This is a genomic window from Saccharibacillus endophyticus, from assembly GCF_013185185.1.
In the GTDB taxonomy this organism is placed as follows: Bacteria; Bacillota; Bacilli; order Paenibacillales; family Paenibacillaceae; genus Saccharibacillus; species Saccharibacillus endophyticus.
Window position 1 is genome coordinate 1 of record NZ_JAAZWE010000011.1, and the last position, 55,866, is coordinate 55,866.

General features: G+C 51.5%; 68 protein-coding genes and 1 other annotated feature (1 of these 69 only partly in view). Of the genes, 1 reads left to right on the forward strand and 67 read right to left on the reverse strand.

Translation table 11 applies throughout. The features are described 5' to 3' along the window. Positions 1-397: 397 nt before the first annotated feature. The 5 genes from HRQ63_RS24465 to HRQ63_RS24485 all read right to left on the reverse strand — a co-directional run bounded on the left by HRQ63_RS24465 (position 398) and on the right by HRQ63_RS24485 (position 4,594). Positions 398-625 (reverse strand): hypothetical protein, encoded by a 228-nt coding sequence (locus HRQ63_RS24465; protein WP_037291510.1) that lies wholly within the window; start codon positions 623-625, stop codon positions 398-400. Between the two features lie 158 nt (positions 626-783). Then, entirely contained in the window at positions 784-1,404 is a 621-nt protein-coding gene (locus tag HRQ63_RS24470) for a stage II sporulation protein M (protein ID WP_172247771.1), read from the reverse strand. Positions 1,405-1,418: 14 nt separating this feature from the next. Beyond that, a complete protein-coding gene (locus HRQ63_RS24475) occupies positions 1,419-2,555 on the reverse strand; it encodes an Mrp/NBP35 family ATP-binding protein (RefSeq protein WP_172247806.1) in 1,137 nt (378 codons plus the stop codon). A gap of 122 nt (positions 2,556-2,677) precedes the next feature. Continuing rightward, on the reverse strand, positions 2,678-3,847 hold the full coding sequence (sat, locus tag HRQ63_RS24480) for a sulfate adenylyltransferase (protein WP_172247772.1): 1,170 nt from the start codon (positions 3,845-3,847) through the stop codon (positions 2,678-2,680). A 54-nt stretch (positions 3,848-3,901) separates the two neighbouring features. Further along, positions 3,902-4,594, reverse strand: coding sequence for a phosphoadenylyl-sulfate reductase (locus tag HRQ63_RS24485; protein WP_172247773.1), 693 nt, complete (start codon positions 4,592-4,594; stop codon positions 3,902-3,904). 348 nt (positions 4,595-4,942) lie between these two features. Between HRQ63_RS24485 and HRQ63_RS24490 the strand changes: the two genes are divergently transcribed. Beyond that, positions 4,943-6,697: a methyl-accepting chemotaxis protein gene (locus tag HRQ63_RS24490; protein WP_229714348.1), complete on the forward strand. Its 1,755-nt coding sequence runs from the start codon at positions 4,943-4,945 to the stop codon at positions 6,695-6,697. A 164-nt stretch (positions 6,698-6,861) separates the two neighbouring features. Here HRQ63_RS24490 and rpsI read toward each other — a convergent pair whose 3' ends face one another. The 62 genes from rpsI to mcsB all read right to left on the reverse strand — a co-directional run. Next, positions 6,862-7,254, reverse strand: coding sequence for a 30S ribosomal protein S9 (rpsI, locus tag HRQ63_RS24495; RefSeq protein ID WP_037291520.1), 393 nt, complete (start codon positions 7,252-7,254; stop codon positions 6,862-6,864). A 19-nt stretch (positions 7,255-7,273) separates the two neighbouring features. Further along, positions 7,274-7,711, reverse strand: coding sequence for a 50S ribosomal protein L13 (gene rplM / locus HRQ63_RS24500; RefSeq protein ID WP_172247775.1), 438 nt, complete (start codon positions 7,709-7,711; stop codon positions 7,274-7,276). Between the two features lie 259 nt (positions 7,712-7,970). Further along, complete coding sequence (truA, locus tag HRQ63_RS24505) at positions 7,971-8,756, reverse strand: tRNA pseudouridine(38-40) synthase TruA (RefSeq protein WP_172247776.1); 786 nt, start codon at positions 8,754-8,756, stop codon at positions 7,971-7,973. A 137-nt stretch (positions 8,757-8,893) separates the two neighbouring features. Further along, a complete protein-coding gene (gene rplQ, locus HRQ63_RS24510) occupies positions 8,894-9,259 on the reverse strand; it encodes a 50S ribosomal protein L17 (RefSeq protein ID WP_037291525.1) in 366 nt (121 codons plus the stop codon). Positions 9,260-9,293: 34 nt separating this feature from the next. Further along, positions 9,294-10,238: a DNA-directed RNA polymerase subunit alpha gene (locus HRQ63_RS24515; protein WP_037291528.1), complete on the reverse strand. Its 945-nt coding sequence runs from the start codon at positions 10,236-10,238 to the stop codon at positions 9,294-9,296. A 70-nt stretch (positions 10,239-10,308) separates the two neighbouring features. After that, positions 10,309-10,704 carry a 30S ribosomal protein S11 gene (gene rpsK / locus HRQ63_RS24520; protein ID WP_037291530.1) on the reverse strand — a complete coding sequence of 132 codons (396 nt, stop codon included), beginning with the start codon at positions 10,702-10,704 and terminating at the stop codon, positions 10,309-10,311. A 19-nt stretch (positions 10,705-10,723) separates the two neighbouring features. Beyond that, entirely contained in the window at positions 10,724-11,092 is a 369-nt protein-coding gene (rpsM, locus tag HRQ63_RS24525) for a 30S ribosomal protein S13 (protein WP_172247777.1), read from the reverse strand. Positions 11,093-11,113: 21 nt separating this feature from the next. Further along, on the reverse strand, positions 11,114-11,227 hold the full coding sequence (gene rpmJ / locus HRQ63_RS24530) for a 50S ribosomal protein L36 (protein WP_037291536.1): 114 nt from the start codon (positions 11,225-11,227) through the stop codon (positions 11,114-11,116). Positions 11,228-11,443: 216 nt separating this feature from the next. Next, the gene (gene infA / locus HRQ63_RS24535) at positions 11,444-11,659 is read right to left on the reverse strand and encodes a translation initiation factor IF-1 (protein WP_018978345.1); all 216 of its coding nucleotides are present in this window, start codon (positions 11,657-11,659) and stop codon (positions 11,444-11,446) included. A gap of 2 nt (positions 11,660-11,661) precedes the next feature. Beyond that, a complete protein-coding gene (locus tag HRQ63_RS24540; RefSeq protein WP_172247778.1) occupies positions 11,662-11,970 on the reverse strand; it encodes a KOW domain-containing RNA-binding protein in 309 nt (102 codons plus the stop codon). A 9-nt stretch (positions 11,971-11,979) separates the two neighbouring features. Next, a complete protein-coding gene (gene map / locus HRQ63_RS24545) occupies positions 11,980-12,732 on the reverse strand; it encodes a type I methionyl aminopeptidase (RefSeq protein ID WP_172247779.1) in 753 nt (250 codons plus the stop codon). A 5-nt stretch (positions 12,733-12,737) separates the two neighbouring features. Then, complete coding sequence (locus HRQ63_RS24550) at positions 12,738-13,382, reverse strand: adenylate kinase (RefSeq protein WP_172247780.1); 645 nt, start codon at positions 13,380-13,382, stop codon at positions 12,738-12,740. An 89-nt stretch (positions 13,383-13,471) separates the two neighbouring features. Next, complete coding sequence (secY, locus tag HRQ63_RS24555) at positions 13,472-14,770, reverse strand: preprotein translocase subunit SecY (RefSeq protein ID WP_172247781.1); 1,299 nt, start codon at positions 14,768-14,770, stop codon at positions 13,472-13,474. After that, complete coding sequence (gene rplO / locus HRQ63_RS24560) at positions 14,770-15,210, reverse strand: 50S ribosomal protein L15 (protein WP_037291547.1); 441 nt, start codon at positions 15,208-15,210, stop codon at positions 14,770-14,772. The genes secY and rplO overlap by 1 nt, the downstream gene beginning before the upstream one ends. 58 nt (positions 15,211-15,268) lie before the next feature. Further along, complete coding sequence (gene rpmD, locus HRQ63_RS24565; protein ID WP_037291550.1) at positions 15,269-15,454, reverse strand: 50S ribosomal protein L30; 186 nt, start codon at positions 15,452-15,454, stop codon at positions 15,269-15,271. A gap of 13 nt (positions 15,455-15,467) precedes the next feature. Further along, positions 15,468-15,968: a 30S ribosomal protein S5 gene (gene rpsE / locus HRQ63_RS24570; RefSeq protein WP_037291553.1), complete on the reverse strand. Its 501-nt coding sequence runs from the start codon at positions 15,966-15,968 to the stop codon at positions 15,468-15,470. Between the two features lie 24 nt (positions 15,969-15,992). Next, on the reverse strand, positions 15,993-16,361 hold the full coding sequence (rplR, locus tag HRQ63_RS24575; protein WP_037291555.1) for a 50S ribosomal protein L18: 369 nt from the start codon (positions 16,359-16,361) through the stop codon (positions 15,993-15,995). Between the two features lie 79 nt (positions 16,362-16,440). Further along, the gene (gene rplF / locus HRQ63_RS24580; protein WP_172247782.1) at positions 16,441-16,983 is read right to left on the reverse strand and encodes a 50S ribosomal protein L6; all 543 of its coding nucleotides are present in this window, start codon (positions 16,981-16,983) and stop codon (positions 16,441-16,443) included. Between the two features lie 31 nt (positions 16,984-17,014). Then, positions 17,015-17,413, reverse strand: a complete 399-nt coding sequence (gene rpsH / locus HRQ63_RS24585; RefSeq protein ID WP_037291559.1) for a 30S ribosomal protein S8 — start codon at positions 17,411-17,413, stop codon at positions 17,015-17,017. A gap of 32 nt (positions 17,414-17,445) precedes the next feature. After that, positions 17,446-17,631, reverse strand: coding sequence for a type Z 30S ribosomal protein S14 (locus HRQ63_RS24590; RefSeq protein WP_037291562.1), 186 nt, complete (start codon positions 17,629-17,631; stop codon positions 17,446-17,448). Between the two features lie 71 nt (positions 17,632-17,702). Continuing rightward, the gene (rplE, locus tag HRQ63_RS24595) at positions 17,703-18,245 is read right to left on the reverse strand and encodes a 50S ribosomal protein L5 (protein WP_037291566.1); all 543 of its coding nucleotides are present in this window, start codon (positions 18,243-18,245) and stop codon (positions 17,703-17,705) included. A gap of 32 nt (positions 18,246-18,277) precedes the next feature. Continuing rightward, entirely contained in the window at positions 18,278-18,634 is a 357-nt protein-coding gene (gene rplX, locus HRQ63_RS24600; protein ID WP_051507433.1) for a 50S ribosomal protein L24, read from the reverse strand. 58 nt (positions 18,635-18,692) lie between these two features. Then, entirely contained in the window at positions 18,693-19,061 is a 369-nt protein-coding gene (gene rplN / locus HRQ63_RS24605) for a 50S ribosomal protein L14 (RefSeq protein ID WP_018978358.1), read from the reverse strand. Between the two features lie 36 nt (positions 19,062-19,097). Continuing rightward, positions 19,098-19,364 (reverse strand): 30S ribosomal protein S17, encoded by a 267-nt coding sequence (rpsQ, locus tag HRQ63_RS24610; protein ID WP_037291570.1) that lies wholly within the window; start codon positions 19,362-19,364, stop codon positions 19,098-19,100. 55 nt (positions 19,365-19,419) lie between these two features. Further along, positions 19,420-19,620, reverse strand: coding sequence for a 50S ribosomal protein L29 (gene rpmC, locus HRQ63_RS24615; RefSeq protein WP_018978360.1), 201 nt, complete (start codon positions 19,618-19,620; stop codon positions 19,420-19,422). Continuing rightward, entirely contained in the window at positions 19,610-20,044 is a 435-nt protein-coding gene (rplP, locus tag HRQ63_RS24620; RefSeq protein WP_037291571.1) for a 50S ribosomal protein L16, read from the reverse strand. Before rplP ends, rpmC begins: the two co-directional genes overlap by 11 nt. Before the next feature lie 2 nt (positions 20,045-20,046). Further along, positions 20,047-20,712, reverse strand: coding sequence for a 30S ribosomal protein S3 (gene rpsC, locus HRQ63_RS24625; protein WP_037291573.1), 666 nt, complete (start codon positions 20,710-20,712; stop codon positions 20,047-20,049). Positions 20,713-20,724: 12 nt separating this feature from the next. Continuing rightward, positions 20,725-21,057: a 50S ribosomal protein L22 gene (gene rplV / locus HRQ63_RS24630; RefSeq protein WP_037291577.1), complete on the reverse strand. Its 333-nt coding sequence runs from the start codon at positions 21,055-21,057 to the stop codon at positions 20,725-20,727. 40 nt (positions 21,058-21,097) lie between these two features. Next, positions 21,098-21,376: a 30S ribosomal protein S19 gene (gene rpsS, locus HRQ63_RS24635; RefSeq protein ID WP_037291578.1), complete on the reverse strand. Its 279-nt coding sequence runs from the start codon at positions 21,374-21,376 to the stop codon at positions 21,098-21,100. 70 nt (positions 21,377-21,446) lie between these two features. Next, positions 21,447-22,277: a 50S ribosomal protein L2 gene (rplB, locus tag HRQ63_RS24640; RefSeq protein ID WP_172247783.1), complete on the reverse strand. Its 831-nt coding sequence runs from the start codon at positions 22,275-22,277 to the stop codon at positions 21,447-21,449. Between the two features lie 14 nt (positions 22,278-22,291). Then, positions 22,292-22,585, reverse strand: a complete 294-nt coding sequence (gene rplW / locus HRQ63_RS24645; protein WP_172247784.1) for a 50S ribosomal protein L23 — start codon at positions 22,583-22,585, stop codon at positions 22,292-22,294. Further along, entirely contained in the window at positions 22,585-23,208 is a 624-nt protein-coding gene (gene rplD / locus HRQ63_RS24650) for a 50S ribosomal protein L4 (protein ID WP_037291581.1), read from the reverse strand. Before rplD ends, rplW begins: the two co-directional genes overlap by 1 nt. Positions 23,209-23,238: 30 nt before the next feature. Beyond that, positions 23,239-23,862 carry a 50S ribosomal protein L3 gene (gene rplC, locus HRQ63_RS24655; RefSeq protein ID WP_172247785.1) on the reverse strand — a complete coding sequence of 208 codons (624 nt, stop codon included), beginning with the start codon at positions 23,860-23,862 and terminating at the stop codon, positions 23,239-23,241. Between the two features lie 39 nt (positions 23,863-23,901). After that, on the reverse strand, positions 23,902-24,210 hold the full coding sequence (rpsJ, locus tag HRQ63_RS24660) for a 30S ribosomal protein S10 (RefSeq protein WP_037291586.1): 309 nt from the start codon (positions 24,208-24,210) through the stop codon (positions 23,902-23,904). Positions 24,211-24,518: 308 nt separating this feature from the next. Then, positions 24,519-25,709, reverse strand: a complete 1,191-nt coding sequence (tuf, locus tag HRQ63_RS24665; RefSeq protein ID WP_037291589.1) for an elongation factor Tu — start codon at positions 25,707-25,709, stop codon at positions 24,519-24,521. A 100-nt stretch (positions 25,710-25,809) separates the two neighbouring features. Beyond that, complete coding sequence (fusA, locus tag HRQ63_RS24670; RefSeq protein ID WP_172247786.1) at positions 25,810-27,888, reverse strand: elongation factor G; 2,079 nt, start codon at positions 27,886-27,888, stop codon at positions 25,810-25,812. A 49-nt stretch (positions 27,889-27,937) separates the two neighbouring features. Continuing rightward, positions 27,938-28,408 carry a 30S ribosomal protein S7 gene (gene rpsG, locus HRQ63_RS24675; RefSeq protein WP_018978372.1) on the reverse strand — a complete coding sequence of 157 codons (471 nt, stop codon included), beginning with the start codon at positions 28,406-28,408 and terminating at the stop codon, positions 27,938-27,940. Positions 28,409-28,454: 46 nt separating this feature from the next. Further along, positions 28,455-28,877: a 30S ribosomal protein S12 gene (gene rpsL / locus HRQ63_RS24680; protein WP_026293957.1), complete on the reverse strand. Its 423-nt coding sequence runs from the start codon at positions 28,875-28,877 to the stop codon at positions 28,455-28,457. A 160-nt stretch (positions 28,878-29,037) separates the two neighbouring features. Further along, positions 29,038-29,286 (reverse strand): ribosomal L7Ae/L30e/S12e/Gadd45 family protein, encoded by a 249-nt coding sequence (locus HRQ63_RS24685; protein ID WP_037291593.1) that lies wholly within the window; start codon positions 29,284-29,286, stop codon positions 29,038-29,040. A gap of 153 nt (positions 29,287-29,439) precedes the next feature. After that, on the reverse strand, positions 29,440-33,054 hold the full coding sequence (gene rpoC, locus HRQ63_RS24690; RefSeq protein ID WP_172247787.1) for a DNA-directed RNA polymerase subunit beta': 3,615 nt from the start codon (positions 33,052-33,054) through the stop codon (positions 29,440-29,442). A 40-nt stretch (positions 33,055-33,094) separates the two neighbouring features. After that, positions 33,095-36,646, reverse strand: a complete 3,552-nt coding sequence (gene rpoB, locus HRQ63_RS24695; protein WP_172247788.1) for a DNA-directed RNA polymerase subunit beta — start codon at positions 36,644-36,646, stop codon at positions 33,095-33,097. Positions 36,647-37,093: 447 nt separating this feature from the next. Further along, positions 37,094-37,693, reverse strand: coding sequence for a class I SAM-dependent methyltransferase (locus HRQ63_RS24700; RefSeq protein WP_172247789.1), 600 nt, complete (start codon positions 37,691-37,693; stop codon positions 37,094-37,096). Positions 37,694-37,833: 140 nt separating this feature from the next. Beyond that, positions 37,834-38,193, reverse strand: a complete 360-nt coding sequence (gene rplL / locus HRQ63_RS24705; protein WP_037291604.1) for a 50S ribosomal protein L7/L12 — start codon at positions 38,191-38,193, stop codon at positions 37,834-37,836. Between the two features lie 96 nt (positions 38,194-38,289). Next, positions 38,290-38,796: a 50S ribosomal protein L10 gene (rplJ, locus tag HRQ63_RS24710; protein WP_172247790.1), complete on the reverse strand. Its 507-nt coding sequence runs from the start codon at positions 38,794-38,796 to the stop codon at positions 38,290-38,292. Positions 38,797-38,899: 103 nt separating this feature from the next. Continuing rightward, positions 38,900-39,030: a sequence feature (ribosomal protein L10 leader region), on the reverse strand. Positions 39,031-39,106: 76 nt separating this feature from the next. Then, entirely contained in the window at positions 39,107-39,799 is a 693-nt protein-coding gene (gene rplA / locus HRQ63_RS24715; RefSeq protein WP_172247791.1) for a 50S ribosomal protein L1, read from the reverse strand. 91 nt (positions 39,800-39,890) lie between these two features. Next, on the reverse strand, positions 39,891-40,316 hold the full coding sequence (gene rplK, locus HRQ63_RS24720) for a 50S ribosomal protein L11 (RefSeq protein WP_037291610.1): 426 nt from the start codon (positions 40,314-40,316) through the stop codon (positions 39,891-39,893). Positions 40,317-40,339: 23 nt separating this feature from the next. Beyond that, positions 40,340-40,873, reverse strand: a complete 534-nt coding sequence (nusG, locus tag HRQ63_RS24725; RefSeq protein ID WP_037291613.1) for a transcription termination/antitermination protein NusG — start codon at positions 40,871-40,873, stop codon at positions 40,340-40,342. A gap of 24 nt (positions 40,874-40,897) precedes the next feature. After that, a complete protein-coding gene (secE, locus tag HRQ63_RS24730; protein ID WP_026293958.1) occupies positions 40,898-41,089 on the reverse strand; it encodes a preprotein translocase subunit SecE in 192 nt (63 codons plus the stop codon). A gap of 21 nt (positions 41,090-41,110) precedes the next feature. Further along, on the reverse strand, positions 41,111-41,260 hold the full coding sequence (gene rpmG / locus HRQ63_RS24735; protein WP_083923737.1) for a 50S ribosomal protein L33: 150 nt from the start codon (positions 41,258-41,260) through the stop codon (positions 41,111-41,113). Between the two features lie 264 nt (positions 41,261-41,524). Beyond that, positions 41,525-42,172 carry an RNA polymerase sporulation sigma factor SigH gene (gene sigH / locus HRQ63_RS24740; protein WP_172247792.1) on the reverse strand — a complete coding sequence of 216 codons (648 nt, stop codon included), beginning with the start codon at positions 42,170-42,172 and terminating at the stop codon, positions 41,525-41,527. Between the two features lie 217 nt (positions 42,173-42,389). Further along, positions 42,390-42,911 (reverse strand): NYN domain-containing protein, encoded by a 522-nt coding sequence (locus HRQ63_RS24745; protein ID WP_172247793.1) that lies wholly within the window; start codon positions 42,909-42,911, stop codon positions 42,390-42,392. Positions 42,912-42,921: 10 nt separating this feature from the next. Then, complete coding sequence (gene rlmB / locus HRQ63_RS24750; protein ID WP_172247794.1) at positions 42,922-43,668, reverse strand: 23S rRNA (guanosine(2251)-2'-O)-methyltransferase RlmB; 747 nt, start codon at positions 43,666-43,668, stop codon at positions 42,922-42,924. A gap of 60 nt (positions 43,669-43,728) precedes the next feature. Continuing rightward, on the reverse strand, positions 43,729-44,256 hold the full coding sequence (locus HRQ63_RS24755) for a Mini-ribonuclease 3 (RefSeq protein WP_229714347.1): 528 nt from the start codon (positions 44,254-44,256) through the stop codon (positions 43,729-43,731). Position 44,257: 1 nt separating this feature from the next. Continuing rightward, a complete protein-coding gene (gene cysS / locus HRQ63_RS24760) occupies positions 44,258-45,661 on the reverse strand; it encodes a cysteine--tRNA ligase (protein WP_172247795.1) in 1,404 nt (467 codons plus the stop codon). Between the two features lie 36 nt (positions 45,662-45,697). Continuing rightward, on the reverse strand, positions 45,698-46,375 hold the full coding sequence (gene cysE, locus HRQ63_RS24765; RefSeq protein WP_172247796.1) for a serine O-acetyltransferase: 678 nt from the start codon (positions 46,373-46,375) through the stop codon (positions 45,698-45,700). 412 nt (positions 46,376-46,787) lie between these two features. After that, a complete protein-coding gene (gltX, locus tag HRQ63_RS24770) occupies positions 46,788-48,245 on the reverse strand; it encodes a glutamate--tRNA ligase (RefSeq protein WP_172247797.1) in 1,458 nt (485 codons plus the stop codon). A 36-nt stretch (positions 48,246-48,281) separates the two neighbouring features. Then, a complete protein-coding gene (gene ispF, locus HRQ63_RS24775; RefSeq protein WP_037291630.1) occupies positions 48,282-48,770 on the reverse strand; it encodes a 2-C-methyl-D-erythritol 2,4-cyclodiphosphate synthase in 489 nt (162 codons plus the stop codon). Beyond that, positions 48,767-49,465: a 2-C-methyl-D-erythritol 4-phosphate cytidylyltransferase gene (gene ispD, locus HRQ63_RS24780; RefSeq protein WP_172247798.1), complete on the reverse strand. Its 699-nt coding sequence runs from the start codon at positions 49,463-49,465 to the stop codon at positions 48,767-48,769. Before ispD ends, ispF begins: the two co-directional genes overlap by 4 nt. A gap of 704 nt (positions 49,466-50,169) precedes the next feature. After that, the gene (disA, locus tag HRQ63_RS24785; protein ID WP_172247799.1) at positions 50,170-51,243 is read right to left on the reverse strand and encodes a DNA integrity scanning diadenylate cyclase DisA; all 1,074 of its coding nucleotides are present in this window, start codon (positions 51,241-51,243) and stop codon (positions 50,170-50,172) included. 37 nt (positions 51,244-51,280) lie between these two features. Beyond that, positions 51,281-52,657, reverse strand: coding sequence for a DNA repair protein RadA (gene radA / locus HRQ63_RS24790; protein WP_172247800.1), 1,377 nt, complete (start codon positions 52,655-52,657; stop codon positions 51,281-51,283). 238 nt (positions 52,658-52,895) lie between these two features. Next, positions 52,896-55,361 (reverse strand): ATP-dependent protease ATP-binding subunit ClpC, encoded by a 2,466-nt coding sequence (clpC, locus tag HRQ63_RS24795; protein ID WP_172247801.1) that lies wholly within the window; start codon positions 55,359-55,361, stop codon positions 52,896-52,898. A 48-nt stretch (positions 55,362-55,409) separates the two neighbouring features. Then, positions 55,410-55,866, reverse strand: partial view of a protein arginine kinase gene (gene mcsB, locus HRQ63_RS24800; RefSeq protein WP_172247802.1) — the 3' portion only. Its footprint extends 608 nt past the window's final position; 457 of the gene's 1,065 nt are visible here — the last part of the coding sequence; the start codon falls outside the window, past its right edge — the gene reads right to left on this strand; it ends in the stop codon at positions 55,410-55,412.

Here is a 55,866-nt window from a genome sequence, read left to right on the forward strand (position 1 = left end):
ATTGCTCAAGAATCTATATTCTCACGATGATCTTCATCATCGCGACTCACTTACTGTTCAGTTTTCAAGGAGCAAACCGTGTTGATTTGTTTCTTTAGTTCGGCGCCGTATGTCTCAGCGGCGACTTTTATATCCTATCACAGTTCCAAGCAGTTCGTCAAGCACTTTTTTTAAATTCTTTTTCAGTGTTTGTTTTCCGGCTTGTTGTGATGGCCTTCTCTCGAAGAGCCGATTAATAATTTACCACAGAGCAACATAGCAAGTCAACACTTTTTTCAATAAACATTCACGGCTTTTCACAAAGCATTCTTCGCCTCTTCTTTCCTTTAGAATATACCAAAAGCGGTACGGGGGTTCCCGACCGCTTTTCTCGTTTTAGCATCGCCTTGTGCAGGAGTTATCGCTCTCCGCTATGCCGCTTATCCCGTACATACTTAGATAGCTCCTTGGGAGGCGCAACTCTCGCATACATTTGAAAGATCGTTTGGTATCGTTTAGAAATGGACTCCCGCATATTTTGATCCAGGCGCTTATCGCTCAAGTCGAACAACATCTCATCCAACTCTTTGCGCAGCACGTAGCCAAATTCCTTGCACTCCATCTCGTTGAACATCATTCCGAGCATTACTGTCCCTCCTTCCGGCTTCATCAACATTGAATTACCATTTCAACTTTGATTTAACCCAAAATGAAGCAGGGATAACTCTCCGGTGCGTAAAAGTTTACAAAACCCTATTGGATCGAACCCTCTACCTATCACCGCAGACTCTCTCGGTCTACGTATTAACGAAGCAAATGATAAGTCAGCGTGCTTTCAATGATAGCCGCAACGAATAACAAGATGACGATCCATACCGCGGCACCGAGCATCTGCTTCATCGCCGTCTCCCATCTAAGCGCGAGCTGATCCCTTTTTGAACTTCCTAGACTGAAAAGGCTTCCGATCACCAGTCCGCCGAACCTCAGCCCGTAACCGCAGGCAATGACGATCGCGGGCAGCTCGATAATTCCGTGAGGCAGCAAGCCCTGGAAGATCAACTCTCCCATATCTTGTCCCTGTCTCCGAGCCACTTCCACGACAAAGCCCAATACCATGCCGTTAAGCAGCAAGAATCCGAAAGGAGCCAATCCCAAAAAGGCGCCGAACAGCATGACCAGAACAGCTTTGATGGAATTGTTAAAAAAGATAAAGGTGAAGAAGCTCAACTCAACGTTCTCCGATTCCTCCAGCGATTGCGCCACCGTCTGCAATCCTTCAAGCTGCGAAAGAAGCAGACGTTGCAGGTCATCCGCCCAAATCGCGCCCATGGCAATCCCTGCGATGAATAGCACCGTCGCCGCCAGCATATACCCTTTATTTTGAGCCAATCCTTTGATAAAGCTCACAAACGACAGCGTCTTCATGGCATGCCTCCCCGTTATTGCTTATTTCCGCCCAGCGACGTCTTTTCGATGACGGCACGTGCCATTTCTCCGTACATGCCGCCGGTCTCCGTCTCGGCCTTATATACGGAAGGCGAGAAATCGGGCTCCGAGATATGGTTATCCGGAACGCCTAGCGGAATTTGTCCCAATAGTCCGGTATGCAGCGTTTCAGCCAAACGACCGCCGCCTCCGCGTCCGAATATATAATCCCGTTCTCCGTTTTTCTCGTAGTACGCCATATTTTCCACGACTCCAAGGATCTCGTGACCGGTTTGCAATCCCATGGCTCCCGCACGGGCCGCGACAAACGCTGCGGTTCCGTGAGGCGTAGTCACAATGATCTGTTTGCTCTGAGGCAGCATCTGATGCACGTCCAGCGCAACATCCCCCGTTCCCGGAGGCAGATCCAGCAGCATGTAATCCAGTTCGCCCCAATCCGTCTCCTCGAAGAACTGTCTCAGCATTCTTCCCAACAGCGGGCCCCGCCACACAACCGGATTATTTTCACGGATAAAGAAGCCCATCGACATGACCTTAACGCCAAAGCGTTCTACCGGATACAAAAGACCGTCGACGACCTCAGGCCCTTCCTCGATCCCCATCATGTCCGGTACGCTGAAACCATAAATGTCCGCATCGATCAACCCGACCTTTTTGCCTTCGCGCGCCAAAGCCACAGCCAGGTTAACCGCCACGGTCGATTTGCCCACTCCGCCTTTGCCGCTCGCGATAGAGATGAACGTAGTCGGCGAATCAGGGCTTAATATCGGAAGATCCTCCAAGCCCGCCGCGTGACCTTTTACCAATACCGGGTCATCGTCGCTTTCCACGGCATCGCGATCTGTACGGTTATCTTCGATGATAGCCAGACTACGTTCTTTCTCCATCTCCGTAGCTTCTTTGAAACGGATTCGAACATCTTCAACGGCCAGCGATTGCAAAACGGAGCGAATCTGCGTCTCCAAGCCCTGACGGACTTCCTCTCCGGATTGCAGGCACACGACGCTAAGAGACACTTTTTCATCCCGAATCACGACGTCGCGGATCAACCGCAGGTCGGATAAACGTACACGATAGACAGGGTCCATCACCGCTTCAAGCGCTTCCACAACTTCTTCTCTCGTTACCATGCTGTTCATCCTCTCTCCTCTGTTACGGGAAATCTCTTTCTCATTATACATGAAACAAAAAGACCGAACCGCTCCCTTTAAGGAAAACGATTCGGTACTTAAGCAGAATGAATTGTTTTGTTTTAAACTTGCTCGGCTACCCGGTCACGCATGCCTTCGATCAGAACCTCAGCCACCTCCGGACGCGTGAATTCCGGCGGCGGGCATTCTCCTCCACGCAGCAGGGCACGTACTTTGGTTCCCGATAAGGTGAGATGCTTTTCTTTGCCATGCGGGCAGGTTTTGCTTGTCGCCATATTGCCGCAATGCGTGCAGAAGAAGCTGTGTTCGAAAAAGAGCGGCGTGATCTCCAGTTCTTCCGGTTGGAAGTTGGAGAAGATCTCCTGCGCCTCATACGTACCATAGTAGTCGCCTACCCCGGCATGGTCGCGTCCGACGATAAAGTGGGTGCAGCCATAATTTTTACGCACGATCGCATGGAAAACGGCTTCCCGCGGACCTGCATAGCGCATCGCCGCCGGGAATACGCCCAGGAACGTCCGCGCCGCAGGATAGTAGTTCTCCAACAGAACGAGGTAGCTGCGCATGCGAATGTCTGCCGGAACATCATCCGACTTCGTCTCGCCTACAAGCGGGTTGAGGAACAGCGCATCTACCGTTTCGAGAGCAGACTTTTGAATGTACTCGTGTGCACGGTGTACCGGATTGCGGGTCTGGAAGCCGACGACGGTTTTCCATCCTTTTTCCGCAAACTGCTTTCTCGTATCGGACGGATCGAAGTAAAACTCGTTAAAGCGCTCCGGCTGCGGACGATTGAGCACCTGTACCGATCCTCCGATTCGCTCCAAAGGGCGTTCGAACAGTTTTTTCACGCCGGGATGTTCGGGATCGTCTGTTTTAAACACGTTCACCGCTTCAATATTGCGATCAATCGTATAGACGCTTTCCACATGAAGGATCGCGTATATGACGCCGTCATCTTCCCCCACAAGCGCTACGCGTTCGCCTACAAGCGAAGATTCTGCCCCTTCCAGCGGAAGCGTGATTGGAATACTCCACACCGTACCGTCTGCCAGGCGCATCTTGCTAACCACGCTATGATAATCTTCTTCGTTCAGGAATCCGGTCAATGGGGAAAAAGCGCCTACGGCAATCAAGTCGAGATCGGACAGCACCCAGGCATTGATCGGAATTTGACGCAGTCCTTTTGCTTCGGCAAGCAGGGATTCGCGTTCTTGACCTTCGGCGAGACGGTTAATCAAAGTGCCGCCGTGCGGCTTGATGGAAGTCATAATCGGCAGTCGCTCCTTTATTGAATGGTTGATCGTTTAAATGACAGGCTCCCCTTACTTATGCAGGCCGCACTCGGTCTTGTCGTTTCCCGACCAACGCCCCGCGCGCGGATCTTCTCCGGGCATAACCTGACGGGTGCACTGTTCGCATCCGATACTCGGGAAGTTGCGATCATGCAAGGGGTTATAAATAACGTCGTTATCGCGGATATACTTCCAGACGTCTTCGCTAGTCCAGTCCGCGAGCGGATTGAACTTCATGAGGCCGAATTTGTAGTCGTACTCGACTTTTTTCGAATTGGCACGCGTCGGGGCTTGGTCGCGGCGAATACCGGTAATCCAAGCATCGTAGCGGGACAAATTGCGAGTGAGGGGCTCAACCTTGCGGATATTGCAGCAGAGGTTGGGGTCGGACGTCCACAACTCGGGAGCATGCTTCTCGGCTTGCTCTTCGGGAGTAATCAACGGGGCGACGCGCACGAAGTCCAAGCCGTAACGGTCGACCATCCGATCGCGGGTGTCATACGTTTCTTGGAAATGAAAGTCGGTGTCCAGGTAAAAGATATCGGTAGACGGGCTGATATGCTGCAGCATGTCGACGATCACAACGTCCTCGGCGCCGAAGCTGCATGCAAAAGTCAGGCTCGAATACTGCTGCGTGGCAAAACGAATAACTTCCTCGGCGCTCAAATGTTCCAACTCTTCAGCTTTAATACGGGCAAACTCTTCTTTTTCCAGCAAATTCATCGTAAAGACCCTCCATCTCTGAATGGCGAATTGATTGAATAAAATAAAGCATCCCGTAAGGCAGCAGCGAAAAAGGATCAAGCCGATCGGGAAGCGGTTGAGACATGGTTAGCAGATAAGTGTGTAGTCCTTTAGCGTGTAAAACCAACTATTCTAATCTGAATTATTTATAAGTATAAATCTTTCCACGTGAACAATCAATCTTTATTTCAAAATGAGAAAAACTTTTTTAGGGTAGAGGTTGCTTCAAATTTAAAAAGAAATATTTTGCTTGCCTGTTAACTCTTTTCTCACAAGATGCATAAAGCATAGTACAATGAACTCAGAAAATTCAGGAAGGTGGCACTCATGTCCCTAATCACCAAGAAACTCGCGGTAAAGCTATCCATGATTATCTTTCTTGTTTTGGCAATTCTCTTCACCACATTCGTTTACATGCAAAATGAAAATGTCAAAAAAGCAAGCGAGTACACCATCAGCAGCTTCAACATGAAAATGGCCGAAGCCTTTGCCGCGCAATTTGACGCCGAGCAGTACAAATCGTATTTATCCGACGCTGTAGAAAACGATTTATATTGGCAGATCCGTCAACGGCTCGATCAATATCGAAGCGAAATCGGAGCGATGTACGTTTATACGGTAAGCATCAACGAGGACAAGCAGCCGATCCTTCTTATCGACGGACAGCCTGCCGATTCGGACAGCGCGTCGCCGATCGGAGAAGTGACCGATATTCCGGAAGAAGCGATCGAAAAGCTGTTAAAAGGCGAAACCGCCAGTACGGGAATCATCGTGAATCCTGAATACGGAAATTATATTTCGGCTTACGTTCCGATCCGAGATTCCTCCGGCGCCATAATCGGGGTGCTGGGCATCGATACGGACGTCAGTGTAGCTAATCAGATCTCCAACCAATTTATCGATAGCAGCTTTTTATTCTATATCCTCATGACAGGCATAACCTTGATTATCTTTACTGTGATTGTCGTGTTCCTGTATCGGGCTATAAAGCCGCTCGGTATCATCGTAAAAGGGGCCCAAGCTATAGCAGACGGTGAAATCGGAAAAGCCAACCAGGTATTGAGTACGGTAGGTAAGACTTCCAAAGACGAAATCGGTCAGACCTATGAAGCTATGGTTAAAATGAGTGCACGATTAGGCGTAACACTGGGTGATGTGATGCGAGACATGCAGGAGACGACGCAGACATTGGTTCAATCCTCGCATCGCTTTACCTCCGAGGCTAATCTCTTGCTTCATATGAATAACGAGCTAAACCAATCTGCCGCTACGCTCACGATTGAAGCCAATAATCAATATGCAGGCGCCGAAGACTGTGCAAGATCAATGCAAGAGATTACTTCCGCCATTGAACGCGTGACTCACTCTTCAGCAAATGTATCCAATGCCTCAATGGAAGTTCTGGATGCCGCAACGCAAGGTAAATCTTCAATGGATGGGCTGCAAAAGCAGATTACGGAAATGTCGCAGCTGGTTGGACATACTTCCGACTCGGTACAAACCCTCCATTTCTATATGAATGAAGTGGGTCCTGTCCTTCAGGCGATTACGAATATCGCGGATCAAACGAACTTGCTTGCCTTAAATGCTTCGATCGAAGCTGCTCGGGCAGGAGAGCAAGGTGCAGGATTTGCCATCGTAGCGGGTGAAATTCGTAAACTGGCCGGATTATCCTCCACTTCCGCTTCACACGTCGTCGATCTATTGTCCAAGATCAGCCAGGAAACAGCCACTATTGGAGAGCGCATGACTCAAGAAAGTACGGAAATTCAAAAAAGCAGCGAACTTTCTACGAAAGTCAGCGCATTGTTCGAACATACGGTTACGCGATTCAACGATATCAGCGTTCATATGGAAGAGATCTCTGCTTCTGCCCAGCAAATTCTGGCCGGTTCTGAGGAAGTGTCCGCTTCAGTCGAGCAGATCTCCACGATTTCGAAGGCCACTGCCGACTATACCGTTTCGCTGCAAGACTTGTCGCTCCAGCAGCTAGAGGCTTCAAAAACGATTGCCAAAACGACCAAGTCGCTTGAGCAAAGCACTTCCAGTCTGGAACGAACCCTTACTAAGTTTGAATTGTAAGATTGACTGCTAAGAATTTTAAGCCCGCTTGTTTCCGGCCTCCGAGGCGTAGACGGACGCCTTATGGAAGCTGCAAACAAACGGGCTTATGTCATTTAAAGCAAACAAAAAACAGCCTGTTTCCGAACAAATCGGAAACAGGCTGTTTTGATATCCAAAAAGGATTAACGTTTCGAGAACTGTGGAGCGCGACGAGCGGCTTTGAGGCCGTACTTTTTGCGTTCCTTCATACGTGGGTCACGAGTTAGGAAGCCCGCTTTTTTCAGCGAACCGCGCAGTTCTGGATCTGCTTTAAGCAGTGCGCGCGAGATACCGTGACGGATAGCGCCGGCTTGGCCCGAAGTGCCACCGCCGTGTGCCAGTACGATTACATCGTACTTGCCAACAGTTTCAGTCAGGTTCAGCGGTTGGTTGACGATCAGTTTGAGCGTCTCCAGACCAAAGTATTCGTCGATTTCACGTTTGTTGATGACGATGCGTCCTTCACCCGGTACAAGGCGAACACGAGCTACCGAATGTTTACGACGACCAGTCCCATAGTATTGTACATTTGCCATGAAAGGGTCCTCCTTTTATTTAGCCGCGAAGTTCGTAAACTTCCGGTTTTTGTGCTGCATGTGGATGCTCTGCTCCGGCATACGCTTTAAGTCTGAGTTTCATTCTGTCGCCCATACGAGTTTTAGGAAGCATGCCGGCTACGGCAAGTTCCAGAAGACGTTCCGGCTTGTTTTTGATCATTTCGCCTGCGCTTGTTACTTTCAGGCCACCTGGGTGCATCGAGTGACGGTAGTATTTCTTGTCCTGAAGCTTGTTGCCTGTCAGGTGAATTTTCTCAACGTTGATGACAACAACGAAATCGCCGCCGTCTACGTGAGGAGTGAATTGGGTTTTGTGCTTGCCGCGGATGAGGGCAGCAGCTTCGCTAGCCAGACGGCCCAGCGTTTTGCCTTCGGCGTCGATGATGTGCCAGTTGCGCTCAACTTCGCTCGGCTTAGCCATGTAGGTAGTACGCATGAATAAGTTCCTCCTTCTAATCTTTGCAATAAAATTCTTTTTCGGTGTCAGAACGTTCCATGCCGCCGGGCTAAGATCCGAGGCTGCCGGAACGATTTATGTTTGCGATCATGGATAGATAAAGTTAAATCAAAATGATTCTGCGCGTTTTTCTTGATTGGGGGCCGTGGGAAGCCTTCAAGAAAACACAACTTTTATTCTACATGATAGCCGGTTAAACTGCAATACATTTTCAATCAATTCCGCAAAGAACTTTCGGCTACTCGGGCAGCAGTTCGCCATAATCGACGTTCCAGAGCGCGAGACCTTTCCCCACCGCGGTCGGTCCTGCCGCTGCGCGATCGCAAGCCAACAAAATCGTCTTCATATCTTCCGGTGCACGCTTGCCTTCTCCCACCTGCAGCAGCGTTCCCGTAATGATACGGACCATATGCTGCAGAAAACCGGTCCCGGTCAGGAAAATATGGATAAACCCCTGATCGGCCGTTCCCGGCCGGCAGGTTGTCGTATCCACTTCGATCCGTGCTTCAAGCAGCGTTCGTACGTGATTGGTCTTTTGAGAGTACCTGGAGGCGAACGACGTAAAGTCGTACGTGCCTACCAATTGTTGCAGTCCCTCCCGCATAGCTTCGATATTGAGCTGCGGCGCGGGATGATGAAACTGCATATGCCGCTGAAATACATCCGGATAGCGGTTCGCGTTGATCGTATAACGATACGTCTTGCGCTTGGCCGCATGCCGGGAGTTGAATTCCAAAGGCACCTCCCAAGAACGGGTCACGACGATATCCTGCGGCAATCGGGCATTCAGCGCGAGCGGCCAGCGATCCGCGGGGATCAGCGAAGACGTATGGAAGTTGAATACCTGAGCGTAAGCATGTACACCCGAATCTGTACGGCCCGAAGCAATGATTTTAGGCTTGTCGCCGGTCAGCGCCAGAATAGAGGCTTCAAGCTCGTCCTGAACGGTCTTTCCGGCAGGCTGGGTCTGAAAACCATGATAATTCGTTCCGTCGTAAGCGAGAGTCATACATAAGTTGCGCAAAAGGATCACCTCCATGTCTTCACCGTGTCCTGAGTTCAAAAAAAAAGAAACGGCTCTGCCGCCTTAAACAGGCGGCATACGTTTCTCGGGAATCCTGATGGTAGGGTTACCCCTGCCCCGAACCGTTAAACCGGCTATTAAGCGCGGTCAACCAATTCCAGGTAAACCATAGGTGCTGCGTCGCCGCGGCGTGCTCCCAGTTTAAGGATGCGCGTGTAGCCGCCCGGACGATCCGCGTAGCGCGGTGCCAGATCAGCGAACAGCTTTTGGATAGCGTCTTTTTCACCGTCAACCGTCTCGCGACGAACGTATGCAGCCACTTGGCGGCGTGCATGCAGATCTCCGCGTTTGGAAAGGGTGATCAGTTTTTCAGCGATAGAGCGAGCTTCTTTAGCCTTCGCTTCTGTCGTTTCGATACGCTCGTACAGGAACAGGTCGGTTACCAGGTCGCGAAGCAATGCTTTACGAGCGCTGGAGTTACGTCCCAACTTTTGGTATGCCATGTTTTTCCCTCCTTCTACATCATGCTCTTCGTTCTTAGTCTTCCTGACGAAGACCGAGTCCAAGCTCTTCGAGCTTCTCTTGAACTTCTTCCAAAGACTTGCGGCCCAAGTTGCGAACCTTCATCATGTCTTCTTCCGACTTCGTAGTCAGCTCTTGTACCGTATTGATGCCGGCACGTTTCAGACAGTTATAGGAACGTACGGAGAGATCGAGTTCTTCGATCGTCATCTCCAACACTTTTTCCTTCTTGTCTTCTTCTTTTTCGACCATGATTTCCGCGTCGCGAGCTTCGTCGGTCAAACCTACGAAGAGCAGCACGTGCTCGGTCAAAATTTTGGCGCCAAGGCTAACCGCTTCTTCCGGACGAATGCTGCCATCTGTCCAGACTTCAAGCGTCAGCTTGTCGTAGTTTGTGACTTGTCCAACCCGAGTGTTTTCCACAGCGTAGTTTACGCGGGAAATCGGAGTGTAGATCGAATCGATCGGAATAACGCCGATCGGCTGATCATCACGTTTGTTTTTGACAGATTGAACATATCCGCGGCCGCGGCCTGCGAAGATGCGCACATGCAGTCTCGATCCCGGTGCCAGAGTGGCGATGTGCAGATCCGGGTTAAGGATCTCCACATCACTATCAGCGCGGATGTCTCCAGCCGTTACCAGGCCTTCGCCTTCCGCGTCGATTTCCAGTACCTTTTCTTCATCGGAATGAATCTTCAGCGATAAAGCTTTCAGATTCAGAATGATTTCCGTTACGTCTTCCGTAACGCCGGGGATCGTCGAGAATTCGTGCAGAACGCCGTCAATTTGGACCGAAGTAACCGCCGCGCCGGGAAGCGACGACAGCAGGATGCGACGAAGCGAGTTCCCAAGCGTCGTACCGTATCCACGTTCCAGAGGCTCAACGACGAACTTTCCGTACGTGCCTCCGTCATTGATCTCGACGGTCTCGATTTTCGGCTTTTCGATTTCTATCACTACAATACCCCTCCTTCAAAACGTCGCTTCCGTGAAACAAAGCATACTGAATGCACAATGCTTATGATTACTATACGCGGCGACGCTTAGGAGGACGGCATCCGTTGTGAGGAACCGGTGTTACGTCCTTGATCAGGTTGATTTCCAGACCTGTAGCTTGCAGGGAGCGGATAGCCGCTTCACGACCTGCGCCAGGACCTTTAACCATAACTTCAACAGTTTTCAGACCGTGCTCCATTGCAGCTTTAGCAGCTGTTTCGGCAGCCAGCTGAGCAGCGAATGGAGTCGATTTACGCGAACCTCTGAAACCGAGACCGCCCGAGCTTGCCCAGGAGATCGCGTTTCCGTGCGGATCCGTAATCGTTACAATCGTATTGTTAAACGTGGAACGAATATGTGCCACGCCGGATTCGATATTTTTACGGTCGCGACGTTTCGTACGTACGACTTTTTTCGGTTTAGCCATTGTCAGTTATCCCCCTTTCTTACTTCTTCTTGTTCGCTACAGTACGACGAGGACCTTTACGAGTACGAGCATTCGTTTTCGTACGTTGTCCGCGTACCGGCAATCCGCGACGATGACGTACACCGCGATAAGATCCGATCTCGATCAGACGTTTGATGTTCAGCGAGATTTCACGACGCAGGTCGCCCTCAACTTTTTCATTAGCGTCAATCGATTCACGCAGCTTGTTTACTTCATCCTCAGTCAGATCGCGAACACGAGTGTTCGGGCTGATTCCTGTTTGGCCCAGGATTTTTTGGGAAGTTGTTTTTCCAATCCCGAAGATATAAGTCAAGGCGATCTCAACGCGTTTGTCACGTGGTAAGTCTACACCAGCAATACGAGCCATTACGCTACACCCCCTTCTAATTTATCCTTGTTTTTGTTTGTGTTTCGGATTTTCGCAGATTACCATGACATTCCCTTTGCGACGAATGACTTTGCATTTTTCGCACATTGGTTTGACCGACGGTCTAACCTTCATGATTATTACCTCCTCAAAAGCATTCGGTTTGATCGTGCCTGGAACGTGTCGGCAAGGCCGCAAACGCTCCCTGCACCGTATCTTGTCTCAACCAAATGTACGGCTGCGTTTGACTGAATCACATCTAGATCGTGTAAGTTTCAGACAAACATAAGCCTACTATATTTAAAGGAGACAAGCTACTAGAACGTTGTATATCCAAAAAGCGACGTATCCTTACTTACGATAAGTGATACGGCCGCGAGTCAGATCGTAAGGCGATAACTGTACGACCACTTTGTCTCCCGTCAGAATACGGATAAAGTGCATGCGCAGCTTTCCGGAAACGTGAGCGAGAATTTGATGACCGTTCTCGAGTTCCACCTTGAACATCGCATTCGGCAATGGTTCGATAACCACGCCTTCGATTTCAATGACATCTTCCTTGGCCATAATCATTCTCCTTTCTGCTTAGCATTCTGTGCGTCGGACTCCATAAATACGTTCACTGCATGACGCAGCTTTGCATTCGTCACCCTTCCGCTCTCCTGCAAACTGTTTACGACTTCGCTGCTGATCGTCATTTGAGACTCTAAATGAAGCGGGTTCTTCTTCTTCGGACGATCAAACTTGCGTTTGTGTCCGTCCGCGATCCAAATACCCTGCTCCTCGTCAAGTCTTACGACCACCGCCGCCTGCCCGGCATCGCGGCCTTTCCGGATCTTCACGAGTTGACCGATCTGCAGGGGATGTTCCTTTTTCAAGTTTATCACCTACGCGCTCAATTTTGTGAAAATTTCCAATCCGTTTTGCGTAACTGCTACCGTGTGCTCAAAATGAGCGCACAATGAGCCGTCCACCGTCACGACGGTCCAATTATCCTCAAGCGTCCGAAGTTGTCTTCCGCCGAGAATGGCCATCGGTTCGATTGCCAGCGCCATGCCGGATTTAAGCAACGGACCGCGGCCCTCGATGCCGTAGTTCGGGACGTTAGGTTCCTCATGGAGGTCCCTGCCGATGCCGTGACCGACATATTCCCTAACTACCGACATTCCGGACTCTTCGATATGTCGCTGAATCGCATGCGAAATGGTAAACAGACGCACATCCGGCTTCACAAGAGCCAGTCCTGCGTACAGGGCGGCTTCCGTAACGTCCAGCAATCGCTGAGCTTGATCGGAAATTTGCCCTACCGGGTAAGTCCAGGCGGAATCGCCATGATAGCCCCGATATTGCGCACCGATATCGATAGAGATGATATCGCCTTCCCGAAGCTTATGCCCACTGGGGAATCCGTGTACCAACTGGTCGTTGATCGAAGCACATATGCTAGCCGGAAAACCATTATAGCCTTTGAAAGACGGCACCGCATCCTGGCTGCGGATGGTCGCATCAGCAAGCGCATCGAGCTCGGCCGTCGTAACGCCCGGCTTGATTGCTTTTGCCAATACACGGTGAGTCTCAGCCACAATCCGTCCCGCTTCTCTCATAAAGCCGAGCTCCGTTTCGGACTTGCAAATGATCATTACAGTTAACCTCGCAGTACGGACAGGATACCTTCCGATACCGTACCGATCTCCTGGTCTCCGTCGATCTGCCGCAGCAAGCCTTTGTTTGCATAGTAATCGATCAGAGGCGCCGTTTTGCTTGTATACTCGTCAAGCCGAGTGCGTACGCTCTCTTCATTGTCATCCGGACGTTGGTAGAGTTCGCCGCCGTCTTTGTCGCACACGCCTTCCTGCTTTGGCGGGTTGAAGACTACATGGTAAGTCGTTCCGCAAGTTTTGCAGATTCGACGACCCGTAATCCGGACAAGAAGCTTCTCCGGGTCCACGTTCAGATTAACAACATGATCAAGCTTACGGCCAGATTCGAGCAAAAGAGTATCCAATGCTTCGGCCTGCAGCAGAGTTCTCGGAAATCCGTCGAGCAAGAAACCTTTTTCGCAATCCGGCTGACTGAGCCGTTCGCGGACGATACCGTTCGTTACGTCATCCGGTACGAGCAGGCCCTGGTCGATGTATTCTTTTGCCTTGACCCCGATCGGGGTTCCCTCTTTGATCGCCAAACGAAAAGCATCGCCTGTCGAAATATGAGGAAGGCCGAATGCATCGACGATGACCTGCGCCTGTGTTCCTTTACCTGCCCCGGGAGGCCCCATGAATAGAATGTTCACGTGATGTCCACTCCTTACGTCTTACCCATGCCTAACCGCACAAAAGGCGCCGGGCGAGCGCATGGAGTCGGACCCGTCCGGAACCTGAGCTATTTATTGATAAAACCTTTATAGTGCCGCTTAATCAGCTGACTTTCAATCGTCTTCATCGTATCCAAGGCAACCCCGACGACGATCAGCAGCGAAGTGCCGCCGATTTGAACCGACTGGGGAAGACCGGAAAGCGAACCGAACGCGATCGGCAGCAGAGAAATTACAGTCAGGAATACCGCACCGGTAACCGTGAGACGCGACATTACGCGAGTAATGTACTTCTCGGTCGCTTTACCCGGGCGAACTCCAGGAATGTAGCCGCCGTTTTTCTTCATGTTCTCCGCCATCTGCTGCGGATTAATCTGCACGAAGGTGTAGAAGAACGTGAAGCCGATAATCATGATTGCGTAAAGCACCATGCCCAACGGCTGGCTGTAGTTCAGGTTGTCTTGTACCCACTGCGCCCACTGATAAGTAGACCAGAAGTTTGCCAAAATAACCGGGAACTGCAGCAGAGATACGGCGAAGATTACCGGGATGACACCCGCAGCGTTAACTTTCAACGGAATGTGAGTGTTTTGACCGCCGTACATTTTATTACCGACTACCCGCTTCGCATATTGAACCGGAACTTTCCGGATCCCTTGCTGAATGAAGATAACACCGATAATGATCATAATCAAGACGAGCAGGATAATCACGGTTTTCATTGCGTTCAAGAACGTTTGACCGTCCACGATGAAATCGGATTGAGCCGTCGTCGAGATATAACCAGGAATGTTTGCGACGATCCCGGCAAAGATGAGAATCGAAATCCCGTTGCCAATGCCTTTTTCCGTGATTTGCTCACCCAACCACATCAGGAGGGAAGTACCCGCAGTCAAGACAATCGCAATCAGAATATAGTCGACGGTCGTAGCGTTCGGAATCATTTCCGCATTATAAATGCGGTTGAAACCGATCGCTGTAGCGAACGCCTGAACCAAACCCAGAACTATGGTGCCGTATCGGGTGATCTGCGCCAGCTTTTTCTTGCCGTGCTCACCTTGTTTAGACCACTCGGTGAACTTCGGAATGACATCCATCGACAGCAGCTGTACGATGATCGATGCCGTAACGTACGGGTAGATACTGAGCGCGAAGATCGAGAACTGCAGAAGCGCCCCTCCGGAGAAGGTGTTCAGCAGACCCATCAACTGGCTGCCGGCTTCGTTAGCCGACTGTAGTACGTCCGTGTTAACGCCCGGAACCGGGATGAACGTACCGATACGGTAGATCACCAGAACCATCAACGTAAACAGGATCCGTTTACGGAGGTCTTCGACCTTCCATATATTCTTCAGGGTGTTGAACATTAGATCACCTCGGTTTTACCGCCGGCAGCCTCGATTTTCTCCACCGCAGATTGAGAGAACTTATTTGCTTTGACAGTCAGTTTCACCGTCACGTCGCCATTGCCGAGGATCTTGATACCGCTCTTCGTATCTTTAACGATACCTTGTTCCTTCAGCAGCTCAGGAGTGACTTCTGTGTTTTCTGCAAAGTTGTTCAGTTCTTCGATGTTGACGATGGCATATTCTTTGCGGGTTGGGTTAACAAAACCGCGTTTTGGCAAACGACGATACAATGGGTTTTGACCGCCTTCGAAACCTGGACGAACACCGCCGCCGGAGCGGGAGTTTTGGCCTTTATGACCGCGTCCGGCTGTTTTACCCGTACCGCTACTCGTACCGCGACCGATGCGCTTCCGCTCTTTAGTCGAACCCGGAGCAGGAGAAAGCTCATGTAACTTCATCGTTCGTTGCACCTCCTTGATTCATTCTATTGTTTCGCTCCTTGCGGAGCGATTGTTTTTAAGCTTCGATTTCTTTTACGGAAACCAAGTGCTTGACTTGGTTAACCATACCACGAATCGCAGCATTGTCGTTTTGGACGACAACTTGGTTCGTTTTACGCAGACCCAATGTGTTTACAGTCGTGCGTTGGTTTTTCGGACGTCCGATCAGGCTGCGTACGAGGGTAATTTCCAATTTAGCCATTGTTGTTCCCTCCTTAGCCTCTCAGTTCTTCGACGGATTTACCGCGAAGCTTAGCCACATCTTCGGCACGCTTCAAGCGGGACAATCCTTCCAAAGTCGCATTGACCATGTTCATGGAGTTCGAAGAACCCAGGGATTTTGTCAAAATGTCGCCTACGCCTGCAAGTTCCAGTACGGCACGTACCGGACCGCCAGCGATAACGCCAGTACCTTCGGATGCCGGTTTCAGCAATACGCTGCCCGCTCCGAATTTACCAGTAACCAGGTGAGTGATCGTTGTTCCAACGAGAGGAACGTGGATCAAGTTTTTCTTAGCATCTTCGATGCCTTTACGGATCGCATCCGGAACTTCGCCGGCTTTACCGATGCCTGCTCCAACGTTGCCTTGTCCGTCGCCTACGACAACCAGTGCGCTGAAGCTGAAACGGCGTCCGCCTTTTACAACTTTAGCTACGCGGTTGATGTGTACAACGCGCTCCGTCAGTTCTCCTACAGTGCTCATATCTACACGCAAGTCGTTAACCTCCTTCTTTTCGTTTTAGAATTCGAGTCCAGCTTCGCGAGCTGCGTCAGCCAGTGCTTGAATCCGTCCATGGTAGAGGTATCCTCCGCGGTCGAAAACGACAACGGTATGACCTTTTTCCTTAGCGCGGTTTGCAACCAGTGTGCCAACTTTAGCAGCAGCTTCAACGTTGCCGCCGTTTGTGATCTCGCTTTTCAGATCTTTGTCCATAGTCGATGCCGAAACGATAGTAACACCGTTTACGTCGTCGATCAACTGGGCATAGATATGCTTATCCGAACGGTATACGTTCAGACGAGGGCGCTCAACCGTACCTTGAATTTTCTTGCGTACACGCAAGTGTCTTTTCAAGCGAGCTTTATTTTTATCACCTTTGGTAATCATGAGTACTTTCACTCCTTCCCAATCTGCTTATTAAGCAGCTTCACATGAGCAAGCTAAGGGTAATGCGAAGGAAAGCGGCTTATTTTTTCTTGCCGGCTTTACCTTCCTTACGGATGATGCGTTCGCCTTCATACTTGATACCTTTACCTTTATAAGGTTCCGGTTCGCGTACTTTACGGATTTGAGCAGCATAAGCGCCTACGCGCTCCTTGTCAATTCCGCGAACGATGATTTTCGTGTTCGAAGGAACTTCGAACTCGATGCCCGATTCCGGCGTGATTTCGACCGGGTGGGAGTAGCCTACGTTCAGGACGATCTTCTCTCCGGACTTGCTGGCACGGTATCCGACCCCGACCAATTCAAGCGACTTGGAGAAACCTTCCGTAACACCACTTACCATGTTGCTGACAACGCTGCGTGTCGTTCCGTGAAGGGAACGATGCTCTTTGTTGTCGGAAGGACGTTCTACCGTAATTGTGTTACCTTCCACCGTTACTTTCATATCTCTATGAAGTTCACGAGTGAGAGTACCTTTAGGACCTTTGACCGTAATCGCTGTGTTGTTCAGCGTTACTTCAACGCCGCCCGGTACTTCGATTGGTTTGCGACCAATACGAGACATAGTTATTGCACCTCCTTGTGTTCTGACGTAATTACCAAACGTAGCAGATTACTTCGCCGCCAGCTTTCGCTTGACGAGCTTCTTTGTCGGTCATAACTCCCTTAGACGTGGAGATAATCGCGATACCCAGGCCGCCCAGTACGCGAGGAACTTCGTTGCTCTTCGTGTACACGCGCAGACCTGGCTTACTGATTCTTTTAAGACCAGTAATAACGCGCTCATTGTTTTGACCGTATTTCAGGAAAATACGAATGATGCCTTGTTTGTTATCCTGTACGAATTCCGCGTCGCGGATGAAACCTTCGCGCTTCAGGATCTCGGCAATTTGCTTTTTCATCGCGGAAGCCGGCATTTCGACTTTCTCGTGACGCACCACGTTCGCGTTACGAATACGTGTAAGCATATCAGCAATCGGATCGGACATAGTCATGTGTGTGAACCTCCTTCCTTGTTATGCGGTAATTACCAGCTTGCTTTTTTAACGCCAGGAATCTGACCTTTATGAGCCAATTCGCGGAAGCAAATACGGCAGATTTTAAACTTTTGCAGCACCGAGTGTGGACGACCGCAACGTTCGCAGCGCGTGTATGCACGCACTTTGAATTTCGGTGTACGTTGCTGTTTAACTTTCATCGAAGTTTTTGCCACTTTAGCCTGACACCTCCTGGATTTTTCGGGAGAACAGGGTCATAGATCATGGCCCTAGATACTGGCCGATATTATTTTGCGAAAGGCATTCCGAGACCTGCAAGCAGTTCGCGGCCCTCTTCGTCTGTTTTTGCTGTCGTAACGATAACGATATCCATACCGCGGACCTTGTCCACTTGATCGTATTGGATTTCAGGGAAGATCAGCTGTTCTTTAAGACCCAGTGTGTAGTTGCCGCGGCCGTCGAAGGCTTTGTTGGATACACCTTGGAAGTCACGTACGCGTGGAAGCGATACGTTGAACAGTTTGTCGAGGAACTGGTACATACGCTCGCCGCGCAGTGTAACCTTAGTTCCAATCGGCATATCTTCACGCAGTTTGAAACCTGCGATCGATTTTTTTGCACGAGTGATGACAGGCTTTTGGCCTGCGATCTGCTCCAGTTCAGCTACGGCAGTATCGAGAACTTTGGAGTTGGATACGGCTTCGCCGACACCCATGTTGATGACAACTTTCTCCAGCTTCGGAACCTGCATGATCGAAGAGTAGCCGAACTTCTGCATCAGAGCAGGAGTGCTTTCGTTCAAATAACGTTCTTTAAGTCTTGTTACCATGAAGGATGAACCTCCTTTCCGTAAAAATGGGATTATTCGATAACTTCTCCGGACCGTTTCGCAACGCGCACTTTTTTGCCGTTATCCAGCGTTTTGTAACCTACGCGGGTTACTTTGCCGCCGTCTTTCGGGTCAACGTGCATCACGTTCGACACGTGGATCGAAGCTTCTTGTTCCACGATTCCGCCTTGCGGGTTCGCTTGGCTTGGCTTCTGGTGTTTTTTCACCATGTTCACGCCTTCGACCAACACGCGGTTTTCACGAGGATAAGCAGCGATAACGCGTGCTTTTTTGCCTTTGTCTTTACCGCTGATCACGATAACGACATCGTCTTTTTTCACGTGAAGTTTGTTGTTGTGGGATTCCAGAACTTTTTTCACTCTTGCCATCAGGTACACCTCCTATGACTTAAAGGTCGATCGACCGTTAAGAAAATCGTGCATTATATTAGATAACTTCCGGTGCCAAGGAAACGATTTTCATGAAGTCCTTGTCGCGAAGCTCACGAGCAACTGGTCCGAAGATACGTGTACCGCGTGGTCCACGATCGTCTTTTACGACTACCGCTGCGTTTTCGTCGAATGCGATGTACGATCCGTCTTTACGACGTACCGAACGCTTCGTGCGAACAACTACTGCTTTAACTACGTCGCCTTTTTTGACAACGCCCCCTGGTGTTGCTTGTTTTACCGAGCAAACGATCAGGTCACCGATGTTAGCTGTACGACGTCCCGTACCACCAAGTACGCGGATACACATCAGTTCCTTCGCACCGGAGTTATCAGCTACAGCCAAACGTGTAAATGGTTGAATCATTATGAATGTCCTCCTTTCGGACGAGCTTATCGTTCATTAGATGATGATTGCTTTTTCAGTAACTGCAGCCAGTCTCCAACGCTTGTCTTTGGACAGCGGGCGAGTTTCAACGATTCTTACTGTATCGCCGATTTTCGCTTCGTTGTTCTCGTCATGCGCTTTGAATTTCTTCGTCGACTTGATGCGTTTGTGGTAGAGCTCGTGTTTTTTGTAAGTTTCTACAACAACAACGATCGTCTTATCCATTTTGTCGCTTACGACTTTACCCACCAACGTTTTACGCGAGTTGCGTTCTTCGGTCATGGTTAGCCTCCTTCCTGAATAAAGGGCTTATATTATACCCGAGGGTTCAAAGGAATTAAGAAGTAATTCCGAGTTCTCTTTGACGCAGAACCGTTTTAGCACGAGCGATTTCCTTGCGGACTACGCTAATGCGTGTAGGGTTATCGAGCTGACCGGTAGCGAGCTGAAAGCGCAGATTAAAGAGTTCTTCTTTAAATCCGGAGACCTTCTGTTCGATTTCGGCAGTAGTCAGGTCACGCAGTTCCTTAGCCTTCATTTGCTTCACCACCCAATTCTTCACGTTTCACAAACTTAGTTTTAACAGGCAGTTTGTGAGAAGCGAGGCGCATTGCTTCACGAGCGATTTCTTCCGAAACGCCAGCAAGTTCAAACATGATCTTGCCCGGTTTTACAACCGCTACCCATTTCTCAACGTTACCTTTACCGCTACCCATCCGAACCTCGAGAGGCTTTTGAGTAATCGGCTTGTCCGGGAAAATTTTGATCCAGACTTTACCGCCCCGTTTGATGTAACGGGTCATGGCGATACGCGCTGCTTCGATCTGACGGTTCGTGATCCACGAAGGTTCAGTCGCTTGCAGGCCGAATTCGCCGAAGTTCAATTCAGTACCGCCCTTAGCACGACCGGCCATGCTGCCGCGTTGCTGTTTACGGTGTTTTACACGTTTAGGTACCAACATGATTAGTTGCCTCCTTCCTGAGCAGCTTGTTTCTTAGCTGGAGGAAGAACTTCTCCACGATAGATCCATACTTTAACGCCGATACGACCGTAAGTCGTGTGCGCTTCAGCTGTACCGTAGTCGATGTCGGCACGCAGGGTATGAAGTGGAACAGTTCCTTCGCTGTAGCCTTCCGAACGTGCGATTTCAGCGCCGCCCAGACGTCCACTAACTGCAGTTTTAATTCCTTTAGCGCCTGCACGCATTGTACGTTGCATCGATTGTTTCAGAGCACGACGGAACGATACGCGACGTTCCAATTGTTGTGCAATGCTTTCGGCAACCAGAATAGCGTCCAGTTCTTGATTTTTGATTTCCGCGATGTTGATGTGTACTTTTTTACCGTTCGAAATCTTAGTGATTTCGCCACGCAGTACTTCAACTTCAGCGCCGCCGCGTCCGATAACCATACCCGGCTTCGCCGTATGGATCGTTACGTTCACGCGGTTAGCTGCACGTTCGATCTCGATCTTGGAGACAGCGGATTCTTTAAGCTTAGCTTTCAGATATTCGCGGATCTTCACGTCTTCGATCAACAATGTACCGAAGTCTTTACCAGCATACCATTTGGATTCCCAGTCACGGATGATCCCTACGCGGAGTCCGACCGGATTTACTTTTTGTCCCACAGTTGTCCCTCCTTACTTTTCGGATACAGCCAAAGTGATGTGGCTGGTGCGTTTATTGATCCGGCTTGCGCGTCCCATTGCCCGAGGGCGGAAACGTTTCAAAGTCGGTCCTTGGTTTACGTAAACTTGCGAGATAACCAGCTTGCTCACGTCCAGCGAGTGGTTGTGTTCTGCGTTAGCGATTGCCGAGTTCAGCAACTTCTCCAGAATCGGGGATGCCGCTTTCGGAGTGTGGCGCAGAATCGCGATTGCTTCACCTACGTGTTTGCCGCGAATCAGGTCAGCGACCAATTGGGCTTTACGTGGCGAGATGCGGGAATACTTCAAGTGCGCTTGTGCTTCCATGCTATCATAACCTCCCTTCGGACTTTAATGTAAGGTCCGTTTAGCGTCTTGTTTTCTTGTCGTCAGCGGCGTGGCCTTTGTAAGTACGCGTCGGCGCGAACTCACCCAGTTTGTGTCCAACCATATCTTCCGTTACATAAACCGGTACATGCTTGCGACCGTCGTAAACGGCGAAAGTGTGTCCGATGAATTGCGGGAAAATCGTGGAACGTCTGGACCAAGTTTTGATAACGACTTTCTTTTCGGTTTCATTCAAAACTTCTACCTTTTTGAGCAGGTATCCGTCAATGAAAGGGCCTTTTTTAAGACTGCGTGTCATCGATTGTAGTCCTCCCTTCAGCTGGCTTGTTGCATAATCCTAGCCGGCGAAGCAATGCGGGATAAGCGCATTACTTCGTGCGGCGACGGATGATGTATTGATCCGAAGATTTGTTTTTCTTGCGCGTTTTGTAACCAAGTGTTGGCTTGCCCCATGGAGACAGCGGGGACTTACGTCCGATTGGAGCACGGCCTTCACCACCACCGTGTGGGTGATCGTTCGGGTTCATGACTACGCCGCGGACTTGAGGACGGTTGCCCAACCAACGGTTACGTCCTGCTTTACCGATCTTCACGAGTTCGTGGTCTTGGTTGCCTACCGAACCGATTGTAGCGCGGCAAACTTTCAGTACGCGACGAACTTCGCCCGAAGACAGACGGATCGATACGTAACGTTCTTCTTTACCCAGCAGTTGAGCTTCTGTGCCGGCTGCGCGGACCAATTGGCCGCCTTTGCCTGGTTTCAACTCAATGTTGTGGATAACTGTACCTACCGGAATGTTTTCCAGTGGCAGCGCGTTACCGATCTTAATGTCGGATTCAGGACCGGAGTAGATCGTATCGCCAACTTTCAGACCTTTAGGCGCGATGATGTAGCGTTTCTCGCCGTCCGCATAGTTGATCAGTGCGATGTTCGATGTCCGGTTAGGATCGTATTCGATCGTAGCAACGTGGCCTGGAATTCCATCTTTGGTACGTTTAAAGTCGATGATGCGGTATTTACGTTTGTGTCCGCCGCCGTGGTGACGAACCGTAATTTTACCTTGGTTGTTACGACCCGCTTTTTTGAAGAGCGGCGCCAGCAACGATTTTTCCGGCTGATTCGTTGTGATTTCTTCGAACGTCGACACGCTCATTGCGCGGCGGGCCGGGGATGTTGGTTTGTACTTTTTGATTGGCACGTTAGTTTCCCTCCTTACTCTGCAGATTCAAAGAATTCGAGCGATTTGCTTTCTGGAGTCAGCGTCACGATCGCTTTCTTCCACTCGCTCGTGTAACCGGAGTGACGGCCGTAACGTTTCGGCTTAGCCGGAACGCGCAGAACGTTAACTTTCAGCACTTTCACGCCGAAAATTGCTTCTACTGCCTTCTTCACTTCCGTTTTGTTAGCGCTCATTTGCACTTCAAACACGTATTTCGACTGACTCATTGCTTCAGCTGTACGTTCCGTAATAATCGGACGTTTGATAAGGTCGCGAGGATCTTTCATTATGCGAATACCTCCTGTACCTTCTGTACTGCGTCCTTCGTGATGATCAACTTATCATGCACGAGCACGTCAAGAACATTAATGCCGTCGGCTTGAACGAATTTCACGCCTGGGATGTTACGAGCGGACAGAGCTACGTTGTTATCATATTCCGGAGCCACTACCAGGGCTTTGCGGTCTACGTTCAACTTGCTCAGGATACCCGCGAATTCTTTTGTCTTCGGAGCATTCAGGCTCAGTGCATCCAGAACGATAATTTCGTTTGCGATGACTTTCGAAGACAGTGCCGATTTGATCGCCAGACGACGAACTTTTTTAGGCAGTTTGAAGGAGTAGCTGCGCGGAGTTGGTCCGAAGACAATACCGCCGCCTCTCCATTGTGGAGAACGGATGGAGCCTTGACGAGCACGTCCCGTACCTTTTTGTTTCCAAGGTTTACGACCGCCGCCACGAACTTCCGAACGTCCTTTAACTTTGTGCGTACCGGAGCGCAGCGATGCTTGTTGCATCACGACTGCCTGGTGAAGCACATGTCCGTTAGGATTAATTCCGAATACCGAATCACTCAGTTCGATTTCTCCAACTTCGCTACCTTCGATATTGAAAACTTTTACTGTAGGCATTTCATGTTCCTCCTTTCTGCTAAGGATTTATTATTTCTTCACCGATTCGCGAACTTTAACGAAGCCGTTTTTAGGACCCGGAATGGAGCCTTTAACCAACAGTACGTTGCGTTCCGCATCGACTCTTACGATTTCGAGGTTTTGAACAGTGATCGAGTCATGGCCCATATGTCCTGGCAGGCGTTTACCTTTCGGTACGCGGTTAGCCTGGATGGAACCCATCGAACCCGGTCTGCGGTGGTAACGCGAGCCGTGCGACATTGGTCCGCGGCTTTGTCCCCAACGCTTGATACTACCGGCGAAACCTTTACCTTTGGATACGCCGCTTACGTCGACGAATTGTCCTTCGGCAAACACGTCCGCTTTAAGCACTTGTCCAACCTCGTAGTTAGCGAGGTCAACACCGCGAAGTTCGCGAATGTAGCGCTTAGGTGCAGTGTCCGCTTTTTTAGCGTGACCTGCCTCCGGTTTGTTGGAACGGCTAGCTTTCTTGTCCGCGAAACCGATTTGTACCGCTTCATAACCGTCATTTTCCAGGTCTTTCTTCTGCAGAACCACGCATGGGCCTGCTTCGATAACCGTTACAGGAACGACGTTACCTTCAGCGGTGAACACTTGGGTCATACCCAGTTTTTTCCCTAAGATACCAGTCATGTTGACACCTCTTTTCATTTATGTCCTTATTCAGGAGTCTTACAGTTTGATTTCGATATCCACGCCGGACGGCAGGTCCAGACGCATCAACGCATCAACGGTTTGTGGAGTCGGGTTCACAATATCGATCAAACGCTTGTGTGTGCGTTGTTCGAATTGCTCACGCGAATCCTTGTATTTGTGCACCGCACGGAGAATGGTAATGATTTGTTTTTCAGTCGGCAGCGGGATCGGTCCGGAAACACCGGCACCCGAACGTTTTGCTGTTTCAACGATTTTCTCGGCAGATTGATCCAGAACTCTGTGATCATATGCTTTCAAACGAATACGGATTTTTTGCTTTGCCATTTCAAATTCCCTCCTTCTATCGCCCAATTTGGTATCGGACATACTCCGCGAAAATTTTCCGCTCACACCAACTATGGCAAAGGAGCCGGGTGTGTCGGTAACCTCTCGCATCATCGCAACGTCTCAGAACAACATTCATTATTATATAGAAGATGTTGAGACAATGCAACCCTTTTTTAAAATTACACAAAAAGAAAGCGAGGCCCTATCCCGACTTCGGGATGATGGCCCCGCCTCGCGCTTTCGTTTACAGTACATCGTTACTCGTTCCAGTACACTGTTGCTTTATTAAACGGGGTTAGCCGTTATTATTTTTGGATTGTTGCTACAGCACCGGCGCCTACTGTACGTCCGCCTTCACGAATAGAGAACTTAGTTCCTTCTTCGATAGCGATCGGAGCGATCAGGGATACAGTAACGGTGATGTTGTCGCCCGGCATTACCATTTCTGCGCCTTCTGGCAGGTTGATGATGCCCGTTACGTCAGTTGTACGGAAGTAGAACTGAGGACGGTATCCTGTGAAGAAAGGCTTGTGACGGCCACCTTCTTCTTTAGTCAGGACGTAGATTTGAGCTGTGAACTCAGTGTGCGGTTTAACCGAACCTGGTTTCGACAGAACTTGTCCACGCTCGATTTGAGTGCGGTCAACACCACGCAGCAGTGCGCCGATGTTGTCGCCGGCTTGAGCGGAATCCATCAGTTTACGGAACATTTCTACGCCCGTAACAACCGATTTCTTGGACTCTTCAGCGATACCAACGATTTCGACTTCGTCGCCGATCTTAACTGTACCGCGTTCGATACGGCCAGTTGCTACCGTACCACGGCCAGTGATCGAGAATACGTCCTCGACTGGCATCAGGAAAGGCTTCTCAGTGTCGCGCTCTGGAGTCGGGATGTACTCATCGATGATGTTGAACATTTCAACGATCTTTTGAGCCCATTCGCCTTCAGGGTTTTGCAGCGCTTCACGAGCGGAACCTTGGATGATTGGAGTGTCGTCGCCTGGGAAGTCATATTCGCTCAACAGGTCGCGTACTTCCATTTCAACCAGTTCCAGAAGTTCAGCGTCTTCAACCATGTCGCATTTGTTCAGGAATACGACGATGTAAGGAACGCCTACTTGACGGGACAGAAGGATGTGTTCGCGAGTTTGCGGCATTGGGCCGTCAGCTGCGGATACAACCAAGATCGCTCCGTCCATTTGCGCCGCGCCAGTGATCATGTTTTTAACATAGTCGGCGTGACCTGGGCAGTCTACGTGTGCGTAGTGACGAGCTGGAGTTTCGTATTCGACGTGTGCCGTCGAGATCGTGATACCACGTTCTCTTTCTTCCGGAGCCTTATCGATTTGGTCAAACGCGATTGCAGCACCACCATAAGTCTTCGACAGAACAGTTGTGATTGCAGCAGTCAGAGTTGTTTTACCATGGTCGACGTGACCGATAGTACCAATGTTAACGTGCGGCTTATTACGCTCAAATTTAGCTTTTGCCATTTGAAACAGTTCCTCCTTAATGTAGAAAAATTATTGGGTTAAAATCAATCCGGATGATGAAGTCCCGTAAGATTCGATCATCCGGCGGTGAAAACGAGGATTACTCCCCTGCTTTCGTTTTCGATACGATTTCTTCAGCGATGCTCTTCGGAACTTCTTCATAATGAGAAAGCTCCATCGAGAATACGCCGCGTCCTTGCGTACCCGAACGCAGAGTCGTCGAGTATCCGAACATTTCGGAGAGAGGTACCTTCGCACGGATGATTTGAGCACCGCTGCGGGAATCCATACCTTCGATACGGCCGCGGCGAGAGTTCAGCATACCCATAACGTCGCCCATGTACTCCTCAGGCACGGTTACTTCGACTTTCATGATTGGCTCAAGCAGGACAGGCTTACACTTTTCTTTCGCTGCTTTAAGCGCCATCGAACCGGCGATTTTGAACGCCATTTCGTTGGAGTCGACATCGTGGTACGAGCCGTCTACAATCGTTGCTTTGACGTCAACCAGCGGGAAGCCCGCGATAACGCCGCTCTTCATTTGTTCTTCGATACCCGCAAGTGCCGGTTGGATGTATTCGCGCGGAACGGAACCACCGACAACCTTGCTCTCGAACTGGCTGCCCGTGCCCGGTTCCAGCGGTTCGAACTCAACCCATACGTGACCGTATTGACCGCGGCCACCGGATTGACGAACGAATTTGCCTTCTACGCGAGCCGGTTGACGGAAAGTCTCACGGTAAGCAACCTGTGGTTTACCCACGTTGGTTTCTACCTTAAACTCACGACGCATCCGGTCGATAATGATATCAAGGTGGAGTTCGCCCATACCTGCCAGAATGGTCTGGCCTGTTTCTTCGTCCGTATGAGCACGAAGGGTTGGATCTTCCTCGGTGAGCTTGCCCAGAGCCACGCCCATCTTATCTTGGTCAGCCTTGGTTTTCGGCTCAACCGCGATTTCGATAACCGGGTCAGGGAAGTTCATCGATTCCAGAATAACCGGGTTCTTCTCATCACACAGTGTATCACCTGTGCCCGTATCTTTCAAACCAACCGCTGCCGCGATATCGCCCGAATAAACGATGCTGATTTCTTGGCGGCTGTTAGCGTGCATTTGCAGGATACGACCGATCCGCTCACGTTTGCCTTTCGATGCATTCAGCACGTACGAACCGGATTGAAGCGTGCCGGAGTACACGCGGAAGAACGTAAGTTTACCCACGTAAGGGTCTGTCATGATTTTGAAAGCAAGCGCGGAGAACGGCTCTTCATCCGAAGAATGACGAACAGCTTCCGTACCGTCTTCCAGCGTACCCATGATTGCAGGAACGTCTGTTGGAGCTGGCAGATAATCAACAACTGCGTCCAGCATCAGCTGAATGCCTTTGTTTTTGTAAGAAGATCCACAGATAACCGGGAAAATCTTAACATCGACGACGCCTTTACGCAGGCCGGCTTTGATCTCGTCAACCGTGAGTTCTTCGCCTTCCAGGTATTTCATCATCAATTCTTCGTCCAGTTCCGCAACTTTCTCGATCAAAGTAGAACGAAGTTCTTCGACTTGAGCCAGATATTCTTCCGGAATGTCGACAACTTCGATGTTTTGACCCAGATCGTCTTTGTACATGTGAGCTTTTTGCTCAACAAGGTCAATGATACCGGCAAAATCGTTTTCAGCGCCGATCGGCAGTTGAATCGCTACCGCATTGGCTTGAAGACGTTCGCCCATATCTTTAACAACGTTAAGGAAGTCCGCACCGATAATGTCCATTTTGTTGACGTATGCGATCCGAGGAACGCCGTAACGGTCAGCCTGTCTCCATACGGTTTCAGACTGAGGTTCGACACCTTCTTTGGCACTGAATACGCCTACTGCCCCGTCCAATACACGAAGGGAACGTTCAACTTCAACCGTGAAGTCAACGTGTCCCGGGGTATCAATGATATTGACGCGGTAACCGTGCCATTGAGCGGTCGTAGCAGCGGAAGTGATTGTGATTCCGCGCTCCTGCTCCTGCTCCATCCAGTCCATCGTCGCTGCGCCATCGTGTACTTCACCGATTTTGTGCGTGATGCCCGTGTAGAACAGAATCCGTTCAGTAGTCGTTGTTTTACCAGCGTCAATATGCGCCATGATACCGATGTTACGTGTATTTTTCAAGGAGAATTCTCTTGTCATGAATGGGAATCTCCCTTCAAAATTCAATATTGGTTACTAAGCCGAAATCCTACCAGCGGTAGTGAGCAAACGCTTTGTTCGCTTCAGCCATTTTGTGCGTGTCTTCGCGTTTCTTCACGGATGCACCAGTGTTGTTCGATGCATCGATGATTTCAGCCGCCAGACGCTCTTCCATTGTCTTCTCGCCGCGGTTGCGGGAGTAGTTAACGAGCCAACGGAGACCGAGAGCTGTACGTCTTTCTGGCTTAACTTCGATCGGCACTTGATAGTTCGCACCGCCTACACGGCGAGCTTTAACTTCAAGAACTGGCATGATGTTTTTGATTGCAGCTTCAAATACTTCCATCGGGTCATTGCCCGTACGTTCCTGAATCAATTTGAACGAGTTGTAAAGGATGTTTTGAGCTACACCGCGTTTTCCGTCGATCATGATGCGGTTGATCAGACGAGTAACCAGTTTGCTATTGTACACCGGATCCGGCAGTACGTCTCTTTTGGTAACTGGACCTTTGCGTGGCATGGATATCCCCCTTTCTCCGATAGTTGAACGCCCTCAGGCGCTCAAATTAATTTTTCTTTTCTTTTGGACGCTTAGCGCCGTATTTCGAACGGGCTTGCATACGTCCGTTTACGCCTGCAGTATCAAGAGCACCGCGAACGATATGGTAACGTACACCCGCCAAGTCCTTTACGCGACCTCCGCGAACCAGCACTACGCTGTGTTCTTGCAGGTTGTGTCCGATACCCGGAATGTAAGCAGTCACCTCGATACGGTTCGTCAGACGAACACGGGCATACTTACGAAGCGCGGAGTTAGGTTTACGTGGAGTCATTGTACCTACACGAGTGCAGACACCGCGTTTTTGCGGAGCGCTCAGGTTTGTTTCTTCACGTTTCAGTGCGTTGAAACCCTTTTGCAGTGCTGGGGATTTCGACTTCACGACTTTCGCTTGACGTCCTTTGCGGACGAGTTGGTTAATAGTTGGCATTGTCATTGCCACCCCCTTCCCATAATGGTAAACATCCTTGTTACAAACCGTTCCCTCAAGCCCACAGAGCCAGGTGGTTCATAAAAGAACAAATGAAAGTTTTTGCCCCAAGCGCTTAACGCTCCTGAAACAAAAACGTTCTCACACAGTTATGTCTTTCTCACTTCAGAACCGCAACCATCGCCGCGCCGACTTCGATTCCGCATGCCTTGCCAAGCTCTCGCATGGTTTCGACCTCGGTGATCTTCACGCCGGACTTCACGCACAACGATGTGATCTTTGCGATCATCCGCTGGTCTGCGTCCATGGCTACATAAACTTCAGAAGCTTCTCCAAGTTCAACCGCTCGCACGGTTTGCTTGGTGCCGATTTTAACATGAGCATCCTGAAGTCCTTTATCATTAGACATTCGGCATATCCTCCAAAAGACAGGATTATAACAACCTGCTCACGCACCTTTGCTATATTAGCACTTGGCAGAACAGTATGTCAAGCACAGAATGCAGGGTTTCCAGAAAGATTTCTCTTTCCTTCCACCCCGTTTCCGTTGCTACGTAACGACTTACTCAGTCGTTACGGGCTCCAAAGATTCTTCTCCGCTATCCGCGCCTTCCGGCTCTTCGAAGCGGATGTTGCGATAACGGCTCATACCTGTACCGGCAGGGATAAGCTTGCCGATCAGTACGTTTTCTTTCAGGCCGAGCAATTGGTCGACTTTGCCTTTGATCGCTGCGTCGGTAAGCACGCGCGTTGTTTCCTGGAAGGATGCTGCCGACAAGAACGAATCGGTTTCCAGCGACGCTTTCGTGATACCCAGCAGGATCGGTTTGGCCACAGCCGGATCCTTACCGCTCAGGATGACTTCTTTATTCGCCTTCTCGTATTCGTGCATTTCCACGAACGAGCCTGGCAGCAGCGTCGTATCGCCCGCATCGACGATGCGGATTTTGCGCAGCATCTGACGAATCATGACTTCGACGTGCTTATCGTTAATTTCTACGCCCTGGTTCCGGTATACGCGCTGAACTTCCTGAAGGATGTAGTTCTGCACGCCGCGGATGCCTTTGATGCGCAGCATTTCTTTAGGGTCGATCGAACCGTCAGTCAATTCGTCCCCTGCTTCAATGGTCATGCCTTCGCGAACGCGCAGACGGGAACCATAAGTAACAGCGTACGTTTTGCTTTCAGCCTCGCCTTGAACTTCGATTTCGCGACGATCTTTCGTTTCGCGAATCTCTTTCACGACGCCGTCGATTTCGCTGATCGTGGCCTGACCTTTAGGGTTACGGGCCTCGAACAACTCCTGGATACGCGGCAAACCTTGCGTGATGTCGTCGCCGGCAACGCCGCCGGTGTGGAACGTACGCATCGTGAGCTGGGTTCCCGGTTCTCCGATCGATTGGGCAGCGATGATGCCGACTGCTTCGCCGATTTCGACGTGTTTACCCGTAGCCAAGTTACGTCCGTAGCACTTTTTGCAGACGCCATGACGCGCGCGGCAGCTGAGTACGGAACGAATTTGGAGTTTTTCTACGCCGGCTTTAACGATTTCTTCGGCTTTGTCCGAAGTAATCAGTTCATTGCGACGCGCAATGATTTCATTCGTTTCCGGATGACGAACGGTTTCGAAGCAGTAACGGCCTTCGATACGGTCGTACAGATCTTCGATAACTTCTTTACCATCCTGGATACGGCTGACCATGAAGCCTTTGTCTGTTCCGCAGTCGTCTTCGCGAACGATAACGTCCTGGGCTACGTCGACCAGACGACGGGTCAGGTAACCCGAGTCGGCGGTACGAAGCGCGGTATCGGCCAGACCTTTACGCGCACCGTGCGTAGACAGGAAGTATTCGAGGACCGTCAGGCCTTCGCGGAAGTTCGACTTGATCGGAAGTTCGATGATTCGTCCCGACGGGTTGGCCATCAGACCGCGCATGCCGCCCAGCTGGGTGATCTGCGATTTGTTACCGCGGGCTTTGGAATCGACCATAAGCATGATGGAATTATAACGATCCATGGACTTCATCAGAATGTCACTGATTTGATCCTTGGCGTGCGACCAGATTTCGATAACACGGTCATACCGTTCTTCGTTGGTAATCAGACCGCGGCGATACTGATTCGTAATCACCGAAACCTTTTTATCCGACTCTTCCATCAGCGCTTTTTTCTCCGGCGGAACGACGACGTCAGATACAGCTACGGTTACGCCCGAACGAGTCGAGTACGTGAAGCCGAGCTGCTTGATTTCGTCGAGGATCATAGAGGTTTGAGTCGTCTGGTACACTTCGAAGCAACGTCCGATAATGTCTCCCAGATACTCTTTGCCGATCCCCTTCGTTTGCGGAGCGTTCATGATGCGGTCGGTGACGTTCTCCCCTTTTTCATAGATGAAGAAGTCTTCGGCCACGCCGTCGAACAGGTTCGCGCGAGTTGCATCGTTGATATACGGGAAGCTTGCCGGGAAAATCTCGTTAAAGATAATCCGACCTACCGTCGTAATCAGCATTGCATCTTGCTGCTTATCGGTGAAGCTTGTTTTATTGAGAGCTTTAACCGGAATCGCCACGCGAGCGTGGAGTTCGGCCGTGCCGCGCTGATAAGCGGACACCGCTTCGTTGATGTTGCGCAAAATCATGCCTGCGCCCTTTGCTTGGTTGTTGTCCATCGTCAGGTAATACGTTCCGAGGACCATATCCTGCGAAGGAGTAACGACCGGCTTGCCGTCTTTCGGGTTCAGGATGTTACCGGAAGCGAGCATCAGGATGCGTGCTTCGGCTTGCGCTTCCGCGGACAGCGGAACGTGCACGGCCATTTGGTCGCCGTCGAAGTCGGCATTGTACGCCGTACATACGAGCGGGTGAAGGCGGATGGCTTTGCCTTCGACCAAGATCGGTTCGAACGCCTGGATACCGAGACGGTGAAGCGTAGGGGCACGGTTCAACAGAACCGGATGCTCCTTGATCACTTCTTCGAGTACATCCCAAACTTCAGCGCTTACGCGCTCAACTTTGCGTTTTGCACTCTTGATATTGTGAGCAAGGCCTTTGTTGACCAGTTCTTTCATCACGAAAGGCTTGAACAGTTCCAGCGCCATTTCCTTCGGAAGACCGCATTGGTACATTTTCAGGTTCGGACCTACGACGATAACGGAACGGCCGGAATAGTCGACCCGTTTACCGAGCAAGTTCTGACGGAAACGCCCTTGTTTACCTTTAAGCATATGGCTGAGGGATTTGAGCGGACGGTTACCCGGACCCGTAACAGGACGGCCGCGACGGCCGTTGTCGATCAGGGCGTCTACCGCTTCCTGCAGCATGCGCTTTTCGTTTTGGACGATGATGTCCGGTGCTCCCAGATCAAGCAGTCTTTTCAGACGGTTGTTCCGGTTGATCACGCGACGGTACAAATCGTTCAAGTCGGACGTCGCGAAACGGCCGCCGTCGAGCTGTACCATCGGGCGCAGTTCCGGCGGGATAACCGGAAGCACGTCGAGAATCATCCAGTCCGGATTGTTACCCGAGCTCTTGAATGCTTCGATGACTTCCAGGCGTTTGATCGCCCGGCTTCTGCGTTGTCCCTGCGTAGTACGGAGTTCCTCTTTGAGGAACTCCAATTCTTTATCGATATCCATGTCCTGAAGAAGTTTTTTGACGGCTTCAGCACCCATGCCGGCTTGGAATCCGTAACCGTATTTTTCACGGTAGCTGCGGTATTCTTTTTCCGACAGGAGTTGTTTTCTTTCCAAAGGCGTTTCGCCCGGATCGGTTACGACATAAGAAGCGAAGTAAATGACTTCTTCGAGCGAGCGCGGCGACATGTCCAGCGCCAGACCCATACGGCTCGGAATTCCTTTGAAGTACCAAATGTGGGAAACCGGAGCGGCGAGCTCGATATGGCCCATCCGTTCGCGGCGAACTTTTGCACGGGTAACTTCAACGCCGCAGCGATCGCAGACAACGCCTTTGTAACGTACCCGTTTGTATTTGCCGCAATGGCATTCCCAGTCTTTGGTCGGTCCGAAGATCTTTTCGCAGAAAAGACCTTCTTTCTCCGGTTTGAGCGTACGATAGTTGATCGTTTCCGGCTTTTTGACTTCGCCACGGGACCAAGAACGAATCTTGTCCGGCGAAGCGAGCCCGATCTTGATAAACTCGAAGTTGTTTACATCCAACAAGGAGCAACCCTCCCTATATGCGGTTCCTGATTTTTAAAACTTATTGTTCCGCGCCGACTTCCGAACCCTCAAGGTTGAGGCCCAGCTTATCGCCGCCGGTCGGTTCTTCCTCGTCATCCAGTTCCTTCATTTCGATCTCGTTCTCGTCTTCACCCAGGATTTTGACGTCCATACCCAAGCTTTGCAGCTCTTTGATCAAGACTTTGAACGCTTCCGGTACGCCCGGTTCCGGCACGTTCTCGCCCTTGACGATCGATTCGTACGTTTTCACGCGACCAACCACGTCATCGGACTTCACGGTCAGGATTTCTTGCAAAGTATAGGCTGCGCCGTAGGCTTCAAGCGCCCATACTTCCATCTCGCCGAAACGTTGTCCGCCGAACTGGGCTTTACCACCCAGCGGCTGCTGCGTAACGAGCGAGTAAGGACCCGTCGAACGGGCGTGGATCTTATCGTCGACCATGTGCGCAAGTTTGATCATGTGCATGACGCCGACCGTGACTTCACGCTCGAAGCGTTCGCCGGTACGTCCGTCGTACAGCACGGTCTTGCCGTTACGCTGCATGCCGGCTTCTTCCATCGTATCGAATACGTCGTACTCGTTTGCTCCGTCGAATACCGGAGTCGCGACGTGGATGCCGAGACGCTGCGCTGCCATACCCAGATGGACTTCCAGAATTTGTCCGATGTTCATCCGCGAAGGTACGCCCAGCGGGTTCAGTACGATCTGAACCGGCGTGCCGTCCGGCAGGAACGGCATATCTTCTTCCGGCATGATACGCGATACGACACCTTTGTTACCGTGACGTCCCGCCATCTTGTCGCCTTGGGAGATTTTACGTTTCTGCGCGATATAAACACGTACAAGCTGATTAACGCCCGGTGGCAGCTCGTCGCCGTTTTCACGCGTGAAGACTTTGACGTCCACAACGATACCGTCGGTACCGTGAGGTACCCGCAGGGAAGTATCGCGAACTTCGCGAGCCTTCTCGCCGAAGATCGCATGGAGCAGACGTTCTTCCGCAGTCAGTTCGGTAACACCCTTAGGCGTGACTTTACCAACCAGGATGTCGCCGGCAGCGATTTCCGCGCCGATGCGGATAATACCGCGATCGTCGAGGTTCTTCAGCGCTTCTTCGCCGACATTCGGAATGTCGCGCGTGATTTCTTCAGGCCCCAGCTTCGTGTCGCGCGCGTCGGATTCGTATTCTTCGATGTGAATCGAAGTGTATACGTCTTCCTTGACGAGTTTTTCACTCAGCAGGATGGCATCCTCGTAGTTGTAACCTTCCCAAGTCATGAAGGCCACGACGACGTTACGGCCCAGAGCCAATTCGCCCATTTCGGTCGAAGGGCCATCTGCCAGGATGTCGCCTTTTTTCACGATATCACCCGCGCGAACGATAGGACGTTGGTTGATGCACGTACCTTGGTTCGAACGCATGAATTTGTGTAATTTATAAGTGACCAAGTCGCCTTTGACTTCTTGGCCGTCGACGTTCTCAACGCGGCGCAGCGTAATTTCGCTGGCTGTCGAACGTTCGATGTAACCGTCATGTTTCGCTACGATACATACGCCGGAGTCCTTCGCCGATTTGTGTTCCATGCCGGTACCTACGAGAGGTGCCTTAGGAATCAGCAGAGGCACGGCCTGACGCTGCATGTTCGATCCCATCAGTGCGCGGTTGGAGTCATCGTTCTCAAGGAACGGAATGAGCGCCGTCGCGACTGATACGACCTGTTTCGGCGAAACGTCCATGTAGTCGACGCGATCACTCGGCATTGGCAGGATGTTGTCGGCCTGTTTGTTGTAACGAACGATAACCATGTCATCCGCGAAGGCATCATCTTCAGTCAGCTGGGCGTTTGCCTGAGCGACTACGTAGTTGTCTTCTTCATCGGCTGTCAGGTAATCGATATGCTCGGTCACTTTGTTCGTCTTCGGATCGACGCGACGATACGGCGCTTCGATGAATCCGTACTCGTTAATCCGCGCAAAGGTGGACAAGGAGTTGATCAGACCGATGTTCGGTCCTTCCGGTGTCTCGATCGGGCACATCCGGCCATAGTGACTGGCGTGAACGTCTCGAACTTCGAAACCTGCGCGTTCGCGCGTCAAACCGCCGGGTCCGAGTGCGGACAGACGACGTTTGTGCGTCAGTTCGGCCAGAGGGTTCGTCTGGTCCATGAACTGGGAGAGCTGCGAACTGCCGAAGAACTCCTTAATGGATGCGATAACCGGACGAATGTTGATTAAAGCCTGAGGCGTGATCACGTTCGAATCCTGGATCGACATCCGCTCGCGCACAACGCGCTCCATGCGGGACAGACCGATACGGAATTGGTTTTGCAGCAATTCGCCTACGGAACGCAGACGACGGTTACCCAAGTGGTCGATGTCGTCCGTGTCGCCGATGCCATGCAGCAGGTCGATGAAGTAACTCACCGATGCGATGACGTCAGCAGGCGTGATGTTTTTAACCGACTTGTCGATCAGACCGTTGGCGATGACTTTAACGACTTTGCCGTCTTCGATCGGAGAGAACACGTCGATCGATTGCATAGGAATATCGTTGGCTTCAAGCACGCCGCCGGCAACATGATACGTCTTGACGCTGTGTTCGCTCTCCAGGTAAGGCAGAATCTCGTCGAGGAGACGACGGTCTACCATTTGGCCCGCTTCCGCGATGATTTCACCGGTTACGGTGTCAATCAGCGTTTCGGCAAGCTTCTGGTTGAACAAACGGTTCTTGATATGAAGCTTTTTGTTGATCTTGTAACGACCTACATTGGCGAGATCATATCTCTTCGGGTCGAAGAAGCGAGCAATCAGCAAGCTTTTCGCATTATCCAGTGTAGGAGGCTCGCCCGGACGCAGACGCTCGTAGATCTCGATCAGAGCTTTCTCTGTCGAATCCGTGTTGTCTTTGTCGAGGGTGTTGCGGATATACTCGTCATTGCCGAGCAAATCCAGAATTTCGGCATCGCTGCCGAAACCAAGTGCACGCAGCAGTACCGTTACCGGAATTTTCCGGGTACGGTCGATTCGAACGTAAATGATGTCTTTCGCGTCCGTCTCAAGTTCAAGCCATGCACCGCGGTTCGGGATTACAGTTGCGCTATATGCTTTCTTTCCGTTTTTGTCCACTTTATTATTGAAGTAGACGCTTGGAGAGCGAACCAACTGACTGACAATAACCCGTTCCGCACCGTTTATGATGAACGTACCGGTTTCGGTCATCAGCGGGAAGTCGCCCATAAATACTTCCTGCTCTTTGACTTCGCCCGTTTCCTTGTTAATCAGGCGGACTTTCACACGAAGCGGTGCCGCGTAAGTTACATCACGCTCTTTGGCATCGTCTGTCGTGTATTTCGGCTCCCCGAGGCTGTAATCGATAAATTCCAGAATCAGATTTCCGGTAAAGTCCTGGATTGGCGAAATGTCGTGGAACATTTCCCGAAGGCCTTCCTCCAGGAACCATTCATACGATTTCTGTTGAATCTCGATCAGATTCGGAACTTCGAGCACCTCATGAATCCGCGAATAACTCCGCCGAGTGCGTCGACCATATCGAACAAGATGTCCCGTCAACTATACTCACCCCTCAATGTCTACTCAACTTTAGGCACTTTTTGGATGAAAAATGCCGAGTTTAAAAATTCCATTGCAGCCCTTACTTTGAATCACGTATAATGAATTCAAAACGAGCATGCCCCTTACATGCAGAAAAGCCCTTATCGAGTTATTCGAAAAAAGAGCGGCGCAAGAACGGGTCATAAACCAAACTTTGCAAAATAAAACGTCGCTGCATGTCTTTCACACTGTCGTCGAAAAACCCAAGATAAAGCCGCAACTGCACATCAAAATATGAAGCCCCAAACAAAACCGCACTTCCTTTGCTGTTTTGCGGAGCCACTCACCATTTTAATATGCTAAAGCCACGTAGGGCATTCTATACTGACATTTTATAACTATAACACGGCCAAACTCGCAGGTCAACCCCACTTTGCTATTTTCTCAAAAAGTTCGTTTTCTGCACTAAAGACTTTTTAACGCCTTGTAAATTCGATATCCTTTATCCTTCGTAACCTCATCCACCTGTTCAAACAATTCTTCAAGTTTCGCTTTTGCCGAAGGCGCTCCCTGCTTTTTCTGAATAACGATCCACAGCGAACCTCCAGGCTTCAAGCATGCGCTTGCCTGTTCAAACAGTCGATGCACCGTCTCTTTTCCCGCACGGATCGGAGGGTTACTGATAATAACATCAAATCGTTCCTGCGATACGGCCTCAAGCAAATCGCTTTGCACGGCTTTTGCCTGCGGTACGCCATTGGCTGCTGCATTCTCGCGCGCCAGCTCAATCGCCCGTTCATTCACATCCAGCATCATAATACTTGTCGCACCCAAAATTCCTGCCGCAATACCGATGGGTCCATATCCGCAACCAACATCCAGTACAGAAGCTTTTTCCGGAATTTCCAATGCGTCAATAAGCACTCGGCTACCGTAATCGAGTCCGCTTTTGGAAAAGACACCGGCATCCGTCACCAATCGAACCTTCTTGCCACGCAGTTCAACTTCAATCGTTCTACGATCATGTTCGGCGGTAGGGCGGTTCGTATAGTAATGATCCGACATTTGCTTCAACCCCTTTATCATCGATCGAAGACTTACGCGCTTTTCACGAGTTTTCGAGAAACGCACCAAATAAGAGAAAAGACCCCCGAAGCAGGATAACTTCGAGGGTCTGCCCTGTGTAATTCTTTATTGAAAAGAAATTACTTAACTTCTACTGCAGCGCCAGCTTCTTCAAGCTTAGCTTTGATCGACTCAGCGTCTTCTTTAGAAGTTTTTTCTTTGATTGCTTTTGGAGCGTTGTCTACAACTTCTTTCGCTTCTTTCAGGCCAAGACCTGTGATTTCGCGAACAGCTTTGATAACGTTGATCTTCGAAGCGCCAGCGCTTGTCAGGATAACGTCGAACTCGGATTGTTCAGCTTCTGCTGCTACTGCGCCGCCTGCTGCTGCTACTGGAGCTGCTGCAGTTACGCCGAATTCTTCTTCGATTGCTTTAACCAGGTCGTTCAGTTCCAATACAGTCATGCCTTTGATGGCTTCAAGGATTTGCTCGTTGCTCATGATTGAACCTCCATTTGGGTATGTGGGATCAGCCGGTTAAGGCTGTCGATTTTGTGAAACGGGATAAAACGTTGTGCCTAAGATCGTTAAGCGATCTTACGCAGATTGTTGCTCGTCTTTGTCTGCAACGGCTTTGACTGCCAGCGCGAAATTGCGAACTGGAGCTTGAAGCACGCTGAGAAGCATCGACAGCAAACCTTCGCGGGAAGGCAGGGAAGCCAGTGCTTTCAGTTCGTCGGCACTTACTACGCGTCCTTCTACTACGCCGCCTTTAAGTTCCAGAGCGTCGTTCGTTTTTGCGAAGTCGTTCAGGATTTTAGCAGGCGTGACAGCGTCTTCCGTACCGAATGCGATAGCAGTCGGGCCAGCAAGAACAGCGTCAAGGTCGCTAAGTTCAGCAGCGGCAGTTGCGCGGCGAACCAACGAGTTTTTCAGAACCTGGAACTCGATGCCCGCTTCGCGAAGCTGTTTACGCAGCTCGGTAACTTGAGCAACGTTCAGACCACGATAGTCGACAACCACGGTCGATACGCTTTCGCGCAGTTTACCAGCGATTACGTCTACCGACTCTTGTTTGGATTGAATCACTTTTGCGTTAGCCAAATCGTACACCTCCTGTTGAATTCGAGTGAAACGCCGGACCGCCGCAGCGGACGATTCGGTCGCCTCCACTTTTGCCACATTCAAGTAAACTTAACGTGCGGCGCATGCAATAAGAAAAGCCTCCGCAGAAGACGAAGGCTTGACGAATCAGCAAAGCTGAAATTCTATCACACACCTCGGTAGGAAATTAAGCTCGAAAGCACCTACTGTCTACGGTAAGCATATTCAAATTTACCAGACCGTTCAAAGAACGGAATGAAACAGCTTCTACAGTTTATCTAAAAGGTTAACGTAAGTCAACACTTTTTTATTATCTGTACGAAGTTGTATTAACGCGAACGCTCGGTCCCATCGTTGCGGACATAGCTACGCCTTTCAGATAAACGCCTTTTGCAGCAGCTGGCTTAGCACGGTTCAGCGCGTCCATCAGTGCTTTCAGGTTTTCGTTCAACTGATCCTCACTGAACGACGCTTTGCCGATCGGTGCATGGATTTGGCCTGCTTTGTCCAGACGGTATTCGATTTTACCAGCCTTGATTTCTTGAACGGCTTTGGTAACGTCGAAAGTAACTGTACCTGCTTTAGGGTTAGGCATGAGGCCTTTACCACCGAGCAGACGGCCCAGTTTACCGACTTCGCTCATCATGTCAGGCGTCGCTACGCAGACGTCAAACTCGAACCAACCTTGTTGGATCTTGTTGATCATGTCCTGATCGCCTACGAAGTCCGCTCCGGCAGCTTCCGCTTCCTTCGCTTTTTCGCCTTTTGCAAATACCAGTACGCGTTGCGTTTTGCCCGTGCCGTGTGGCAGGACAACGACGCCGCGAACGGCTTGGTCTTGTTTACGCGGGTCTACGCCCAGACGTACTGCTGCTTCGACGGTTTCGTCGAATTTAGCTGTTGCAGTCTTTTTAACGAGACTTACAGCTTCAGCCGGTTCGTAAGTTGCTTCGCTGTCGAACAGCTTGGCAGCTTCTACGTATTTCTTACCGTGTTTAGCCATTGTGTATTCCTCCTTTGTGGTGTTAGCGGGTAACCCTCCCACATTATGCCGCACTTCCTGATGAGGCTCGGCTTTGGACGATGGTCAAGAACTAGTCTTGAATCGTGATGCCCATACTGCGAGCAGTACCTTCGACCATGCGCATAGCGGACTCTACGTTCGCAGCGTTAAGGTCAGGCATTTTTTGTTCAGCGATTTGACGAACTGTATCGCGGTTAACCGTTGCAACTTTCTTTTTGTTCGGTTCGCCCGAACCTTTCTCGATCTTCGCAGCGACGCGCAGAAGAACTGCAGCCGGCGGAGTTTTCGTGATGAAAGTGAAAGAACGGTCTTCAAATACGGAGATCTCGACCGGAATGATCAGACCTGCTTGATCCGCTGTGCGAGCATTGAATTCTTTACAGAATGCCATGATGTTCACACCTGCTTGACCCAATGCTGGACCTACTGGAGGCGCCGGGTTGGCTTTACCTGCAGGAATTTGAAGTTTCACCATTTTAATAACTTTCTTTGCCATTGAGAAACACCTCCTTGCGTTAATTAAATCTTCTCGACTTGCGTGTAATCCAATTCGAGCGGCGTTTCGCGCCCGAACATGTTGACGTGAACCTTCAGCTTGCTTTTCTCGAGCAGAATTTCTTCCACCGTTCCGACAAAGTTAGCAAAAGGACCCACTTTGATGCGCACGGATTCCTTCAGATCGAATTCGATCTTCGGTTTCGGTTCGGACATGCCCATATGCTTCAGAATTTGTTCTACCTCTTCTGGAAGCAAGGCTGTCGGCTTGGAACCGGAACCCGTTGAACCTACGAATCCCGTGACGCCAGGCGTGTTGCGAACAACATACCAAGAATCATCGGTCTGGATCATTTCCACCAAGACGTAACCCGGATAGACCTTACGCATGACGGTCTTTTTCTTACCGTCTTTGTCGACCACTTCTTCTTCCATAGGAACAAGAACCCGGAAAATCTTGTCTTCCATGCCCATCGATTCTACGCGTTTTTCCAAATTGGCTTTGACTTTGTTCTCATACCCGGAATAGGTATGAACGACGTACCATCTTTTTTCCATATCAAGCCACCTACAGGCCTTTCCTTAAATTATCGCTTCAATCGCATAGGAGAGTCCGATGTCGATTACCCAAAAGAATACAGCCATCACAACAATCGTTCCCAAAACAACAAGCGTGTAATTGGTCAGTTCTTTGCGATTGGGCCAGCGAACCTTTTTAAGTTCAGCCCAGCTTTCAGAGAAAAAGGAAAACATAGACTTGAAGCTTTTTTTCACGCCCATGACACCTCCAACTAACTATCTGGTCTCACGATGAGGAGTTTGCGAGTTACAGTACTTGCAATACTTCTTCATCTCCATGCGGTCAGGGTGATTACGTTTGTTTTTCATCGTTGTATAGTTGCGCTGTTTGCATTCTGTGCACGCCAACGTGATAATAACCCGCATAGATTTACACCTCCCGAAGATATCCTTCAATCAAGAAGAACTCGTATTGAGCCTAAAATCATGATTTTAGGCCTACCTAAAACACTTTAGCATAGCCGGTATAGGCTGTCAACGAAAAACTACAGCAACTTGGCCGCGCGTTTCGTGTTCCTCTTTTACGGTCTGTGTGCCCCAAAAAGAAAAAGACTCCGACCTCGGAGCCTTTTCCGCCCCGTTTCGAAGGCGTTTCCTCTGTATATGTAACTCGGTGCGCGGGCAACCGTTTCAAACCTGGTCCCGGACTTCCAAATAACGTTCCAACTTGCGTTTGACCCTCTGAAGGGCGTTGTCGATCGACTTGACATGCCTGCGTAGATCAACGGCAATCTCCTGATAGGATCGTCCGTCCAAATACAACATCAACACCTGACGTTCCAACTCGCTTAAAATTTCCGACATTTTGTCTTCCAGTCCGCTAAACTCTTCCCGGTTGATAATCAACTCTTCCGGGTCCGATGCCTGCGATACGCAGATGACATCGAGCAGCGTACGATCCGAATCCTCTTCGTAAATCGGCTTATCCAACGACACGTACGAATTCAGCGGAATATGCTTCTGCCGAGTCGCGGTCTTGATCGCGGTAATAATCTGACGCGTGATGCAGAGCTCGGCAAAGGCTTTGAACGAAGCCAGCTTATCGCCCCTGAAATCGCGGATCGCCTTATACAGGCCGATCATGCCTTCCTGGATGATATCTTCGCGATCCGCGCCGATGAGGAAATACGACCGCGCCTTCGCCCGGACGAAATTCCGATACTTGTTGATCAGATATTCCAGTGCCTCGCTATCGCCGACACGAACCGCTTCCACGAGTTCTTCGTCGCTTTGGAAATCGTAAGGTGAAACGATGACGTCTTTGAGATCTACACTCACCAGCAATCCCTCCGGCCGCGGCGCAAGTTTCGAGCCTGTTGTAAAAGTTAGCCTCAGTATATATTATGTCACCTAACACCGTCAACCGCATAACGCCCAAAAGAGGGTCATAGTGCCGAATAATTCCTTTTTGTACACCGAGTTGTAAAAAAACGCTTACTTTCGCGACATATCGGCATATTGACCGCGTCGGGACGCGGCCGACGCATGCGCCGATTCATTGCCGCCGCCAGCGTTCGAATAACCGAAGCTGCTCGGGCGTCAGCTTGCCGTCAATGGTGTTTCGGCTGCCCCGCTGCGCCTGTTCGGCAATTCGTTTTTCGATCTCGCGCTCGCTTTGTTCCACTTCCGTCAACAGCTCAAGCGCAGGCATTCGCAGCGCGCCCTGCGCAAAAGCCACGCTTTGCTCCACAAAATCGCTCGTTGCCACGTATACGCTGCGCCGTTTGCCTTTGAGCTGCGCGGCAAAACGCTCGACCGCTTCGTCCGCCGTCTCTTTTTCCTTCGTAAAGTAGACTTCGACCTTCCCCTGCTCGAACGACTTGCCTTTGCCGGGAACCCGGTAAGCGTCGAACACCGCAATGACCCGGCGTCCCGTGAACGCTTGATAGTCCGCAAGGCGCTCAAGCAATCGGTCGCGCGCCTGATTCATATCGATTTGCGACAGCGAGGCCAGTTCGGGCCACGCTCCGATCATGTTGTAGCCGTCCACCAGAAGCACATCCCGCAAATCGGCCATAAGCGCATCTCTACTTTCTGCCGCTGCGCTGGCGCAGCACTTCGTACATGACTACGCCCGCGGCCACGGAAGCGTTAAGCGAGTTGATCCGTCCCTGCATCGGCAGCTTGATCAGCACGTCGCATTTTTCGCGAACAAGTCGTCCCATGCCTTCGCCTTCGTTGCCGACGACGAGCGCGAGCGGTCCTTTGAATACGTCCGTATCGTAGATCTCGCCTTCGGCCCGCACGTCCGTACCCGCGATCCATACGCCCGCTTCCTTCAGCTTCTCCATCGTTTGCGCCAGATTGGTCACGCGCGCAACCGGAACGTATTCCGCCGCGCCCGCGCTCGTTTTCGATACGGTCGCATTCACCTGCGCCGAACGGCGCTTCGGAATAATGACGCCGTGCACGCCCGTGCAGTCGGCCGTGCGCAGAATCGAACCCAGGTTATGCGGATCTTCGATCTCGTCCAAGATGATCAAGAACGGATCTTCGTCCTTTGCCACCGCCGCGGCAAGCAGGTCTTCGACTTCCGCATAGACGTAAGGAGCCGCTTGCGCGACCACGCCTTGATGCTGAATCCCCGGTACGAGCGTATCCAGCTTGCGCTTGTCCGCGGTCTGCACCACGACACCGCGATTTTTCGCTTCGGTCAGGATCGGCTGCATTTGCTTTTGCTGCGTGCCCTCCGCGATCCAAATTTTGTTGATGCTGCGTCCGGCTCTAAGCGCCTCGGCGACCGAGTGCTTGCCCGCGATCAATTCTTCTTCCATGATATTCGTTCCCTTCTGCCGGCGACGCAAACCTTAACCGTCGCCATTCAAATTTATCGTTTACTCCTGATCCGATTCTTGCGTTTGCTCAGGTTCAAGTCCTTTGCGAATCAACTCTTCCAAACGCCCCGCCCGGCCGCTGTAATAGAGATAACCGGCCAAGCACTCCAGTCCCGTCGCATGACGGTATTCGAGCACGTCGGCATTTTTGGGCACGGAACCCGACTTGGCATTCCGGCCTCGGCGAACCATGTCCGCTTCGTCTTCAGTCAGCAAAGACTCTATGCGGAAAAGCATGCGGGCCTGCGCGCCTGCCGATACGAACTTCGTCGCTTCGCGATGCAAATGATGGGGTCTCAAGTTACTGTGTCCGATCAGATACTGGCGAACCGCCACCTCGAATACGGCATCACCGATATAAGCAAGGACGAGCGGCGGCAGTAACCCCGGGGCCTTGGACGGTAGATAGTTGAAAAGAAGCCCGTTTGGAAAAGCGGCTTTTACCGTATTTTCTGCTTCCTCCGCCACTTGAGACTGTTCGTTGACATCGCCTATTCCCATCCCTTTTTCATTCTCGTGTTCGGTCATTTTATTTTCTCCGCCATCTCATGCCCTGCGGCGTATCTTCCAGCAAGATTCCCTGTTCAGCCAGCAGATCGCGGATTTCGTCGGAACGGGTCCAATTTTTCGTTTTACGGGCTTCGACGCGTTCGGCAATCAGCGCTTCCACTTCCTCGTCGAGCAGTTCCGAACCCGGCTCGGATGCGATACGAAGTACCATATTCATTTTGCGGAAAGCGTCGAGCAAGGCTTCAAGATCGGCTTTGATCACCACTTCTTCTCGCAGCACGCGGTTCGCTTCGTTTACCCACTCGAAGATGGCCGTCACGGCATCCGGCGTATTGAAGTCGTCATCCATTTTCGCGTGAAAATCATTCAATACGGCTTCTAGCTTACCTTTCAGCGTTTCGCTTACTTCATGGGTCCCGGCAGTTGCCGCTTCAAGACGGTGGTGAACCGCACCTACGGCATTCTCGATCCGCTCCACGCTGTTCAGTGCCTGCTGCATGTTGTCCGCACTAAAATTGAGCGGGTTGCGATAATGCGTCGAGAGCACGAAATAACGCAAAGCTTCCTTTTTATAACGTCCGCGCAGATCCTGCACCGTAATCCCGTTGCCGAGCGACTTGGACATTTTTTCGTTATCGATATTGACGTAGCCGTTGTGCATCCAATAGTTGGACAACGCATGGCCCGTCACGCATTCGGATTGGGCAATCTCGCACTCATGGTGAGGGAACTGCAAATCCTGGCCGCCGCCGTGAATATCGAGCGTATCGCCCAGGTAGCGTCTTGCCATGGCCGAGCACTCGATATGCCAGCCCGGACGACCTGCTCCCCATGGGCTATCCCAAGAAATCTCACCCGGCTTCGCGCCTTTCCAAAGCACGAAATCTTCCTGGTTTTCTTTGCGCGCGTCGACTTCGATCCGGATGCCGAACTGAAGCTGCTCCAGGTTTTGACGCGACAGTTTGCCGTATTGTTCAAAGCTCGATGTGCGGAAGTACACGTCGCCGCCGCTCGGGTAAGCGTGGCCGGTCTCCACCAATTCGCCGATAACCGCGATAATGTCATCCATGTTCTCGGTAACGCGCGGATTCAACGTCGCCTTGGCCACGCCCAACCCTTCCAGGTCCTCGTAGTACGCCGCAATAAACTTTTCCGCCACTTCAGGCACGGTCGTGTTCATCGCTTCCGCTTTGCGGATCAGTTTGTCGTCGACATCCGTGAAGTTCACGACATAATTCACTTCGTATTCCCGGTCTTCCAGATAAGCTCTGACTACGTCGAAAAAGATAACCGGACGCGCGTTGCCGATATGAATGTAGTCGTATACGGTCGGGCCGCATACGTACATGTTCACCTTACCCGGATTCACCGGCACGAACTTTTCTTTTTCCCTTGTCATTGTATTGTAAATTTGCAGCGTCATTTTTCCACGTTCCTCTCATCATCAAACGTTCTACTTTTACTGGGTATCTCCGTTGCCTGCGGCGCGCTTCGGCTCTCCGTACGCGTCCCGACGCACCGTCTCCAACTCGCGTTGAAGCTCGCCGATCTGGCGTCTCAGCTCGCAGATCGCATCGTGCGAAGGATCGGGCATCTGATGGCTGAGCCGATCGACCTTGCGCCCGTGCTGCCTGACGATCTGTCCCGGAATGCCGACCACCGTACTGTTGGGCGGCACTTCCTTGAGCACGACGGAGTTCGAACCGATGTTGCTCTGATCCCCGATCGTAATGGAGCCGAGCACTTTCGCCCCCGAGCCGATGACCACGTTGTTGCCGATCGTCGGGTGCCGCTTTCCTTTTTCCTTACCCGTGCCGCCGAGCGTGACGCCTTGATAGACGACGACGTCGTCGCCGATCTCGCATGTCTCGCCGATCACGACGCCCATTCCGTGGTCGATGAACAGTCGATTGCCGATCGTCGCGCCCGGATGGATTTCGATCCCGGTGAAAAAGCGGCCGACCTGCGACACGAACCGGGCTAACGTGAACCGACGCCATTTGTACAGCTTATGCGCAATCCGGTGAGCCCAAATCGCATGCAATCCCGAATAAGTGAATACGACTTCAAACATGCTTCTTGCCGCCGGATCGTTGTCGAATACCGCACGGATATCGGACCTCATCGATTTGAACATCCCGCTTCCTCGCTTCCATTGCCCCAAAATAAAAACGCCCCTGCAGCATCATTATGCTACAGAGGCGTTCGACCGCGGTTCCACTCTGCTTGAATCTCCCGTCGCGGGAAACCCATCTTCTTCAAGTCCGTAACGGGGACGAATCGGCGGACTCTAGCCCACGGCCGAAAAACCATGAGTTCGAATTCGCAGCTCCCAGGCGCATTTCCGTCTGCCTCTCCGGACGACTTCCAGCTCCGCGCCCCCGCCCGATTGGGCTGTCGGCGTTCGGGCGTCCTCTCTGGGAATGCGGCGTACGACGTACTTCTCCTGTTCTTCGCTATAGAAATATTCGATTAAAGACGGTATGGGATAGATCTTGTTTAGCCATTATAAACGAATCGGTGCAGTCTGACAATCGTTTGCGATCGCGTTACGCCGTTTGGGCTTTCAAGCGCTCGATGACCTTCTCTTTTCCGAGCAGATAGATCGTCTGGTTCAGATCGCGTCCGTGCATCTGTCCCGTCAACGCGACGCGGATCGGCATGAACAACTGCTTGCCTTTGATGCCGTTCTCCTTCTGCACTTCTTTGATCAGCGCAGCCATGCGTTCCGGCGAGAACTCGTCGGAAGCTTCGATCTTCGACAGGAACGCACCAAGCGCTACCGGCGCTTTTTCATCCGCGAGCACTTCGCGTTCTTCGTCGCCGAATTCGATGTCCGTACGGAAGAATACCTCGGAAAGGCTCACGATATCGGAAGCGGCATTCATCTGCTCCTGATAGAGCGCCACAAGGCGCTGTGCCCAATCCTGCTTCGCCGCGTCCAGCGTCGACGGCAGAAGGCCCGCTTTTTGCAGATGCGGAACAGCCAGGTCGGCGATCCGCCGCGCATCCGCGTTTTTGATGTAATGGTTGTCGATATGCGCCAATTTGTTCGGATCGAATACGGCCGGGCTTTTCGACAAACGATTCGCGGTGAAAATGGAGATCAGTTCTTCGCGGCTGAAGATTTCTTCCTCGCCTTCCGGCGACCAGCCGAGCAGCGCGATAAAGTTGAACATGGCCTCCGGCAAGTAGCCGAGTTCTTCATATTGCGCGATAAACTGAATGATCGATTCGTTGCGCTTACTGAGCTTTTTGTGGTCATCGCCCACGATCAGCGTCATATGACCGAAGCGCGGCGGCTCGAAGCCCAATGCTTCATAGATCATCAGCTGACGCGGCGTGTTAGAGATATGGTCTTCCCCGCGCAGCACGTGGCTGATCTTCATCAGGTGATCATCGAGCACGACCGCGAAGTTGTACGTCGGAATCCCGTCGCGCTTCACGATAACGAAATCGCCCGTATCTTCCGTCGTAAACGAAATTTCGCCTTTGACCATATCGTCGAAGGTATACGTTTTGTTCTCCGGCACGCGGAAACGAACGCTCGGCACGCGGCCTTCGGCGGCGAAAGCTTCGCGCTGTTCTTGCGTCAGGTTGCGGTGTTTGCCCGAATAGCGAGGCGTTTGGCCTGCGGCCATCTGCTCTTCGCGTTCTTTTTCCAATTCTTCTTCCGTGCAGTAGCACAGGTACGCCAACCCTTTGTCGAGCAGCTCCTGCCAATATTTTTTATAAATGTCCAGACGCTCGGTTTGACGGTAAGGTCCATGTTCTCCGCCGACGTCGATGCTTTCGTCCCATTCGATGCCCAGCCATTTCATGTATTTCAATTGGCTTTCTTCCCCGCCGGCCACATTGCGTTTCACGTCGGTGTCTTCGATGCGAACGATGAATTTACCGCCTTGGTTGCGTGCGAACAAATAGTTGAACAGAGCCGTTCTGGCATTGCCGATATGCAAATGCCCGGTCGGGCTCGGTGCATAACGTACGCGTACTTCCTGTGTCATGATTGTGTTCCTCCCGTATCGTTTCTGAAAACTCTTTTACAAAGATAGCATACCCTTCGTCAGGCAGACAACGGCTTGCGCCGCGATTCCTTCGCCGCGTCCGGTAAAACCGAGCCATTCGGTCGTTGTCGCTTTTACGTTGATCCGGGATTCCTCAGCGCCCAAAGCGCCCGCGATCACAGTGACCATTTGCGGGATATACGGCGCCATTTTCGGCTTTTGCGCAATGATCGTCGCATCCAGATTGCCTAATGCATACCCGCGTTCTTGAGCCATTTTCCACACGTCTTCCAGCAGTTTCAGGCTGTCGGCGTCTTTGAAAGCCGCATCGGTATCCGGAAAATGACGGCCGATATCGCCCAGCGCCAATGCACCGAGAATGGCGTCGCTGATCGTATGCAGCAGCACGTCGGCGTCCGAGTGTCCCAGCAGTCCTTTTTCATGGGGAATGGTCACGCCGCCGATGATGCAAGGCCTGCCCTCTACCAGTTGGTGCACGTCGAAACCTTGTCCGATTCTAATCATGCTTCTTTCTCCTTTCGAACGGCCCGAAGCAAAAATTCCGCATAGTCCAGATCTTCGGGCGTCGTGATTTTAATATTGGTATAGTCGCCTTGAGCCACGCTCACCGGGATACCGATCCGCTCCGCCAGCATGGAGTCGTCGGTACCGAGAAAACCTTCGGATACCGCTTCTTCGTGCGCGCGCAGCAGTTCTTCGGTCCGAAAACCCTGAGGGGTCTGAATCGCCCACAGCGCGCTGCGATCCGGGGTATCGACGATGGTGCTGCCTGCAACGATCTTAATCGTATCTTTAACCGGAACCGCAAGTACTGCCGCGCCGCTGCGCTGCATTTCTTCGTAGCAGGCGTCGATGTTTTCTTCCCGTATAAAAGGACGCACGCCGTCATGCACCATGACCCAAGGCGAAGAAGCTTGCTTCAAGCCTTCATACACGGAATGTTGACGCTCGGCTCCGCCCGCAACGACCGTTTTGACGAGCGGGCAATCCGCTTCTTGGATATATCGCTTGCAGCGCTCGACATCCGCGGCTCCGGTCACGACGATGATCTCGGCAGTCGCGCCAAATCGCCCGAACGTCTCGATCGCCCCCAGAAATAACGGCCGGCCGTCCAATTCGAGAAATTGCTTGCTTTCTTTCGTCCCCATGCGCGAACCTCGCCCGGCCGCGACCACGATGACGCTCAAATTCCGTTCCATGACTTTCAGCCCCGCCTTTATGTCCGTTTCGCTATTTTCGCGTCCCCTTATTATACTACAAGACGCCGAAGTCGTCTTCAAAGTCCTGTGCGATAGCTAAGCCTGGCGGCTGCGGGAGGGATTCGTTTCGGTCGCGTGTTGAAATTGGGAAAAGTCGATTGAGTTTTAACAAGGTATTTTCCCAATTTCAAAGGCGAACGCTATCGCTCCTACACTGAATCCCTCCCTACGCCTGGCGCTTTGCTAAGGCAAAGGCTTTGGAGACACCTTTGGAGTCTTCGCAAACGGGGTGGCTTTTTTATTAGGAAAAAGAAGAAACGGAGGCTTCGGTTCCGTTTCGCTTTTGGGGCATCAAGTAATCGGTTGGCATATTGCTTACGCTAATCTTAGACAAGAAAACTAAGTTCAAACCGAATTGAAAACGAGACTTCTCCTTAATACGCCCTTCCCCAAACAAACCAAAAGCTCCTCGCGGAACGCGGGAGCTTCATCGATTGATACAAAACGATAAAACGCGAACCGACAAGTTCGTGCTTCGCTTTTTTAACTCTAAAAATAATAAATCGAACCGCGTCCCACCGACCCTACCAGCGGAGTGAACTCGTTTTGAGCGACTTTTGGCTTTGATTTCCTTCCCCGAACCCGGAAATCAAAACAAGTGAAGCGAAAAACGAGTTCACGCAGCGCCTAGGTACGGCAAAAGGTCACACCTGCCGTTCGATAAACACCTGATCCTGTAATCGGCGCAGGCCTTCTTTGATCGTGCGGGCGCGGGCGCCGCCGATGCCGTCGACTTCGTCGAGCTGTTCCAGCTCCGCGCGCACGACTTGGCCCAATTGGCCGAAATGTTCGGTCAAATTGTTCACGATCACGTTCGGCAGACGGGGGATTTTGCTCAGCACGCGATAGCCGCGCGGCGTCAGCATTTCGTCGGTGACGGATACCGATGCCGGATAACCGAGCAGACGGACGATATGCGCGGTGTCCAGCAGTTCGTCGTCCGTGGAACGGCGAAGCGCAGTCAGGACGTCTTTGGCTTTATCGTCGTCCGTTTGGGCGATATAGTCTTTGATCAGCAGCATGACTTCGCGCTCGGTATTGCCGACCAACTCTTCCATTTGCATGGAGATCAATCGCCCTTCATTGCCGAGTTCGCTGACGTAGCGCTGGATTTCCGTTTTGATGCGCAGCACCATTTCCACGCGGCGAATGACTCCGACCACTTCGGCCAGCGTGACCAATTCTTCGAATTCGGAAGCGGTCAGGTTGGTTAACGCTTGAGTGAGTACGACTTTGTAGCGTTCCAGCGTTTGAATGGCCTGATTCGCTTTGGTCAGGATTACGCCGATCTCTTTGAGCGTATAACGCAGGCTGCCCAAATACAGCGTGATGATATTCCGACGCTGCGAAATGGATACGACAAGTTTGCCGGTTTGTTTGGCGACCCGTTCCGCCGTGCGGTGACGAATTCCTGTTTCCGACGAAGAAATCGCGGAATCGGGGATCAACTGGGTATTGGCATATAAGATACGTTTAAGATCCTCGCTTAGGATGATCGCGCCGTCCATTTTGGCAAGTTCATACAGATAGTTCGGCGAAAAATCGCAGTTGATGGAAAATCCCCCGTCGACAACCTCCATCACTTCCGGGCTATACCCCACAACCAGCAAAGCGCCGGTTTTCGCCCGAAGCACATTCTCAAGCCCGTCGCGGAAAGGTGCTCCCGGTGCGACCAGCTTGAGCAATTCATTCATTTTTGCAGATTCCGATTCTTTCATTGGCTGCCTCCCGTTGCGTTGGCCGATGAACAACACCTTATTCCAGCGCTGCTTTGAGCGCCTGCGACACGGTCTCGACCCCGATTAATTGTATGCCTTCGGGATGCTTCCATCCCTTTAAGCTTTTCTGAGGTAAAATTACCCGTTTAAAGCCCAGTTTCAACGCTTCTTTCACACGCTGCTCGGCTCGGGCCACGGCACGTACTTCACCGGTCAGGCCGATTTCTCCGAACACCGCATCGTAAGGACGCGTTGGTTTATCCTGCATGCTCGACGCGATGCTGACCGCAACGGCCAGATCGACCGCCGGTTCATCCAACCGAACTCCGCCTGCCACATTGACGTAAGCGTCCTGCGTTTGCATGTATAACCCCATCCGTTTTTCCAACACCGCGATAATCAAGTTTAAGCGATTATAATCAATGCCGGTTCCCATCCGCCGCGGCGAAGGGAAATGAGTAGTGGCAACAAGGGCTTGAAGCTCTACCAATACGGGTCTTGTTCCTTCCATGCTGGCTACAACGGTCGTACCGGATACGCCCATCGCCCGCTCGGACAAAAACAATTCCGAAGGATTGGTCACTTCATCCAAACCATGCTCGCGCATTTCGAAGATTCCCATCTCGTTCGTCGAACCAAAACGATTCTTCACCGCGCGCAGAATGCGATACGTATGATGCCGCTCTCCTTCGAAGTACAAGACGCAGTCCACCATATGCTCCAGCATACGGGGTCCGGCGATCGCGCCTTCCTTGGTCACGTGACCCACCAATACGATAGCGATCCCGCCGTTTTTGGCCAGACGCATAAAGCGTGCCGTACATTCGCGTACCTGCGACACGCTGCCCGGCGCACTCGTGACATCCGGTTGGTATACCGTCTGGATCGAGTCAATAACGAGAAAGTCCGGCGCGATTTGCTCGATCGACTGTTCGATCTGCTCCATATTGCTTTCGCAAAGCACGTACAGCTGCGGCGACAATGCGCCGAGCCGCTCGGCACGAAGTTTCGTTTGCTTGACCGACTCTTCGCCCGAAATATATAGAACCTTGAGGCCCGAGGCTGCCAACGAATGCGAAGCCTGAAGCAGCAATGTGGATTTCCCGATACCGGGGTCTCCGCCGACCAGGATGAGCGAACCGGGCACGACGCCTCCGCCAAGCACCCGGTTCAGTTCTCCGATTTTGGTGTCCACGCGCGGCTCTTGCCCGCTTTCGATATCGACGATGGACATCGGCTTTTGGGTTCCTTGGAACAGAGAAGCATTCATTCCGGTCATTCCCTGCGTTTTCACGCTGCTGACCGTCTCCTCCACCATGGAATTCCACGATTGGCATCCCGGACATTTTCCGTACCATTTAGGCGACTCGTAGCCGCAATCGGTGCAATAAAACTTCGTTTTTGTTTTGGCCATGGATCTCCTCTCTCACTTCCGCAATACGGAAAGCTCTTCCTAAAAAGTTTATCATTTATTGGTTATAAAAGTAAGGGTCCAACCCCCTATAGAGACGGCTGTCAAGCAAAAAAATCCGAACCGCGGAAATGAGATCCCGCGGTTCGGATTTGATGCGGCCGGCAGACCGGATGAGCGCGAAGCTTCGCCCGGCCCGGGCCTGATCGTGCAAGGCAATGCTTCTGCAAAAACTGCCTGATTAGTTCTCCGATTTTTCAATCGCTACGGCCGGCGTTTCTTCTTCTGCCTTGTCGACGGACAGCGCGCCGTCCTTCTCGTCGATCAGCAGGAAGTCGCCTTTGGCCACGCGGCCGGTCAGCAGCTCTTCGGACAAACGGTCCTCGATATGCTTCTGAATCGCGCGACGCAGCGGACGCGCGCCGTAAGCCGGATCGTAGCCTTCTTTTGCCAAGAAGGTCTTCGCTTCGTCCGTCAGCTTGAAGTTTACGCCGTACTCGTTCAGGCGCTTGCGCAGCTCTTCCGACATCAAAGTCACGATCTCGGCGATATGCTTCTCTTCGAGCGAATGGAAAACGATCGTTTCGTCGATCCGGTTCAGGAACTCCGGACGGAAGCTTTTCTTGAGCTCATCCATGACTTTGCTCTTCATGCTCTTATATTCCGCTCCGCTGTCGGCCGCGGCCGTGAAGCCGAGCGTCGAGTTGCGGCGAATCGCATCCGCGCCGACGTTCGACGTCAGAATGATCAGCGTATTGCGGAAATCGACCACGCGACCTTTGGAATCGGTCAGGCGTCCGTCTTCCAGCACTTGAAGCAGGATGTTGAAGACTTCCGGGTGCGCTTTTTCGATCTCGTCCAGCAGTACGACGGAATACGGTTTGCGGCGTACCTTTTCGGTCAGCTGACCGCCTTCTTCGTATCCGACGTATCCCGGAGGCGCTCCGACCAAGCGGGAAGTGGAATGCTTCTCCATGTACTCGGACATATCGATCCGGATGACCGCATTCTCGTCGCCGAACATCGACTCCGCCAATGCGCGCGCCAACTCGGTTTTACCGACGCCGGTAGGGCCGAGGAAGATGAAGGAGCCCATCGGACGCTTCGGATCTTTAAGACCCGCGCGGGCGCGGCGGATCGCGCGGCTCACCGCGACGACGGCTTCGTCCTGACCGATGACCCGATCATGCAGCAGGCTTTCCATGTTCAGCAGGCGGTCCGTTTCTTCTTCCTTGAGCTTGTTGACCGGAATTCCGGTCCAGCTGCCCACGACGTCCGCGATATCCTCAGGCGTCACTTCGGAATCGGTACGTCCCTGTTTTTCTTTCCATTGGTTCCGTGTCGTTTCCAACTCTTCGCGGATCTTCTGCTCCGTATCGCGCAGCGCCGCCGCTTTCTCGAACTCTTGGCTTTGAACCGCCGAATCTTTTTCCTTGCGAATGTCGTCCAGACGATTCTCAAGCTGTTTCAGGTTAGGCGGTACCGTATACGAGTTCAATCTCACTTTGGAACCCGCTTCGTCGATCAGGTCGATCGCTTTGTCCGGCAGGAAGCGGTCCGTAATGTAACGGTCCGACAGCTTAACCGCTTGCTCGATCGCTTCGTCCGTGATCTTCACGCGGTGATGCGCTTCGTAACGGTCGCGCAGACCGTGCAGGATTTGAATCGCTTCGTCAACCGAAGGCTGATCCACCGTGATCGGTTGGAAACGACGTTCCAGCGCGGCGTCTTTTTCGATATATTTGCGATATTCGTCCAGCGTCGTTGCCCCGATGCATTGCAATTCTCCGCGTGCCAGAGAAGGCTTGAGGATGTTGGAAGCATCGATAGCGCCTTCCGCGCCGCCCGCACCGATCAGTGTATGCAGCTCATCGATAAACAAGATGACGTTGCCGGCTTGACGAATTTCGTCCATGATTTTTTTGAGGCGGTCTTCGAATTCGCCGCGATATTTGGTACCGGCTACCACAGAGCCCATATCAAGCGTCATGACGCGCTTTTCGCGCAGCGTTTCCGGAATTTCGTTATTGACGATTTTTTGTGCCAAACCTTCGGCGATCGCCGTTTTACCGACGCCCGGTTCGCCGATCAACACCGGATTGTTTTTCGTCCGGCGGCTGAGCACTTGGATAACGCGCTCGATCTCTTTGCTGCGGCCGATAACCGGATCGATATTGCCGTCTTTGGCATAAGCCGTCAGGTCGCGCGCCAGGCTGTCCAGCGTAGGCGTGCTGACGTTGGCCGGCGTGCCGTGATGGCTGGACACCGCTTCGCTGCTGCCCAGAAGTTGCAGAACCTGTTGACGCGCCTTATTCAGGCTGATACCCAGGTTATTCAGCACGCGTGCCGCTACGCCTTCGCCTTCGCGGATCAGGCCGAGCAGGATATGCTCCGTGCCGACGTAGGTATGACCGAGCTTGCGCGCTTCGTCCATCGACAATTCGATAACCTTTTTCGCGCGAGGGGTATATGCAATGTTAGTCGGTTGCTCTTGGCCGCGTCCGATCAGCGTCTCGACTTCGTTCTGGATTTGTTCCAGACCCAGACCCAGTCCGATCAGTGCCTTGGCCGCGATGCCTTCGCCTTCGCGAATCAGACCGAGCAGGATATGTTCCGTACCGATGTTGTTATGTCCCAGTCTCACCGCTTCTTCCTGGGCGAGAGCCAGAACTTTTTGCGCGCGTTCCGTAAATCTGCCAAACATCATATGCAAAGCACCTCCGCAAAGTAGTAAAAATCATCAGGTAAAACATAGTTATTCTTTACTCTTAACCAGTTTGTCCCGGATCAATTGCGCCCGGTACATATCCTTCTCCGATGTGTTCATTGTAGCACCGAACGTTTTCTGAAGGAAATGCGGCTGGGTTAAAATCGTAAGCTCGTTAAGCAGCGTTACGGGAAGCCCGTCGATCCAGCCCAGGTCAACGCCCAAACGAACGTCAGATAACCGCTGTGCGGCCTCTTTGCCGTCGATGATCGCCGCATGGGTCAGAATACCGTAAGAGCGCATTACCCGATCATACAGACGAATCTTCGATTCTCCGACAAGACGATTGCGCGCCTGTCGTTCATATTCGATAATCTGGACCACAATTCCTTCCAGGTTATCGACGATCTCTTGTTCATTCTGTCCCAATGTAATCTGATTCGAGATTTGGAACAGATTTCCCTGGGCTTCACTGCCTTCTCCGTAAATACCGCGAACGGTAAGC

Excerpts from the sequence above, each read along its gene's own strand:
- HRQ63_RS24465 (WP_037291510.1), bottom strand. The coding sequence starts at position 625 with ATGCTCGGAATGATGTTCAACGAGATGGAGTGCAAGGAATTTGGCTAC.
- HRQ63_RS24470 (WP_172247771.1), bottom strand. The coding sequence starts at position 1,404 with ATGAAGACGCTGTCGTTTGTGAGCTTTATCAAAGGATTGGCTCAAAAT.
- HRQ63_RS24475 (WP_172247806.1), bottom strand. The coding sequence starts at position 2,555 with ATGGTAACGAGAGAAGAAGTTGTGGAAGCGCTTGAAGCGGTGATGGAC.
- sat (WP_172247772.1), bottom strand. The coding sequence starts at position 3,847 with ATGACTTCCATCAAGCCGCACGGCGGCACTTTGATTAACCGTCTCGCC.
- HRQ63_RS24485 (WP_172247773.1), bottom strand. The coding sequence starts at position 4,594 with ATGAATTTGCTGGAAAAAGAAGAGTTTGCCCGTATTAAAGCTGAAGAG.
- HRQ63_RS24490 (WP_229714348.1), top strand. The coding sequence starts at position 4,943 with ATGTCCCTAATCACCAAGAAACTCGCGGTAAAGCTATCCATGATTATC.
- rpsI (WP_037291520.1), bottom strand. The coding sequence starts at position 7,254 with ATGGCAAATGTACAATACTATGGGACTGGTCGTCGTAAACATTCGGTA.
- rplM (WP_172247775.1), bottom strand. The coding sequence starts at position 7,711 with ATGCGTACTACCTACATGGCTAAGCCGAGCGAAGTTGAGCGCAACTGG.
- rplQ (WP_037291525.1), bottom strand. The coding sequence starts at position 9,259 with ATGGCATACCAAAAGTTGGGACGTAACTCCAGCGCTCGTAAAGCATTG.
- rpsK (WP_037291530.1), bottom strand. The coding sequence starts at position 10,704 with ATGGCTAAACCGAAAAAAGTCGTACGTACGAAACGTCGCGACCGTAAA.
- rpsM (WP_172247777.1), bottom strand. The coding sequence starts at position 11,092 with ATGGCTCGTATTGCTGGTGTAGACTTACCACGTGACAAACGCGTTGAG.
- rpmJ (WP_037291536.1), bottom strand. The coding sequence starts at position 11,227 with ATGAAGGTTAGACCGTCGGTCAAACCAATGTGCGAAAAATGCAAAGTC.
- infA (WP_018978345.1), bottom strand. The coding sequence starts at position 11,659 with ATGGCCAAGGAAGATGTCATTGAAATCGAAGGCGTGGTTATCGAACCA.
- map (WP_172247779.1), bottom strand. The coding sequence starts at position 12,732 with ATGATCATTTGCAAGTCCGAAACGGAGCTCGGCTTTATGAGAGAAGCG.
- secY (WP_172247781.1), bottom strand. The coding sequence starts at position 14,770 with ATGTTCAACACCCTGAAGAATATATGGAAGGTCGAAGACCTCCGTAAA.
- rplO (WP_037291547.1), bottom strand. The coding sequence starts at position 15,210 with ATGAAGTTACATGAGCTTTCTCCTGCTCCGGGTTCGACTAAAGAGCGG.
- rpmD (WP_037291550.1), bottom strand. The coding sequence starts at position 15,454 with ATGGCTAAATTGGAAATTACCCTCGTACGCAGCCTGATCGGACGTCCG.
- rplR (WP_037291555.1), bottom strand. The coding sequence starts at position 16,361 with ATGATTACCAAAGGTGATAAAAATAAAGCTCGCTTGAAAAGACACTTG.
- rplF (WP_172247782.1), bottom strand. The coding sequence starts at position 16,983 with ATGTCTCGTATTGGTCGCAAACCAATCGAAGTACCGGGCGGCGTTGAA.
- rpsH (WP_037291559.1), bottom strand. The coding sequence starts at position 17,413 with ATGACTATGTCCGATCCGATTGCTGATATGCTTACACGTATTCGTAAC.
- rplE (WP_037291566.1), bottom strand. The coding sequence starts at position 18,245 with ATGGTAACAAGACTTAAAGAACGTTATTTGAACGAAAGCACTCCTGCT.
- rplX (WP_051507433.1), bottom strand. The coding sequence starts at position 18,634 with ATGGCAAGAGTGAAAAAAGTTCTGGAATCCCACAACAACAAACTTCAC.
- rplN (WP_018978358.1), bottom strand. The coding sequence starts at position 19,061 with ATGATTCAACCATTTACACGTTTGGCTGTAGCTGATAACTCCGGTGCG.
- rpsQ (WP_037291570.1), bottom strand. The coding sequence starts at position 19,364 with ATGACCGAAGAACGCAACTCGCGTAAAACGTTGGTGGGTAAAGTCGTA.
- rpmC (WP_018978360.1), bottom strand. The coding sequence starts at position 19,620 with ATGAAGGCTAAGGAACTGCGTGACCTGACTACTGCCGAAATCGAACAG.
- rplP (WP_037291571.1), bottom strand. The coding sequence starts at position 20,044 with ATGTTGGTACCTAAACGTGTAAAACACCGTAAACAGCAACGCGGCAGC.
- rplV (WP_037291577.1), bottom strand. The coding sequence starts at position 21,057 with ATGGAAGCACAAGCGCACTTGAAGTATTCCCGCATCTCGCCACGTAAA.
- rpsS (WP_037291578.1), bottom strand. The coding sequence starts at position 21,376 with ATGACACGCAGTCTTAAAAAAGGCCCTTTCATTGACGGATACCTGCTC.
- rplW (WP_172247784.1), bottom strand. The coding sequence starts at position 22,585 with ATGAAAGATCCTCGCGACCTTATCAAACGTCCGATTATTACGGAACGT.
- rplD (WP_037291581.1), bottom strand. The coding sequence starts at position 23,208 with ATGCCTACAGTAAAAGTTTTCAATATCGAAGGTAGCGAAGTTGGAGAA.
- rplC (WP_172247785.1), bottom strand. The coding sequence starts at position 23,862 with ATGACTGGTATCTTAGGGAAAAAACTGGGTATGACCCAAGTGTTCACC.
- rpsJ (WP_037291586.1), bottom strand. The coding sequence starts at position 24,210 with ATGGCAAAGCAAAAAATCCGTATTCGTTTGAAAGCATATGATCACAGA.
- tuf (WP_037291589.1), bottom strand. The coding sequence starts at position 25,709 with ATGGCAAAAGCTAAATTTGAGCGTAATAAGCCGCACGTTAACATTGGT.
- fusA (WP_172247786.1), bottom strand. The coding sequence starts at position 27,888 with ATGACAAGAGAATTCTCCTTGAAAAATACACGTAACATCGGTATCATG.
- rpsG (WP_018978372.1), bottom strand. The coding sequence starts at position 28,408 with ATGCCACGCAAAGGTCCAGTTACCAAAAGAGACGTACTGCCGGATCCG.
- rpsL (WP_026293957.1), bottom strand. The coding sequence starts at position 28,877 with ATGCCAACTATTAACCAACTCGTCCGCAAAGGACGTCAAGCGAAAGTC.
- HRQ63_RS24685 (WP_037291593.1), bottom strand. The coding sequence starts at position 29,286 with ATGTCTAATGATAAAGGACTTCAGGATGCTCATGTTAAAATCGGCACC.
- HRQ63_RS24700 (WP_172247789.1), bottom strand. The coding sequence starts at position 37,693 with ATGTCGGATCATTACTATACGAACCGCCCTACCGCCGAACATGATCGT.
- rplL (WP_037291604.1), bottom strand. The coding sequence starts at position 38,193 with ATGAGCAACGAGCAAATCCTTGAAGCCATCAAAGGCATGACTGTATTG.
- rplA (WP_172247791.1), bottom strand. The coding sequence starts at position 39,799 with ATGGCTAAACACGGTAAGAAATACGTAGAAGCTGCCAAGCTGTTCGAC.
- rplK (WP_037291610.1), bottom strand. The coding sequence starts at position 40,316 with ATGGCAAAGAAAGTTATTAAAATGGTGAAACTTCAAATTCCTGCAGGT.
- nusG (WP_037291613.1), bottom strand. The coding sequence starts at position 40,873 with ATGGAAAAAAGATGGTACGTCGTTCATACCTATTCCGGGTATGAGAAC.
- rpmG (WP_083923737.1), bottom strand. The coding sequence starts at position 41,260 with ATGCGGGTTATTATCACGTTGGCGTGCACAGAATGCAAACAGCGCAAC.
- HRQ63_RS24745 (WP_172247793.1), bottom strand. The coding sequence starts at position 42,911 with ATGGCCGATTTGCGGGATGTGCTTCTGGTGGACGGCTACAACATGATC.
- rlmB (WP_172247794.1), bottom strand. The coding sequence starts at position 43,668 with ATGGAAGAAGAATTGATCGCGGGCAAGCACTCGGTCGCCGAGGCGCTT.
- HRQ63_RS24755 (WP_229714347.1), bottom strand. The coding sequence starts at position 44,256 with ATGACCGAACACGAGAATGAAAAAGGGATGGGAATAGGCGATGTCAAC.
- cysS (WP_172247795.1), bottom strand. The coding sequence starts at position 45,661 with ATGACGCTGCAAATTTACAATACAATGACAAGGGAAAAAGAAAAGTTC.
- cysE (WP_172247796.1), bottom strand. The coding sequence starts at position 46,375 with ATGTTCAAATCGATGAGGTCCGATATCCGTGCGGTATTCGACAACGAT.
- gltX (WP_172247797.1), bottom strand. The coding sequence starts at position 48,245 with ATGACACAGGAAGTACGCGTACGTTATGCACCGAGCCCGACCGGGCAT.
- ispF (WP_037291630.1), bottom strand. The coding sequence starts at position 48,770 with ATGATTAGAATCGGACAAGGTTTCGACGTGCACCAACTGGTAGAGGGC.
- ispD (WP_172247798.1), bottom strand. The coding sequence starts at position 49,465 with ATGGAACGGAATTTGAGCGTCATCGTGGTCGCGGCCGGGCGAGGTTCG.
- disA (WP_172247799.1), bottom strand. The coding sequence starts at position 51,243 with ATGAAAGAATCGGAATCTGCAAAAATGAATGAATTGCTCAAGCTGGTC.
- radA (WP_172247800.1), bottom strand. The coding sequence starts at position 52,657 with ATGGCCAAAACAAAAACGAAGTTTTATTGCACCGATTGCGGCTACGAG.
- clpC (WP_172247801.1), bottom strand. The coding sequence starts at position 55,361 with ATGATGTTTGGCAGATTTACGGAACGCGCGCAAAAAGTTCTGGCTCTC.